General features: G+C 74.0%; 51 protein-coding genes (1 of these 51 only partly in view). 33 read left to right on the forward strand and 18 right to left on the reverse strand.

From position 1 onward, the window contains the following. Positions 1-431 precede the first annotated feature (431 nt). The 3 genes from ABD223_RS20960 to ABD223_RS20970 all read left to right on the forward strand — a co-directional run bounded on the left by ABD223_RS20960 (position 432) and on the right by ABD223_RS20970 (position 5,435). Complete coding sequence (locus ABD223_RS20960; RefSeq protein WP_344038026.1) at positions 432-1,817, forward strand: sigma 54-interacting transcriptional regulator; 1,386 nt, start codon at positions 432-434, stop codon at positions 1,815-1,817. After that, positions 1,814-3,748, forward strand: a complete 1,935-nt coding sequence (locus ABD223_RS20965; protein WP_344038027.1) for a vWA domain-containing protein — start codon at positions 1,814-1,816, stop codon at positions 3,746-3,748. Before ABD223_RS20960 ends, ABD223_RS20965 begins: the two co-directional genes overlap by 4 nt. Before the next feature lie 79 nt (positions 3,749-3,827). Then, positions 3,828-5,435, forward strand: coding sequence for a tetratricopeptide repeat protein (locus ABD223_RS20970; RefSeq protein ID WP_344038028.1), 1,608 nt, complete (start codon positions 3,828-3,830; stop codon positions 5,433-5,435). A 53-nt stretch (positions 5,436-5,488) separates the two neighbouring features. Here the strand turns inward: ABD223_RS20970 and ctaD are convergent, their stop codons facing one another. After that, complete coding sequence (gene ctaD / locus ABD223_RS20975) at positions 5,489-7,261, reverse strand: aa3-type cytochrome oxidase subunit I (RefSeq protein WP_344038029.1); 1,773 nt, start codon at positions 7,259-7,261, stop codon at positions 5,489-5,491. Between the two features lie 158 nt (positions 7,262-7,419). Between ctaD and mshC the strand changes: the two genes are divergently transcribed. Beyond that, positions 7,420-8,658, forward strand: a complete 1,239-nt coding sequence (gene mshC, locus ABD223_RS20980; RefSeq protein ID WP_344038030.1) for a cysteine--1-D-myo-inosityl 2-amino-2-deoxy-alpha-D-glucopyranoside ligase — start codon at positions 7,420-7,422, stop codon at positions 8,656-8,658. Between the two features lie 61 nt (positions 8,659-8,719). Here the strand turns inward: mshC and ABD223_RS20985 are convergent, their stop codons facing one another. Beyond that, positions 8,720-10,525 (reverse strand): S8 family peptidase, encoded by a 1,806-nt coding sequence (locus ABD223_RS20985; protein ID WP_344038031.1) that lies wholly within the window; start codon positions 10,523-10,525, stop codon positions 8,720-8,722. Positions 10,526-10,722: 197 nt separating this feature from the next. Continuing rightward, positions 10,723-11,202, reverse strand: a complete 480-nt coding sequence (locus ABD223_RS20990) for a GbsR/MarR family transcriptional regulator (protein WP_344038032.1) — start codon at positions 11,200-11,202, stop codon at positions 10,723-10,725. Between the two features lie 98 nt (positions 11,203-11,300). Here ABD223_RS20990 and ABD223_RS20995 point away from each other — a divergent pair, with 98 nt between their 5' ends. From ABD223_RS20995 to ABD223_RS21010, 4 genes are read left to right on the forward strand one after another with little or no spacing between them, the layout of a single operon-like run. Then, positions 11,301-12,224, forward strand: coding sequence for an ABC transporter ATP-binding protein (locus ABD223_RS20995; protein ID WP_344038033.1), 924 nt, complete (start codon positions 11,301-11,303; stop codon positions 12,222-12,224). Continuing rightward, entirely contained in the window at positions 12,221-13,813 is a 1,593-nt protein-coding gene (locus tag ABD223_RS21000; RefSeq protein ID WP_344038034.1) for an ABC transporter permease, read from the forward strand. Before ABD223_RS20995 ends, ABD223_RS21000 begins: the two co-directional genes overlap by 4 nt. Before the next feature lie 51 nt (positions 13,814-13,864). Next, positions 13,865-14,422, forward strand: a complete 558-nt coding sequence (locus tag ABD223_RS21005) for a helix-turn-helix domain-containing protein (protein ID WP_344038035.1) — start codon at positions 13,865-13,867, stop codon at positions 14,420-14,422. After that, the gene (locus tag ABD223_RS21010; RefSeq protein WP_344038036.1) at positions 14,419-15,615 is read left to right on the forward strand and encodes an MFS transporter; all 1,197 of its coding nucleotides are present in this window, start codon (positions 14,419-14,421) and stop codon (positions 15,613-15,615) included. Before ABD223_RS21005 ends, ABD223_RS21010 begins: the two co-directional genes overlap by 4 nt. A 70-nt stretch (positions 15,616-15,685) precedes the next feature. On the opposite strand, the gene ABD223_RS21015 is transcribed toward ABD223_RS21010, so the two are convergent. Further along, positions 15,686-16,582 (reverse strand): PAC2 family protein, encoded by an 897-nt coding sequence (locus ABD223_RS21015; RefSeq protein ID WP_344038037.1) that lies wholly within the window; start codon positions 16,580-16,582, stop codon positions 15,686-15,688. 147 nt (positions 16,583-16,729) lie between these two features. On the opposite strand from ABD223_RS21015, the gene ABD223_RS21020 reads away from it, so the two are divergent. Beyond that, entirely contained in the window at positions 16,730-17,395 is a 666-nt protein-coding gene (locus ABD223_RS21020; protein WP_344038038.1) for an HAD family hydrolase, read from the forward strand. 47 nt (positions 17,396-17,442) lie between these two features. Here ABD223_RS21020 and ABD223_RS21025 read toward each other — a convergent pair whose 3' ends face one another. Further along, a complete protein-coding gene (locus tag ABD223_RS21025) occupies positions 17,443-18,099 on the reverse strand; it encodes a (2Fe-2S)-binding protein (RefSeq protein WP_344038039.1) in 657 nt (218 codons plus the stop codon). 19 nt (positions 18,100-18,118) lie between these two features. Between ABD223_RS21025 and ABD223_RS21030 the strand changes: the two genes are divergently transcribed. Then, complete coding sequence (locus tag ABD223_RS21030) at positions 18,119-18,847, forward strand: LysE family translocator (RefSeq protein WP_344038040.1); 729 nt, start codon at positions 18,119-18,121, stop codon at positions 18,845-18,847. A gap of 83 nt (positions 18,848-18,930) precedes the next feature. Beyond that, entirely contained in the window at positions 18,931-20,412 is a 1,482-nt protein-coding gene (locus tag ABD223_RS21035; RefSeq protein ID WP_344038041.1) for a restriction endonuclease, read from the forward strand. Between the two features lie 87 nt (positions 20,413-20,499). Here the strand turns inward: ABD223_RS21035 and ABD223_RS21040 are convergent, their stop codons facing one another. After that, entirely contained in the window at positions 20,500-21,684 is a 1,185-nt protein-coding gene (locus tag ABD223_RS21040) for a GNAT family N-acetyltransferase (RefSeq protein WP_344038042.1), read from the reverse strand. An 82-nt stretch (positions 21,685-21,766) separates the two neighbouring features. Here ABD223_RS21040 and ABD223_RS21045 point away from each other — a divergent pair, with 82 nt between their 5' ends. From ABD223_RS21045 to ABD223_RS21060, 4 genes are all read left to right on the forward strand, one after another. Next, positions 21,767-22,210 (forward strand): N-acetyltransferase, encoded by a 444-nt coding sequence (locus tag ABD223_RS21045; RefSeq protein WP_344038043.1) that lies wholly within the window; start codon positions 21,767-21,769, stop codon positions 22,208-22,210. 73 nt (positions 22,211-22,283) lie between these two features. Then, positions 22,284-22,547, forward strand: a complete 264-nt coding sequence (locus tag ABD223_RS21050) for a phosphoribosyl-ATP diphosphatase (protein ID WP_033434999.1) — start codon at positions 22,284-22,286, stop codon at positions 22,545-22,547. Next, complete coding sequence (locus ABD223_RS21055) at positions 22,544-22,834, forward strand: antibiotic biosynthesis monooxygenase family protein (protein WP_344038044.1); 291 nt, start codon at positions 22,544-22,546, stop codon at positions 22,832-22,834. Before ABD223_RS21050 ends, ABD223_RS21055 begins: the two co-directional genes overlap by 4 nt. After that, positions 22,834-23,751, forward strand: coding sequence for an AEC family transporter (locus ABD223_RS21060; protein WP_344038045.1), 918 nt, complete (start codon positions 22,834-22,836; stop codon positions 23,749-23,751). Before ABD223_RS21055 ends, ABD223_RS21060 begins: the two co-directional genes overlap by 1 nt. Positions 23,752-23,891: 140 nt before the next feature. Here ABD223_RS21060 and ABD223_RS21065 read toward each other — a convergent pair whose 3' ends face one another. Then, the gene (locus tag ABD223_RS21065) at positions 23,892-24,758 is read right to left on the reverse strand and encodes a RecB family exonuclease (protein ID WP_344038047.1); all 867 of its coding nucleotides are present in this window, start codon (positions 24,756-24,758) and stop codon (positions 23,892-23,894) included. A gap of 182 nt (positions 24,759-24,940) precedes the next feature. On the opposite strand from ABD223_RS21065, the gene ABD223_RS21070 reads away from it, so the two are divergent. Further along, on the forward strand, positions 24,941-26,107 hold the full coding sequence (locus ABD223_RS21070; RefSeq protein ID WP_344038048.1) for a site-2 protease family protein: 1,167 nt from the start codon (positions 24,941-24,943) through the stop codon (positions 26,105-26,107). A 96-nt stretch (positions 26,108-26,203) separates the two neighbouring features. On the opposite strand, the gene ABD223_RS21075 is transcribed toward ABD223_RS21070, so the two are convergent. After that, on the reverse strand, positions 26,204-26,863 hold the full coding sequence (locus ABD223_RS21075; protein ID WP_344038050.1) for a response regulator: 660 nt from the start codon (positions 26,861-26,863) through the stop codon (positions 26,204-26,206). Continuing rightward, positions 26,860-27,975 (reverse strand): sensor histidine kinase, encoded by a 1,116-nt coding sequence (locus ABD223_RS21080; protein ID WP_344038051.1) that lies wholly within the window; start codon positions 27,973-27,975, stop codon positions 26,860-26,862. The genes ABD223_RS21075 and ABD223_RS21080 overlap by 4 nt, the downstream gene beginning before the upstream one ends. A 108-nt stretch (positions 27,976-28,083) precedes the next feature. Between ABD223_RS21080 and ABD223_RS21085 the strand changes: the two genes are divergently transcribed. Together ABD223_RS21085 and ABD223_RS21090 are read left to right on the forward strand one after the other, a co-directional pair. Continuing rightward, positions 28,084-28,638: a hypothetical protein gene (locus tag ABD223_RS21085; RefSeq protein ID WP_344038052.1), complete on the forward strand. Its 555-nt coding sequence runs from the start codon at positions 28,084-28,086 to the stop codon at positions 28,636-28,638. A gap of 79 nt (positions 28,639-28,717) precedes the next feature. Then, positions 28,718-29,545, forward strand: a complete 828-nt coding sequence (locus ABD223_RS21090) for a tRNA (adenine-N1)-methyltransferase (RefSeq protein ID WP_344038053.1) — start codon at positions 28,718-28,720, stop codon at positions 29,543-29,545. 56 nt (positions 29,546-29,601) lie between these two features. Here ABD223_RS21090 and ABD223_RS21095 read toward each other — a convergent pair whose 3' ends face one another. Beyond that, positions 29,602-30,090 (reverse strand): Rv0361 family membrane protein, encoded by a 489-nt coding sequence (locus ABD223_RS21095; protein ID WP_465269818.1) that lies wholly within the window; start codon positions 30,088-30,090, stop codon positions 29,602-29,604. A gap of 48 nt (positions 30,091-30,138) precedes the next feature. On the opposite strand from ABD223_RS21095, the gene ABD223_RS21100 reads away from it, so the two are divergent. Beyond that, on the forward strand, positions 30,139-30,453 hold the full coding sequence (locus ABD223_RS21100; RefSeq protein ID WP_344038056.1) for a hypothetical protein: 315 nt from the start codon (positions 30,139-30,141) through the stop codon (positions 30,451-30,453). 227 nt (positions 30,454-30,680) lie between these two features. Further along, positions 30,681-32,477: a proteasome ATPase gene (gene arc, locus ABD223_RS21105; RefSeq protein ID WP_344038058.1), complete on the forward strand. Its 1,797-nt coding sequence runs from the start codon at positions 30,681-30,683 to the stop codon at positions 32,475-32,477. A gap of 194 nt (positions 32,478-32,671) precedes the next feature. Here arc and ABD223_RS21110 read toward each other — a convergent pair whose 3' ends face one another. From ABD223_RS21110 to ABD223_RS21120, 3 genes are read right to left on the reverse strand one after another with little or no spacing between them, the layout of a single operon-like run. Beyond that, positions 32,672-36,706, reverse strand: coding sequence for an nSTAND1 domain-containing NTPase (locus ABD223_RS21110; RefSeq protein ID WP_344038059.1), 4,035 nt, complete (start codon positions 36,704-36,706; stop codon positions 32,672-32,674). A gap of 49 nt (positions 36,707-36,755) precedes the next feature. Beyond that, positions 36,756-37,400, reverse strand: a complete 645-nt coding sequence (locus ABD223_RS21115) for a response regulator (RefSeq protein ID WP_344038060.1) — start codon at positions 37,398-37,400, stop codon at positions 36,756-36,758. Beyond that, positions 37,397-38,503, reverse strand: a complete 1,107-nt coding sequence (locus tag ABD223_RS21120) for a sensor histidine kinase (RefSeq protein ID WP_344038061.1) — start codon at positions 38,501-38,503, stop codon at positions 37,397-37,399. Before ABD223_RS21120 ends, ABD223_RS21115 begins: the two co-directional genes overlap by 4 nt. 112 nt (positions 38,504-38,615) lie before the next feature. On the opposite strand from ABD223_RS21120, the gene ABD223_RS21125 reads away from it, so the two are divergent. Both ABD223_RS21125 and ABD223_RS21130 read left to right on the forward strand, forming a co-directional pair. Continuing rightward, positions 38,616-39,524, forward strand: a complete 909-nt coding sequence (locus tag ABD223_RS21125) for an ABC transporter ATP-binding protein (protein WP_344038062.1) — start codon at positions 38,616-38,618, stop codon at positions 39,522-39,524. After that, positions 39,521-40,285, forward strand: a complete 765-nt coding sequence (locus ABD223_RS21130; protein ID WP_344038063.1) for an ABC transporter permease — start codon at positions 39,521-39,523, stop codon at positions 40,283-40,285. The genes ABD223_RS21125 and ABD223_RS21130 overlap by 4 nt, the downstream gene beginning before the upstream one ends. 91 nt (positions 40,286-40,376) lie before the next feature. Here the strand turns inward: ABD223_RS21130 and ABD223_RS21135 are convergent, their stop codons facing one another. Then, positions 40,377-40,562 carry a hypothetical protein gene (locus tag ABD223_RS21135; RefSeq protein WP_344038064.1) on the reverse strand — a complete coding sequence of 62 codons (186 nt, stop codon included), beginning with the start codon at positions 40,560-40,562 and terminating at the stop codon, positions 40,377-40,379. Between the two features lie 109 nt (positions 40,563-40,671). Between ABD223_RS21135 and ABD223_RS21140 the strand changes: the two genes are divergently transcribed. Together ABD223_RS21140 and ABD223_RS21145 are read left to right on the forward strand one after the other, a co-directional pair. Further along, positions 40,672-44,166, forward strand: coding sequence for an NACHT domain-containing protein (locus ABD223_RS21140; RefSeq protein WP_344038065.1), 3,495 nt, complete (start codon positions 40,672-40,674; stop codon positions 44,164-44,166). 37 nt (positions 44,167-44,203) lie between these two features. Beyond that, entirely contained in the window at positions 44,204-45,124 is a 921-nt protein-coding gene (locus ABD223_RS21145) for an aldo/keto reductase (RefSeq protein ID WP_344038066.1), read from the forward strand. Here the strand turns inward: ABD223_RS21145 and ABD223_RS21150 are convergent. Both ABD223_RS21150 and ABD223_RS21155 read right to left on the reverse strand, forming a co-directional pair. Further along, positions 45,096-45,395, reverse strand: coding sequence for a DUF6191 domain-containing protein (locus ABD223_RS21150; protein ID WP_344038067.1), 300 nt, complete (start codon positions 45,393-45,395; stop codon positions 45,096-45,098). The two genes, ABD223_RS21145 and ABD223_RS21150, sit on opposite strands and share 29 nt — an antisense overlap. Then, positions 45,386-45,931 carry an NUDIX domain-containing protein gene (locus tag ABD223_RS21155; protein ID WP_344038070.1) on the reverse strand — a complete coding sequence of 182 codons (546 nt, stop codon included), beginning with the start codon at positions 45,929-45,931 and terminating at the stop codon, positions 45,386-45,388. The genes ABD223_RS21150 and ABD223_RS21155 overlap by 10 nt, the downstream gene beginning before the upstream one ends. A 104-nt stretch (positions 45,932-46,035) precedes the next feature. On the opposite strand from ABD223_RS21155, the gene ABD223_RS21160 reads away from it, so the two are divergent. From ABD223_RS21160 to prcA, 5 genes are all read left to right on the forward strand, one after another. Then, positions 46,036-48,495: an FtsX-like permease family protein gene (locus ABD223_RS21160; protein ID WP_344038071.1), complete on the forward strand. Its 2,460-nt coding sequence runs from the start codon at positions 46,036-46,038 to the stop codon at positions 48,493-48,495. Between the two features lie 54 nt (positions 48,496-48,549). Further along, positions 48,550-50,046: a depupylase/deamidase Dop gene (dop, locus tag ABD223_RS21165; protein WP_344038072.1), complete on the forward strand. Its 1,497-nt coding sequence runs from the start codon at positions 48,550-48,552 to the stop codon at positions 50,044-50,046. Positions 50,047-50,130: 84 nt separating this feature from the next. Beyond that, positions 50,131-50,325, forward strand: coding sequence for a ubiquitin-like protein Pup (locus tag ABD223_RS21170; protein WP_344038073.1), 195 nt, complete (start codon positions 50,131-50,133; stop codon positions 50,323-50,325). 31 nt (positions 50,326-50,356) lie between these two features. After that, positions 50,357-51,205 carry a proteasome subunit beta gene (prcB, locus tag ABD223_RS21175; RefSeq protein WP_344038074.1) on the forward strand — a complete coding sequence of 283 codons (849 nt, stop codon included), beginning with the start codon at positions 50,357-50,359 and terminating at the stop codon, positions 51,203-51,205. 64 nt (positions 51,206-51,269) lie between these two features. Continuing rightward, positions 51,270-52,073, forward strand: a complete 804-nt coding sequence (gene prcA / locus ABD223_RS21180; RefSeq protein WP_344038075.1) for a proteasome subunit alpha — start codon at positions 51,270-51,272, stop codon at positions 52,071-52,073. Between the two features lie 61 nt (positions 52,074-52,134). Here the strand turns inward: prcA and ABD223_RS21185 are convergent, their stop codons facing one another. Further along, positions 52,135-53,049: a bifunctional helix-turn-helix transcriptional regulator/GNAT family N-acetyltransferase gene (locus ABD223_RS21185; protein ID WP_344038076.1), complete on the reverse strand. Its 915-nt coding sequence runs from the start codon at positions 53,047-53,049 to the stop codon at positions 52,135-52,137. Positions 53,050-53,087: 38 nt separating this feature from the next. Next, entirely contained in the window at positions 53,088-54,485 is a 1,398-nt protein-coding gene (locus tag ABD223_RS21190; protein ID WP_344038077.1) for a bifunctional phosphatase PAP2/diacylglycerol kinase family protein, read from the reverse strand. 115 nt (positions 54,486-54,600) lie between these two features. Between ABD223_RS21190 and pafA the strand changes: the two genes are divergently transcribed. The 4 genes from pafA to ABD223_RS21210 all read left to right on the forward strand — a co-directional run. Continuing rightward, complete coding sequence (pafA, locus tag ABD223_RS21195) at positions 54,601-55,959, forward strand: Pup--protein ligase (protein WP_344038078.1); 1,359 nt, start codon at positions 54,601-54,603, stop codon at positions 55,957-55,959. Between the two features lie 123 nt (positions 55,960-56,082). Beyond that, positions 56,083-56,646: a helix-turn-helix domain-containing protein gene (locus tag ABD223_RS21200; protein ID WP_344038079.1), complete on the forward strand. Its 564-nt coding sequence runs from the start codon at positions 56,083-56,085 to the stop codon at positions 56,644-56,646. Further along, the gene (locus ABD223_RS21205) at positions 56,639-56,971 is read left to right on the forward strand and encodes an SRPBCC domain-containing protein (RefSeq protein ID WP_344038080.1); all 333 of its coding nucleotides are present in this window, start codon (positions 56,639-56,641) and stop codon (positions 56,969-56,971) included. The genes ABD223_RS21200 and ABD223_RS21205 overlap by 8 nt, the downstream gene beginning before the upstream one ends. A 111-nt stretch (positions 56,972-57,082) precedes the next feature. After that, on the forward strand, positions 57,083-57,301 hold the 5' portion of the coding sequence (locus ABD223_RS21210; RefSeq protein WP_344038081.1) for an SRPBCC family protein. It continues 213 nt past the right edge of the window; the window shows 219 of its 432 coding nt (coding positions 1-219); it begins with the start codon at positions 57,083-57,085; its stop codon lies beyond the right edge, outside the window.

Genomic DNA, 57,301 nt, shown 5'->3' on the forward strand with positions numbered 1-57,301 from the left:
CGACACCCGGGGGCTGCTGCTGGGCTGTTGCCGCCGGGGCCTGAGCTGAGGGCTGCCGCTGCCGAGGCTGCCGGAGGTCGTTGCCGGAGGTCGTCGCCGCGCGCCACCGCCACCCGGGGCCGACGCCGAGGCGGACCACCCCTCGGCAGCGGCCACTCGGCCGAGCCGCTCCCCGTCAGCGGGGTCCTCGGGTGGCACCGGCCGCGGCGGCACCGGCTGCGGCGAGGACAGGTCCGGTGACATCGGGCACAGCGAACGGGTCATCCGGCAGGCGGGGCGGGCGCCTCGCGCCACCGGCGCCGTGGAACGCCGGGAAGCGGAGAGCCACAGCTGAGGACGACGACCGGGTCGGGTCCCGCCGGTGCGCGCCACCGCCCGGGGTGGAGTTGCTCCATGTCGACCGATCGCCGGAGCGCACGTAGCTTCGAGGGGTGACCCCTCAGCTTCCCACCACCGCCGGCGCGCTCCGCGCGGCAGGCCACCTGCCGCGCGGGGTGAAGGCCGAGATCCGGGACAACCTGCTGGCCGCCCTGCGCGAGGGCCGCGACCCGTGGCCCGGCATCGTGGGGTTCGACCGCACCGTGCTGCCCCAGCTGGAGCGCGCCCTCCTCGCGGGCCACGACGTGGTGCTGCTCGGTGAGCGCGGCCAGGGCAAGACCCGCCTGCTGCGCACCATCGTCGGCTTGCTCGACGAGTGGACCCCGGTCATCGAGGGCGCCGAGCTGAACGAGCACCCGCTCGCGCCCATCACCCCCGAGTCCCGCCGCCGGGCCGCCGAACTGGGCGACGACCTGCCCGTGACCTGGAAGCACCGCGACGAGCGGTTCGCCGAGAAGCTCGCCACGCCCGACACGAGCGTCGGCGACCTGGTCGGCGACGTCGACCCGGTCAAGGTCGCGCAGGGCCGCAGCCTCGGCGACCCCGAGACCATCCACTACGGCCTGCTGCCCCGCTCCCACCGCGGCGTCATCGCCGTCAACGAGCTGCCCGACCTGGCCGAGCGCATCCAGGTGTCGCTGCTCAACGTGATGGAGGAGCGCGACATCCAGATCCGCGGCTACACGCTGCGGCTCCCGCTGGACGTGCTGCTGGTGGCCACCGCCAACCCCGAGGACTACACCAACCGCGGCCGGATCATCACGCCGCTCAAGGACCGGTTCGGCGCGGAGATCCGCACCCACTACCCGCTGGAGATCTCCGCCGAGGTCGACCTGGTCCGCCAGGAGGCCGACCTGGTCGCCGAGGTCGGCGACCACCTGCTCCAGGTCATCGCCCGGTTCGTGCGGCACCTGCGCGAGTCCTCGTCGATCGACCAGCGCTCGGGCGTCTCGGCCCGGTTCGCGGTGGCGGCGGCGGAGACGGTCGCGGCGAGCGCGTTGCGCCGCGCCGCCCTGATCAACGAGAACCCGCCCATCGCCCGGCCGGTCGACCTGGGGTCGGTGCCGGCCGTGCTGCGCGGCAAGCTGGAGTTCGAGGCGGGTGAGGAGGGCCGCGAGCAGGAGGTCCTGACCCACCTGCTGCGCCGGTCCGTCGCCGACGCGGCGCGCGCGACGTTCGCGGGCCTCGACCTGCGGCCGCTGGCCGAGCTGGTCTCCGACGGGCACCCGGTGGCCACCGGCGAGCGCGTGCACGCGGGCGACCTGCTGGCCGCGCTGCCCGAGCTGCCCGTGCTGCACGAGGTGGCCGCGCGGGTCGGCGCGGGGCCCAAGGACCCGGTCGGCCGCATCGCCTCGGCCGTCGAGCTGGCGCTGGAGTCGCTCTACCTCACGCGACAGCTGTCCAAGGACAGCGACGACGACCGATCGGTGTACGGATGAGCACCTACCGGTACGGCCGCTACGTCGACGGGCCCGACCCGCTGGCGCCGCCGGTCGACCTGCGCGCGGCGATGGACGAGCTGGGCCGCGAGGTCATGGAGGGCTCCTCGCCGGAGTCGGCGCTGCGCGAGCTGCTGCGCCGCGGCCTGCCGGGCACGCGCGGCCTGGACGACCTGACCGCCCGGCTGTGGCGGCAGCGCGCGGCGCTGACCCGGCGCCACCGGCTGGACGGCACGCTCCAGGAGGTCCAGCGCCTGCTGCGGGAGGCGCTGGAGGCCGAGCGGGCGGCGCTGTTCCCCGACCCGGACGACGACGCGCGCTTCCGCGAGGCCCGGTTGGACGCGCTGCCGCAGTCCACCGCGGCGGCCGTGCGGGACCTGGCCGAGTACGACTGGCGCTCGCCGCGGGCCCGCGAGTCCTACGGGCAGATCCGGGACCTGCTCGGCCGGGAGCTGATGGAGCAGCGGTTCCAGGGCATGAAGCAGGCCATGGAGAACGTCCGGGGCGAGGACGTCAAGCGCGTCCAGGACATGCTCGCCGACCTCAACGCCCTGCTCGCCGCGCACGCGCGGGGCGAGGACACCGGCGAGCGGTTCGACCGGTTCATGCGCGAGCACGGCGAGTTCTTCCCGGAGAACCCGCGCACGGTCGACGAGCTGGTCGACGCGCTGGCCGCCCGGTCCGCCGCCGCCCAGCGGGTGATGAACTCCATGACCGAGCAGCAGCGCCAGGAGCTGTCGGCGCTGTCGCGGCAGGCGTTCGGCGACTCCGGCGTCGGCACGCAGCTGTCGCAGCTGGACTCGCTGTTGCGCGGCCTGCGGCCCGGCGAGGACTGGACCGGCTCGGCCCGGTTCCGCGGCAACAGCCCGATGGGCCTGGGCGAGGGCGCGCAGGCCATGGCCGACCTGGCCGAGATGGACGCGCTGGCCGAGCAGCTGGCCCAGTCCTACCCGGGCGCGAGCCTGGAGGACGTCGACGCGGAGGCGCTGGTCCGGCAGCTCGGCGCGGAAGCGGGCGTGGACGCCCGGCGGCTCGCCGAGCTGGAGCGCGAGCTGCGGTCGCAGAACCTGCTCGAACGCGCGCCCGACGGCTCCCTGCGGCTGACCCCGAAGGCGCTGCGCCGGCTGGGGGAGACCGCGCTGCGCGGCGTGGTCGACGGCGTGCGGTCGCGGGGGCAGCGGGACAGCTCGTCGGCGGGCGCGGCCGGTGAGCTGATCGGCTCGACCCGGCCGTGGCGGTTCGGCGACACCGAGCCGTGGCACGTGCCGCGCACGGTCACCAACGCGGTGCTGAGGTCGGCGGGCGGACCGGTGGCCCTGGACGTGGCGGACGTCGAGGTCAGCGAGACCGAGCAGCGGTCGCGGGCGGCGGTGGCGCTGTGCGTGGACACGTCCTGGTCGATGGTGCAGGACGGGCGGTGGGTGCCGATGAAGCGCACCGCACTGGCCCTGCACCACCTGGTGCGGACCCGGTTCCGGACCGACGCCCTGGAGCTGATCACGTTCGGCAGGCACGCCGAGGCCGTGGACATCGGTCAGCTCACCGCCCTGGAGGGGGTGTGGGAGCAGGGCACCAACCTGCACCACGCGCTGCTGCTGGCGGGCAGGCACGTGCGGCGGCACCCCGACGCGCAGCCCGTGGTGCTGGTGGTGACCGACGGCGAGCCGACCGCGCACCTGGAGGCGACCGGGGAGGCGGAGTTCCACTACCCGCCGCTGGACCGGACGATCGGCAAGACCCTGGTCGAGGTGGACGCCCTGGCCCGGCTGGGCGCGTCGATCACGGTGTTCCGGCTCGGCGACGACCCCCGGCTCACCGCGTTCGTGGACACCCTGGCGCGCCGCTCCGGCGGCCGCGTGGTGGCGCCCGACGAGGACGGCCTCGGCGCGGCGGTGGTGAGCGACTACCTGCGGTCGCGCAAGCGGCGCTGAACGGCGGGCGCCCGGGGCCTGCCGCCGCCGGATCCGAGGGACGTCGGGGGGCCGGACCCGGCGGTGGCAGGCTCCGGGCGTGACAGGCCCGGGGCGTGACAGACCGGGTCAAGACCTGGCCGGTACGCCGAGGAGGTGGCTGATCGTCCTGGACGACGTGCGCGACCCGGCCGACCTGAACGGCCTGTGGCCGCCGCGCACCGACACCGGCCGGGTGCTGGTGACGACCCGCCGCCGGGACGCCGCGCTGCGCGGCAACGGGCGGCTGCTGATCGAGGTCGGCCTGTTCACGCCGGAGGAGTCCCGGGTCTACCTGCGGGCCAAGCTCTCCGGGCCCGCGCCCGCGGACGCCGGCGCTCCCGTCCTCGCCCGCGCGCCGGGCCACCTGCCGCTCGCCCTGGCCCAGGCCGCGACCTACCTCATCGACCGGCGCCTGACCTGCGCCGAGTACCTGGAGCGGTTCGAGGACCAGCGCCGCGAGCTGCACGCGCTCCTGCCCGAGCCCCGGGCCCTGCCCGACCAGCACCGCGACACGGTGGCCGCGACGTGGTCGCTGTCGGTCGACATCGCGGACCGGCCCGAACCCGCCGGGCTCGCCGCGCCGCTGCTGGAGGTCATGGCGCTGCTCGACCCCAACGGCATCCCGGTGGCCGCGCTCACCTCGCCCGCGGTGCTCTTCCACCTGGAGGGCGTGTCGGGGTCCGCGGTGGGCGCGGAACAGGCCAGGGACGCCCTGATGTGCCTCGACCGGCTCAGCCTGGTCACGTTCAACCCGGCGGCCGCGCACGCGGAGGTCGGCGTCCACGCCCTGGTGCAGCGCGCCGTCCGGGACCACTGCGCGGAAGAACGCTCGCGGTCCCTGCCGACGGTGGCCGCGGACGCGCTGCTCCAGGTGTGGCCGTCGATCGAGGTCGACGCCGCCCTGGTGCAGTCGCTGCGGGCCAACGCGGCGGCCGTCCACGCCGCGGCGGGCGCGGGGCTGTGGCGCGAGGGCCGGCACTCGCTGCTCCTGCGCGCCGGCGCCGGCCTGGGCGGCAGCGGGCTCGTCGACGAGGCGCGCGACTACTTCGAGCAGCTCCTCGCGACGGCCGAGCGCCACCTGGGGCCCGACCACCCGGACACCGCCGCGACGCTGGGGGACCTGGCCTTCTGGCAGGCCGAGGCCGGTGACCAGGACGCCGCGCTGTCGACGCACGAGCGCTGGTTCACCCGGCTGCTCGGGCTGCGCGGGCCCAACCACCCCGACACGCTCGCGGCGCTCGGGGACTTCGCCCACCACCTGACCGAGGCGGACCGGGCGGCCGAGGCCGCCGACACGTTCCGGCGCTTCCTGGACGAGCACCTGGCCGTGCTGGGCCCGGAGCACCCGTTGAGCGGGGGCGGGGGCGGCAGCCGCGCCAAGCGCAACACCGCGTTGATCGTGTCGACCCACGAGGCGCTGCTGGGGGTGCAGTCGAGGGTGCTCGACCCCGACGACCCGGCCGTCCTGACGACCCGCAGCCGCCTCGCGCGGTGGCTGGACAAGGCCGGGGACCGCCGGGCGGCCAGGGCCGCGTTCGAGGAGCTGCTCGCGGACCGGCTGCGGGTGCTGGGCCCGGACCACGACAGCGTCCAGAACACCCGCAGCAACCTCGCCCACTGGCGCAGCCGGGCCGGTTTGGACCGGCGGACGGGCGCCCGCCGCTGATCCCGGCGGCGGTTACCCGGGAGCACGTCAACCCTCCGCGTCAACCCTCCGCGTCAACCCTCCGCGTCGTGGTCGACCTCCCGGTCGGTCGGCGCCAGCGCCTTGTCCGTCGCCGGGTCCCGGGAGTCGCCGCGGCGGTCCCGCTTGAACAGCGAGAACTGCGCCTCGTCCCGCATCCGCTCGACCATGTGCGGGTGGTGCAGCTCGAACGCGGGCCGCTCGGAGCGGATGCGGGGCAGTTCGGTGAAGTTGTGCCGGGGCGGCGGGCAGGAGGTCGCCCATTCGAGCGAGTTGCCGAAGCCCCAGGGGTCGTCGTGGCCGGCCGGGTCGCCGAACCGGTAGCTGCGGAACACGTTCCACACGAACGGCAGCACGGACGCGCCCAGCAGGAATGCCCCGATCGTGGAGATCGTGTTCATCAGGGTGTAGCCGTCCTGGGGCAGGTAGTCCGCGTAGCGGCGGGGGAACCCGAGGTTGCCGAGCCAGTGCTGGATCAGGAACGTGCCGTGGAAGCCGAGGAACGTGGTCCAGAAGTGCAGCTTGCCCAGCGGTTCGTCGAGCATCCGCCCGGTCATCTTCGGGAACCAGAAGTAGATGCCCGCGTAGGTGGCGAACACGATCGTGCCGAACAGGACGTAGTGGAAGTGGGCCACGACGAAGTAGGTGTCGGTGACGTGGAAGTCCAGCGGCGGCGAGGCCAGGATGATGCCGGTCAGGCCGCCGAGCAGGAACGTCACCAGGAAGCCCACCGCGAACAGCATCGGCGTCTCGAAGGTGAGCTGACCGCGCCACATCGTGCCGATCCAGTTGAAGAACTTGATGCCGGTCGGCACCGCGATGAGGAACGTCATCAGGGAGAAGAACGGCAGCAGCACCGCGCCGGTGGCGAACATGTGGTGCGCCCACACCGCCACCGACAGGGCGGCGATCGCGAACGTCGCGGCGACCAGCCCCTTGTAGCCGAACAGGGGTTTGCGGCTGAACACCGGGAAGATCTCGGTGACGATGCCGAAGAACGGCAGCGCGACGATGTAGACCTCGGGGTGGCCGAAGAACCAGAACAGGTGCTGCCACAGGATCACGCCGCCGTTGGCCGGGTCGAACACGTGCGCGCCCAGGTGCCGGTCGGCGGCCAGGCCCATCAGCGCGGCGGTCAGGATCGGGAACGCCAGCAGGATCAGGATCGAGGTGACGAAGATGTTCCAGGTGAAGATCGGCATCCGGAACAGGGTCATGCCCGGCCCGCGCAGGCACACCACGGTGGTGACCATGTTGACGCCGCCGAGGATCGTGCCCAGGCCGGACACCGCCAACCCCATGATCCACAGGTCCGCGCCGACGCCCGGCGAGTGCGCCGCGCCGCTCAGCGGAGTGTAGGCGGTCCACCCGAAGTCCGCCGCGCCGCCGGGTGTGACGAACGAGGTGAGCACGGTCAGGCCGCCGAACAGGAACAGCCAGTAGGAGAGGGCGTTGAGCCGGGGGAACGCCACGTCCGGCGCGCCGATCTGCAACGGCAGGACGTAGTTGGCGAACCCGAACAGGATGGGCGTGGCGTAGAGCAGCAGCATGATCGTGCCGTGCAGGGTGAACAGCTGGTTGTACTGCTCGTTCGACAGGAACTGGAGCCCCGGCCGCGCCAGCTCGCCCCTGAGCAGCAGCGCCATCAGCCCGCCGACCAGGAAGAACGCGAACGACGTGGTCAGGTACATCAGGCCGATCTGCTTGGGGTCGGTGGTCCGCGCCAGGCCCAGGAGCACCGCGCCCCTGGGCCGGCGCCGGGCGGCGCCCGGGTGGATGACCACGGGTTCCGGCTTGAGCGCGGTCATGACCGCCTCCCTCGTCCCGACGACGTGAGCCGGCTCACATGGTCCTCGGGTCGCCGGTCGCGGGCAACCGGCGCGGCGACGCGCCGTCACCGGTCGGCCGGCGGTCCCAAGGCGCGGACGTGCCGGCGCGCCGGTCGGCGCGAGTTAGGGTCGAGAACATGCAGACCTGGTCCTCCACCCCAGTCCCGCGGGTAGCGGGCGAGCCGCGCCCGCTGCGGCTGTTCGACACCGCCACCGGCGAGGTGCGCCCGACCGCCCCCGGCCCCACCGCCGGGATGTACGTCTGCGGCATCACCCCCTACGACGCCACCCACCTCGGGCACGCGGCGACCTACCTGGCGTTCGACCTGGTCCACCGGGTGTGGTTGGACAACGGGCACGACGTGCACTACGTGCAGAACGTCACCGACGTCGACGACCCGCTGCTGGAGCGGGCGGAGCGCGACCAGGACGACTGGGTGGTCCTGGCGATGCGCGAGACCGCGCTGTTCCGGGAGGACATGGAGGCGCTGCGGGTCCTGCCGCCGCGCGAGTACGTCGGCGCGGTCGAGTCGATCCCGGAGATCGTCGAGGCGATCGGCAAGCTCCTGGCCTCCGGCGCGGCCTACCGGGTGGACGACCCGGAGTTCCCGGACGTGTACTTCGACCACGGCGCGACCGGCCGGTTCGGCTACGAGTCGAACTACGACCTGGACACGATGACCAGGTTCTTCGCCGAGCGCGGCGGCGACCCGGACCGGCCGGGCAAGCGCCACCCGCTGGACGCGCTGCTGTGGCGCGCGGCGCGGGAGGGCGAGCCGTCGTGGCCGTCGGAGCTGGGCGAGGGCCGGCCGGGGTGGCACATCGAGTGCAGCGCCATCGCGCTCAACCGCCTGGGCACGTCGTTCGACGTCCAGGGCGGCGGCTCGGACCTGGTCTTCCCGCACCACGAGTTCTCCGCCGCGCACGCCGAGGCGCTGACCGGCGAGCACCCGTTCGCGCGGCACTACGCGCACGCGGGCATGATCGGCCTGGACGGCGAGAAGATGTCCAAGTCACGGGGCAACCTGGTCTTCGTGTCCAAGCTGCGGGCGCAGAAGGTGGACCCGAACGCCATCCGCCTGGCCCTGCTGTCCGGCCACTACCGCGCCGACCGGCCGTGGACCGACGAGCTGCTGGCGTCGGCCCAGGAGCGCCTGGCCCGCTGGCGGCGGGCGGCGGCGCTGCCGACCGGCCCGGACGCGGCCCCGACCGCGGCGAGGCTGCGCGACCACCTCGGTGACGACCTGGACACGCCGAAGGCGCTGGCCGCGCTGGACGCCTGGGCCTCGGAGGCGCTGTCGGTCGGCGGGTCGGACGCCACCGGGCCGACGCTGTTCCGGGCGGCGGTGGACTCGCTGCTGGGCGTGGAGCTGTAGACCGGTGACCGGGCGCCGCCCCCGGACCGCGCGACGCGGTCCGGGGGCGGTGGTCACCGGATCAGGCGTCCAGCGTCCAGCTGTTGATGGAACCCGTGTCGAAGGACGCCGCGTCGCGCACCCGGAGCTGCCAGGTGCCCGCCGCCGCCTCCGAGGACGCGTTCACGGTGTACGAGCGGTTGATGTTGTCCGCGCTGCCGCCGGAGCGGTTGTGCAGGTTGTAGACCGAGCCGTCGGGGGCCACGAGGTCCACGACGAGGTCACCGATGTAGGTGTGCAGGATGTCCACCTGCACCGTCGTGGTGGCCGACGCGCTGCCCGAGCAGGTCAGGGCGATCGGGCTGGTGACCGTGGCGTTGTCGCGGATGGCCACGTCGGTGCCGTTGGTCGCCGAGGCGCAGCCGCCGCCGACGGCCGTGACCGCCCACGAGAACGACGTGCCGCCGGTCCGGCCCGCCGAGTCCGTCGCGGTCACCGACACCGAGTACGAGCCGGTGGCCGTGGGCGTGCCGCTGATCAGGCCGGACGAGCTGATCGACAGGCCGGGCGGCAGGCCGGTGGCCGAGAAGGAGTACGGCGGGGTCCCGCCGGACGCGGTCAGCTGGAGGCTCACCGGGGTGCCGACCGCGGTCGACTGGTTGCCGGGGTTGGCGACCGCCGGGCCGCCGGGCGTGGCGCTGCCGGTGAACAGCAGCTTGTTCGCCGAGCCCGTGCCGGGGCTGGTGATCTTGTCCGAGGTGGCGGCGTCGACGATGGCCGCGTTCACCGCGGGCGGCGCGGCCGTCGGGTTGGCCGCCAGGTACAGCGCCACCGCGCCCGCCACGTGCGGCGACGCCATGGACGTGCCGCTGATGGTGTTGGTGGCGGTGTCGTTGGTGTGCCAGGCCGAGGTGATGTTCTGGCCGGGCGCGAACAGGTCGGTGCACGTGCCGTAGTTGGAGAACGAGGCGCGGGCGTCGGTGTTGGTCGACGCGTTCACGCTCAGCGCCTCGGCCACGCGGGCGGGCGAGTAGTTGCAGGCGTTGGCGTTGGAGTTGCCGGACGCCACCGCGTAGGTGATGCCCGCCGCGATGGAGTTGCGCACCGCGGTGTCCAGGGCGGTGTCGACGCCGCCGCCGAGCGACATGTTGGCCACGGCGGGCTTGACCGCGTTCTGGGTGACCCAGTTGACGCCGTTGACCACGCCCGCGGTGGTGCCGGAGCCGGCGCAGTTGAGCACCTTCACCGCGACCAGCCGGACCTCCTTGGCCACGCCGTGGGCGGTGCCGCCGACCGTGCCGGCGACGTGGGTGCCGTGGCCGTTGCAGTCGGTGTTGTTGGTGTCGACGGTGTTGGTGCCCCAGGTGGCCCGGCCGCCGAAGTCCTGGTGCGTGGTGCGGATGCCGGTGTCGATGATGTACGCCCGCACGGTGCTCGCGGTCGTCGCGTAGTTGTAGGCGCTGTCCAGCGGCAGGTCGCGCTGGTCGATGCGGTCCAGGCCCCACGACGGCGGGTTCGGCTGGACCGCGTCCAGCTCCACCGGCAGGTCGGCCTGCACGAACGCCACGCGCGGGTCGGCGGCCAGGCGCCGGGCCTGGGTGTCGGACAGGGTCGCGTGGAAGCCGTTCAGGGCGTGCTGCCACGCCGTGCGCACCTGGCCGCCGTACTTGCCGACCAGCGAGGACGCGGTCGAGGCGGACGCGGCGCGCGGTGAGGCCGTGTCGTTGAGCACCACGACGTAGGAGCCGGGGACGGCGTCGGCGCGATCCGCGCCGAGCACGGCGCCCTCGGCCGCGGCCACGCCGGTGTTCGCGAGGGTGAGGGCGGCGGCCGACACGGCGGCCAGGCCGAGCGCGGCCAGTCTTCGGGTCGTGCGGTTGTCTCCCATGACGGGGTCTCCCTAGAGCAGGGCTGCTCGACCGCGCCGGCCTCGGGCCGGTCGGTCGGGCGTGCAGGGATGGGGGACGTTCGCGAACGGCGGTGCGACCTGGTCAAGTGCATCGTGGGGGCGGGTTCGAACCCGGCACTAGGGCCGATAGTCGTGAATGCGAGCCCTCCGCGATCAAGGCTTCGGAGCCCCTGCGGTCAGGCGCCGAACTCCCGGGCCCGGTGCTCCCGCCAGTGCGCCAGCAGGGTGGGCAGCTCGCCCTGGATGAACTCGAAGAAGGCGCGCATCTCCGCGATGCGCCGCCCGGCGGGGCTGTCCGGTCCCAGCACCTCGATGCCCTCCTTGAGCGGGACCTCCCAGCGGCGGAACATCTCGTCGCGGCGGAACAGCGCCTCGTACCAGACGTCGTCGAACACCCGGTACACGTCGCGCCGCGTGCCCGTCTCGCGCTCGCGGCTGACCAGCCGCACCTGGGTCAGGTAGCGGACCGCGCCGGAGATCGCCGCGGGGGAGACGCGCAGCAGGTCGGCCAGCTCGGCGGCGGTGAGGCTGCCGGAGTCGGCGGAGAGCAGCGCGACGAAGACGCGCGCGGGCATCCGGGGGACGCCGGCCTCCACGAACACCGAGGAGAAGCGCTCGATGAAGCGCAGCACCGCCTGGTCGTCACGCTCGTCCACCTCTGACACCGCCGCATCATCTCCCAACGCCCGAGCGGGCGGAAGTTTATACGGTTCCTTAACTTCACGATTTTGTGAAAGTACTGTAACTTCTGATCATGACATCTGCGATATCCGTGTCGGGCCTGGTCAAGGACTTCGGCCCGACGCGCGCGCTGGACGGTCTGGACCTGACCGTCCGCCAGGGGGAGGTGCACGGCTTCCTCGGCCCGAACGGGGCGGGCAAGTCGACCGCGATCCGGGTGCTCCTCGGCCTGCTGCGGGCCGACGCGGGCGCCGTGTCGCTGCTGGGCGGCGACCCGTGGCGCGACACCGCCGCGCTGCACCGCCGGCTCGCCTACGTGCCCGGCGACGTGAGCCTGTGGCCGAACCTGACCGGCGGCGAGGTGATCGACCTGCTGGGCCGGCTGCGCGGCGGCCTGGACGAACGCCGCCGCGCCGAGCTGCTGGACCGCTTCGAGCTGGACCTGCGCAAGAAGGGCCGCGCCTACTCGAAGGGCAACCGGCAGAAGGTGGCCCTGGTCGCGGCGCTGGCGTCGGACGTGGAGCTGCTGATCCTGGACGAGCCGACCTCCGGGCTGGACCCGTTGATGGAGGCGGTGTTCCAGGAGTGCGTCGACGAGCTGCGCGGCGAGCGGACCGTGCTGCTGTCGAGCCACGTGCTGGCCGAGGTCGAGGCGCTGTGCGACCGGGTCAGCATCATCCGCGACGGCCGCACCGTGGAGACCGGCACGCTGGCCGAGCTGCGCCACCTCACCCGCACCAGCGTGTCCGCCGAGCTGGCCGGCCCGCTCGACGGCCTCGCGGACCTGCCCGGCGTGCACGACCTGGTGGTCCGGGGCCCGCGCGTGCGGTTCGAGGTCGACGGCGAGCACCTGGACGGCGCGCTGCGCGCCCTGCTCGGGGCGGGCGTGCGGGCGTTGACCAGCCGGCCGCCCACGCTGGAGCAGCTGTTCCTGCGCCACTACGGCGGCGCGCCGGAGGCCGCCAGCCGCGTCACTCCCGGCCCGGTGCCGTCGTGACCGGCCTCGGCGCGCTGGTGCGCCTGGCGCTGCGGCGCGACCGGCTGCTGCTCACCGCGTGGGTGGTGGGCCTGGTCGGCATCACGCTGGCCACCGCCTCGGGCATGTCCGAGCTGTACGGCACGGTCGAGTCGCGCCGGCAGCTCGCCGCGACGGCGGGCTCGAACCCCGCGTTCCTGGCGATGCTCGGCCCCCTCCACGACGCCGACACCATCGGCGGCGTGCTGACCTGGCGGTGGGGCGTGTTCGCCGGCCTGCTGGTCGGCCTGATGAGCGCGTTCCTGGTCACCCGGCACACGCGCGCGGAGGAGGAGACCGGCCGGCTGGAGCTGATCGGCTCGACCGTCGTCGGCAGGCACGCGCCGCTGACCGCGGCCCTGGTCACCGCGCTGGTGGCGAACCTGCTGGTCGGCGGCCTGATCGCGGTCGGCCTGATCGGGCTCGGCGAGGGCGTGGGCGGTTCCGCGGCCCTGGGCGCGGCGCTGGCCTCGGTCGGCCTGGCGTTCGCCGGGGTCGGGGCGGTCGCCGCGCAGCTGCCGGAGAGCGCCCGCACCGCCAACGCGCTCGCCGGCGCCGTGCTGGGCCTGTCCTACGTGCTGCGGGCGGTCGGCGACGCGGCGGGCGAGCACGGCCCGACCTGGCTGACCTGGTGCTCGCCGCTGGGCTGGGTCGAGCTGACCAGGCCGTTCGCCGAGGAGCGGTGGTGGGTGCCGCTGCTGTCGCTCGGGTCGGCGGTGGCGCTGGCAGGGCTCGCGGCCCTGCTGGTGACCCGGCGCGACAGCGGCGGCGGACTCCTGCCCGCCCGGCTGGGGCCGGCCCGCGCGCCGAGGTCGCTGGGCGGCGCGTTCGGCCTGGCCTGGCGGTTGCAGCGGGGGGTGCTGCTGGGCTGGGCGCTGGGCCTGTTCGCGCTCGGCGCGGTGTACGGGGCGGTCGCGCGGGGCGTGGAGGAGATGTTGGAGGCCAACCCGGCGCTGCGGCAGGTCATCGAGGGCATGGGCGGCTCCGGCGGCCTGGTGGACGTCTACCTGGCCTCGATCCTCGGCATCATCGCGCTGTTCAGCGCCGTCTACGCGGTGCAGGCGACGCTGCGGCCGCGCGCCGAGGAGGTGGGGCTGCGCGCCGAACCGGTGCTGGCCACGCCCGTGAGCAGGGTCGCGTGGGTCGGCGGCCACGCGGGGATCGCGGTCGTCGGCGCGGTGGTGGTGCTGGCCGCGGCCGGCCTGGGCGCGGGCCTGGTGCACGGGCTGCGGGTGGGCGACGTGGGCGGCCAGGTCGTCCGGCTGGTCGGCGCGGCCCTGGCGCACGCGCCGGCGGTGTGGGTGGTCGCGGGCCTGGCGCTGACCGTGTTCGCCCTGGTCCCGAAGCTGACCTCGGCGACCTGGGCGGTGCTGGTGGTGTTCCTGGTGCTCGGCCAGCTCGGACCGCTGCTGCGGCTCGACCAGTGGGCGATGGACCTCTCGCCGTTCACGCACGTGCCGAAGGCGCCGGGCGCGGAGGTCGCCGCGGGCCCGCTGCTGTGGCTGGTCCTGGTCGCGGCGGCGCTGGTGGCGGTCGGGCTGGTCGGCTTCCGCAGGCGCGATGTCGGCTGACATCTGAAAGAGGTCTTTCGAAAGAATGCTTTCAGGTTTATCGTCGGGGCCATGGAACTCCCACGGCCCCGACGGGTCACCGACGTCGAAGCGCTCAAGGCGCTGGCCCACCCGCTGCGCGTGTCGCTGCTCAACCACCTCGTCTCGCTCGGACCGCGCACCGCCAGCGAGTGCGCCGAGGCGGTCGGCTCGACCGCGTCCAACTGCAGCTGGCACCTGCGGCAACTGGCGAAGTTCGGCTTCGTCGAGCGCGCCGACGCCACCGGCGGGCGGGATCGGCCCTGGCGGGCCACGTCCGTCGGCTACGAGGTCGGCGGGTTCGACGAGGACCCGGCGGTGCGCGCGCAGCAGGACGCGCTGCTGGTGCTCCAGCTCAACGAGGAGAACCGGCTGGCGCAGCGCTTCCTGGAGCGGCAGCACGAGCTGCCGGGGGAGTGGTTGGAGGCCTCGTCGCTGCACGGCTACTCGGTCAACGTGACCGCCGAGGAGCTGGGTGGCCTGCTCGGCGCGATCGACGACCTGCTGCGCCCCTACCTGGTGCCCGTGCGCGAGGACGTCCCCGAGGGCGCGCTGCCCGTCCACGTCGGCCTGCGGGCGTTCCCGCGGTGACCGGGCCGCTGGAGGAGCCGGCGTTCCGCCGGCTGTGGCTCGCCGGGTTCGTCTCCGAGGTCGGCGACTGGGTGCTGCTGGTCGCCCTGCCCGTGTACGTCTACCAGCGCACGGGCTCCGCGGCGGCCACCGCGACCACGTTCGTGGTCGCGCTGCTGCCGAGCCTCGCGCTGTCGCCGGTGGCCGGCGTGCTGGCCGACCGCTGGGACCGCCGCCGGCTCGTCGTCGTGGTGAGCCTCGCCCAGGCGGTCGCCCTGCTGCCGCTGCTGACCGGGGACCTGGTGGTGCTCAACGCGGTCGTCGCGGTGCAGTCGGGGCTGGCGGCGCTGTTCCAGCCCGCCGTGAACGCCCTGCTGCCCACCCTCGTGCCGCGCGGGCAGCTGGTCGCCGCCAACGGGCTGGTCAGCCTCAACAGCACCGTCGCCCGGCTGGTCGGCGCGTCCCTCGGCGGGCTGCTGCTCGGGCACGCCGGGCTGTCCGGCGTGGTGCTGGTCGACGCCGCGTCGTTCCTGCTCGCCGCGGGGCTGCTGGCCTCGCTGCGCGCACCGGACCGGGAGGGCGGCGCGGGCGGGGCGGCGACCGTGCCGCCGTGGCGGGCCTGGCTGGACGGCCTGCGCGAGATCCGCGGCCCGCTGCGGCCGATGATCGCCGTGTTCCTGCTGACCGCGACCGGCCAGGGCCTGTTCGTGGTGCTGTTCGTCGTGTTCGTCACCGAGCGCCTCGGCGGCGGCGCGACCGAGGTGGGCCTGCTGCGCGGGGTGCAGGCGGTCGGCGGGCTGGTCGCGGGCCTGCTGGTCGGCGTGCTCTCGCGGCGGTTCGCCGCCGACCGGCTGCTGGGGGTGGCGCTGATCGCCTTCGCGGTCGTCGCGGCGGTCGGCTGGAACGGATCGCACCTCACCACCGCCCTGGGCTTCCACCTCGGCGTGTTCGCCGTGGTGGGCGCGCCGGGGGTGCTCATCGGGGTCGGCTCGACGTCGGTGCTCCAGCTCTCGACCGGCGACGAGGTGCGGGGCCGGGTGATGGCGACCTTCCTCGGCCTCTTCGACGCCTGCCAGGGCGTCGGGATGGTGCTGGCGGGCGCACTGACGCCCGTGCTCGGCCTGTCCGCGCTGCTCAACGCCCAGGCCGGGTTGTACCTGGTCGCGGGGGTGCTGGCGCTGGCGACGCTGCGGAGGGCCTCGGTGAGGGCCTGACGCCGGCCCACGCGCCGGCCGGGTTCACGTGCCGGTCGGGGTCATGTGCCGGTTCACGCGCCGGTCGGGCTCACATGCCGGTCGGCCCGCGCCCCGGCCCCCGGCCGCGCCGCCGCAGGTAGCGCTCGAACTCGGCGGCGATCGCGTCGCCGCTGGCCTCGGTGATCTGGATCTCCGCGTCGCCGCGCTCCTCCAGCGCCCGCACGTAGTTGCGCACGTCCTCGTCCTCGTCGGCCATCTCGCTGACCGTGCGCTCCCACTCCTCGGCCTGCTCGGGCAGCGCGCCGAGCGGCACCTCGACGTCCAGCACCTCCTCCACCCGGTGCAGCAGCGCCAGCGTGGCCTTGGGCGAGGGTGGCTGGGACACGTAGTGCGGCACGGCCGCCCAGAACGAGATCGCGGGCACCCCCGCCTGCACGCACAGGTCCTGGAACACGCCCACGATGCCGGTCGGCCCCTCGTACCGGGACCGCTCCAGCCCGTACTTGGACGCCGCCGCGGCGTCGTAGGCCGTCCCGGTCACCGGGACCGGCCGGGTGTGCGGCGTGTCCATCAGCAGCGCGCCCAGGGTGACCACGGTGGTCACGCCCAGGTCCTCGATGTGGCCCAGCAGCTCGGCGGCGAACTTCCGCCAGCGCATGTTCGGCTCGATGCCGTGCACGAGCACCACGTCGGTCGCCGACCCCGGCGGCCGGCACACCGACAACCGGGTGGTCGGAAATTCCACCCTACGGGTGACCCCATCCACCATGCGGACTGTGGGACGGGTCACCTGGAAGTCGTAGTAGTCGTCCGGATCGATCTCGGCCAGCGGCGTCGCGTCCCACGTGAGTTGCAGGTGCTCGATCGCCGTGCTGGCGGCGTCGCCAGCGTCGTTCCACCCCTCGAAAGCCGCCACCATGATCGGGTTGGTGAGCGGTTTGCTGGGGTCGAAGGGGGTCTGGGCGGCCTGGTCCGGATCGGTCACCGGGCCAGCCTACGACCACCGGCGCGCGCCTGACGCCGTAGGCTGGTCCACGTCGGGTCGTGTCCCGCCGCCGCTTCGGGGCGCGCCCGTTCGTCCTGGCCGGCCACCACCTCGGGTCGGCGTCGCGTGAACCCGGGAAGGTCGTGGATGACGGTCGAGGCTGTGCTGTGGGACATGGACGGCACGCTGCTGGACTCGGAGAAGCTGTGGGACGTCCCGCTGTTCGAGTTCGTGGGGAAGCTGGGCGGCGAGTTGTCGCTGGAAACCCGCCACGCGATGGTCGGCACGAGCGTGCCCAAGACGATGGCGCTGCTGTTCGCCGAGGTCGGCATCCACGCGCCCACCGAGGAAGAGGTCTCCGACGGCGCGGCGTGGATCATCCGCCGGACCGAGGAGGTGTTCCGCGCCGGGCTGCCGTGGCGGCCGGGCGCGCAGGCGGCGCTGCGCGCGGTGCGGGACTCCGGCGTGCCGATGGCGCTGGTCACCTCCACCGAGCGCGGGCTGACCGAGGTCGCCCTGGACACCATCGGCCGCGACCTGTTCGACGTGACGGTGTGCGGTGACGAGGTGGACGGGCAGAACAAGCCGCTGCCCGAGCCCTACCTGAAGGCGGCCCGCCTGCTGGGCGTCGACCCGGCGCGGTGCGTGGCGGTCGAGGACTCGCCGACCGGCGTGGCCGCCGCGGAGGCCGCCGGGTGCACCGTCCTGGTGGTGCCGTGCGACGTGCCGGTGCCCGCGGGCGAGCGCCGCGTGTTCCGCGACTCCCTGGTGGGCGTCGACCTGACGGCGCTCGCCCGGCTGCTGGACCGCTGACCCGCCCGGCCGCGGCCGGTCACGGCGCCGGTCACGGCAGGGCGCGGTCACAGCAGGGCGCAGTCACCGCACTTGCCGCCGCCGTCGAGCCGGTAGTACAGGCAGCAGTTGCGCCGCCGGAACGCCACCTCGCCGGGGAACGGGACGAACTCGCCGGCGCCCCGCAGGGGCGGCTCGGCGAACAGCTCCTCACCCAGCCGCACGCACTCCTCGGCACTCGCCGCCCCGCCGCGCGCGACCACTCGCAACGCCCCCGCCGCCGACGACGCCGCGTTGCCCCACAGCAGCCCGGGCGCGACCGGGACGACCGAGCGGACCGCCGCCACCACGGGCGCCAGCGACTCGGCGACGCCCACGCCCCCGACCGGCTCCTTGAGCCGGACCCGCAGGCCGTCCTCGTCGTAGCGCCACCAGAGGTTCGCGGGCCGCACGTCCGGCGCGGCGCCGCCGACGGCGAGCGCGGCCACCACCGGCGACAGCAGGCGGGCGGTGTAGCTGAGGAAGAACAGCGAGGCGGCGACCCGCGGTTCGGCGGTGCGGTAGCGGGCGGCGATCCGGTCCACGGTGGCGGGCAGGGCGGGCCCGTCCAGCAGCGCGGAACCGTCGTGCCAGCCCTCGTCGGGCCTGCCGACGTCGAGGGCGAAGAAGGGGCTGAGGCCGCGGATCTGCCGCAGGGTGGCCAGGACGAGGGAGAACTCGGACACGTGGCCTAGTCTGCCGCCCGTGGACGCGCTGGGGTTGGGACTGTCCCTGGGACTGGCGGCGAGCATCAGCCCCGGCCCGCTGCTGGTGCTGGTCGTGACGTCGGCCCTGAGGTCCGGCCGGAGGGCGGGCGTGCTGGCCGCGTGCGCGCCGCTGCTGTCGGACGCCGCGGTGGTCGGCGTGACGTTGCTGCTGCTGGACCGGCTGCCGGAGCGGGCGCTGGGCGTGCTCGGGGTGGTGGGCGCGGTGTTCGTGGTGTGGAACGGGGTGGCCACGGTGCGCGACGCGCGCACGGCGTCGCTGGAGCGGACCGCGGATCCCGCTGTGGATTCCCCTGTAGGTTCCACTGCCCCGCCATCCCCCGACCAGGCTTCGCAGGAGTCCCCGCCCAAGGGAACCCCTGCTTTCACGATAGCGCAGGGGTCCGACAACCCGGACTTCCTGGCCCTGCGCCGGGCGGTCCTGGTGAACCTGCTCAGCCCCCACCCGTGGGTGGCGTGGGCGACCGCGCTGGGGCCGCTGACCGTCACCACGTGGCGGGCGTCCACCGGGGCGGGGGTGGCGTTGCTGGCGGGCTTCTACGTGACGCTGGTGGGCGGCAAGGTGGTGATCGCGCTGCTGGTGGCGCGGGGGCGCAGGCACCTGGGCGACGCCGGTTATCGACGGGCGTTGGTGTTCTCGGGGGTGCTGCTGGTGGTGGCGGGCGTCGCGCTGGGCGTCGAGTTCGGGCCCACGCTGTTCGGGTGGTGAGTCGGATTCGGAAGGCCGGGCGCACTGTTCCCGCACTTCCCGAACACCCTGAAGCCGAGTCGACGACAGGTACGATCACCGCCATGTCTTCTTATCCGGGTCTGTCGACGGACTCGCGGGATTCCGGACTGTTCCACTACATCACCGAGCTGGCCGCAACCCTGAATTTCGAGGTAGAAGAACGCGATGAGCGGATGGTGGTTCGCGCGCCGTGCTCCTCGCCCCTGAGCTTTCGGCTCGAACGGCTCGAAAACCAGGTGTTCGCCTATTTCGCGTGCAGGTCGACCTCGTGGTCCTGGGAAGGCGAGCGCACCGATGTGCACGACCTGTTCTCCACTTACCTCGCGGTGCGCCTCTCCGCTGCGGGTTTGGCCTCCTGTTCTTCCTACGACGAACCGCACCCCGCCTCGCACGTGCCCGGCGAGCTTTATGCCCGGTACCTGGTGCTGGAGCAGCCTCGCAAAGGGTGGTACCCCGATGACGACGCGGGACGCGCCGACCTGGCCTCATTGGTCGAGCTGTTCGCCGAGGTGGAGGAGGAGTTGCACCAACTCGGTGGACCGTGCAACAGATCGGAGGAATCGGAGTTCTCCACGAGCGACGAGGGCCTGATGGCGTGGGCGGGCGATGTGTCGGCCACCTTGGGGATCGAGGACGCGGACGAAGAGCCCATCACGACCGCTCGGGCGAATCCCGACTGGCTGTACTACCGAACGGCGGACGGCAACCGCAGCGTGGTGCGAAGTTGGCAATTCGCCCTCCTGCTCACCACCTGTGCCCGAACCGACGTCGACGAGAACGAGGGGACATCGGCCCGACTCGTCCGGCGGGGTGAACTCCGCAACGCCGTCGAGAAATCCGATTTCGCCGAAGCGAAGAGCGTGCTGGAAGAGGTGAACCTGAGGGAAGCCGACGAGGTGTTCGCCGTGCCCCTCGAGGACCGCCTGGTGGCGGTCGAAGGGCCGCACGCCTATTCGCTCCGCGCGGACACCGGCAGGGACGTGTACACCAGGGAGGTCGGGGCGACGCTCCGGCGCAACGACTCGTTCCTCGAGTGGGCGCACCCGGTGACCGGTTTCCGGTGGACCGCGAACGTCGACCCGAAGCGCTTCGAGCAGCTCACTTACGACCTGCTGTTCGAGGAGCCGAACGTGACGCGGGTGCGGTTCGTGGGATCGACCCACGACGCCGACGGGGGCCGCGACCTGCTCGTCGACATGGTCACACCCCTGACGAGGGACGAGATCAAGGAGTACGGCGTCCACCACGGCCTGCTGGTCCCCCGCCGCGTGCTCGTCCAGTGCAAGACGAAGCGCGACCCGGGCAAAGGGGTCGGGAAGTCCGACGTCCTCGACATCCGCGACACCATCGAGCGCCACGGGGCCGATGGCTACTGGTTGGTGACGTCCACCCACATCACCGCGCAACTCGTGGAACACCTGGAGGTGCTGAACCGGAAGCACCCCCACGTCGACTGGTGGACCAGGCGCGAGGTCGAGGACGCCCTCGTCCGCAACCCTCGCGTGGCCGCCAAGTACGAAGACGTCGTGACGGCTGTCCGGTAGGCCAGGCCGTGCGCGCCTGCCGTGCCCACCCGTCGCGGTCGAACCGGTGCCGCCACGTGCGAGCGAACCCGGCCGAGGCCCGCCGCGCTACGGCAGGTAGAACGTCAGCACGTCGGCCCGCACCGGTGGGAACAGCACCCGCATCAGCTCGTCGTTCGGCCCCGGGTACACGTCGGGGTGCCGCGCGGTCAGCCCCTCGATCCCGTGCGGCCCGAACAGCAACGACGCCAGCAGGTCCGGAGCCACGCCCGCACCGCCCGCCGCGCCCGGCGCCTGCATCGTGCCGCCCACCGCGACCGGGCCGACCTCGCCGCGCCCGAACGGCATCCGCACGTGCGAGCGGTAGAACGACAGCACCACCTCGCCCTCCTCGTCGGCGAACCGCTCCGACGCCGCGAGCCGCGCCCCGAACACCGGCCGCAGGTGCTCCAGCAGCGCCACCGGGTCGGGGACGCGCACGTAGTAGGAGTTCGCCTCCGCCTTCGCCGGGGCCAGGAACGGCTCCAGGGCCGCGCCCGCCACCGTGCCCGGCCGCTCGGTCACCTCGGTCGCCCCGGTCAGGGCGAGCAGGGCGTGCGCGGCGGCCTCGTCCACCGCCGCGACCTCCGCCAGCCGCACCCCCTCGTCCGGCGGCGTGGTCCGGCCCGTGGCGACCGGCGCGCCGTCGCGCTCGACCAGCCACCCGGTGCTGCCGTCACGGGCCACCAGCCACCGCCACAGCGGGGCGGAGTGCGGCATCCGCAGGTCGAACCGGGCCTGCTCGGCGTCCTGCAACCGCGCCATGACCGGGATGTCGTCGGCGGTCGCCTCGCGCAGCGCGTGACCCCCGCCGCCCGGGACGCCCGTCACCTCGCGGGTGGCGGCTTGCGGGATGGCGTAGGTGTAGCCGAACTGCCGGTAGAAGTACGGGATGCCGATCATGACGTTCACCAGGTGGCCCCGCGAGGCGGCCCGCTCGTGCGCCCAGCCCATCAGCGCGCGCACCGCACCACGACCCTCGTAGTCGCGGTCGGTCGCCACCAGTTCGACCTGGCCCGCCGGGATCTCCACCCCGCCCAGCACCAGTGCCTCGTCCAGCAGCGTCGCGGTGGACACCACCCGGTCGCCGTCCACGACCACCGCGCACGCCTCCCAGCCCGCGTCCGGGTCCTCCACCACGAGGCGGTGGTCCACGGCGTCCTCGGGCTCGCCCCGGTCGGCCAGCAGCTCGCCGATCCGCTCCAGGTCCTCCGGGCGCGCCGTCCGCAGCACCAGGCCATCGCTCAGGGTCATCGGCGCAGTGTCGCGACGGGCGTCCCGCCGCGCCACGGATTTTCGCCGGCGCGCACGACCCGCGTGGCGCACAATCCCGGCCATGACCTGGCTCCCCGCCGACTTCGCCCACCCGACCCGCGTCGACCTCGACGCCGAGCACCACCTGCGGCCCATCCGGGAATCCGACGTGGACGTCGACCACCCGGCCGTCATGGGCTCGCGCGAGCGGCTCTGGTCGCTCTACGGCGAGGCGTGGGGCTGGCCGCCCGCGACGATGACCCACGAGCAGGACCGCGTGGACCTCGCCCGGCACGAGCGGGAGCAGGACGCGCACGAGTCGTTCAACTACGCCCTGTTCAACGCCGACGAGACCGCGTTGCTGGGGTGCGTCTACATCGACCCGGCCGAGGACGCCGACGCGCTGATCTCCTGGTGGGTGGTCGACGAGCACGTCGGCACGGACCTGGAGCGCGCGCTGGACGCGTTCGTGCCGAAGTGGATCGCCGAGGCGTGGCCCTTCGACAACCCGCGCTACGGCATCTAGCCGCGTCGCGGGGGACGGGCCGATCGGGGGTCTGCCGTCCGCCGCGGTCCGGGGGATGCGAGGATCAGCACCCGTGAAGACCTTCGACGAGCTGTTCGCCGAGCTGAGCGAACGCGCACGCACCCGCCCTGAGGGCTCCGCCACCGCCGCGGCTCTGGAGGCAGGGGTGCACGCGCAGGGCAAGAAGGTGCTGGAGGAGGCCGGCGAGGTCTGGATCGCCGCGGAGCACGAGTCCGACGAGCGCCTGGCCGAAGAGGTCTCGCAGCTGCTCTACCGCGTCCAGGTGCTCATGCTCGGCCGCGGCCTGACCCTCGAAGACGTGTACAAGCACCTGTGATCCTGGAGGTCGCGCAACTGGCGGTGCGACCGGGTCTCGAAGCGGACTTCGAGGAGGCGTTCGCCGAGGCCCGCACGGTGATCGCCCGGTCGCCCGGCTTCGTCTCGCTGGAGCTTCAGCGGTCGGTCGAGCACACCTCCCGCTACCTGCTGCTGGTGCGGTGGGAACGGCTGGAGGACCACACCACCGGGTTCCGCCAAGGGCCGCTGTACCCGCGGTGGCAGGCGCTGCTGCACCACTTCTACGACCCGTTCCCGAGCGTCGAGCACTACCGCGCCGTCCCCTGATGGGCGGCGTGCTCAGCGGATTCGTCCCCATCTGGGTGCTCACCGCGGTCGGGTTCCTCGCCGCGCGCACCGACGTGCTCGGCGACCGCGCGGAGGCCGTGCTCGGCCGGTTCGCGTTCTACCTGGCCATGCCCGCGGTGCTGTTCACCACCCTGCTGGACGGTTCTCCCGCCGACCTGGCCAACCGCGGCGTGCTCGCGTTCGTGATCGGCACGGTCGTGGTCGGGGCGCTGGGGTTCGCGCTGCAACGGCGGGTGTTCCGCCGGTCGCCGCCGGACCGGGTGCTCGGCGCGATGGCCGGCTCCTACGCCAACGCGGGCAACCTCGGCGTCCCGGTCGCGGTCGGCGTGCTGGGCGACTCGTCGTTCGTGGTGGCGGTGCTGCTGTTCCAGCCCGTGGTGGTGATGCCGGTGGTGCTGGCGGCCCTGGAGGTCGGGTCCGGGCGGCGCGGCTCGGTGCTGCGCACCCTCGCCCTGCTGCCGGTGCGCAACCCGCTCATCCTCGGCTCGCTGCTGGGCGTGGCGTGCGGGCTGCTGGACGTGCGGCCGCCGCCACTGGTGCTGGAACCGGTGGAGGCCCTGGGCGCGGCGGGCGTGCCGACCGCGCTGGTGGTGCTGGGCATGTCGCTGGGCGCGGCGCGCCTGCCCCGACCGGGTGGTCGGGCCGAGCTGGCCTCGGTGGTCGCGCTGAAGCTCCTGCTGCACCCGCTGGTGGCGTTCCTGGCGTGCCTGGCGCTCGACGTGACGGGCCCGCTGCGCCTGGCGGCCGTGGTCTGCGCGGCCCTCCCGACCGCGCAGAACGTCTACGTGCTGGCCCACCGGTACAGACCGGACCCGGGCCTCCAGCGCGACGCGGTGCTGGTGTCCACGGCGCTGTCGATGGTCACGCTGTCGGTCGCGGTGGTGCTGCTGCGGTAGGCGGGCGCTCCCGCAGGAACAGCGCCCGCGCCCCACCGGCCCGCGCGCGTCGGTCCACGGGCCCGCGGTGTGCGGGGTCGAGGCGGAGCGGTCGTCGGCGAGCGGCTCGCAGGAGGCGGCCACCGGCGGTGCGCCCCCGGTCAGTCGACCCGGTCCAGCGGCGTCTCCGCGCCCGCGTCCGGCTCGGGCCAGCCCGGGTAGGGCGGCGGGGTGCCGTCGAACGCCGGGCACAGCGCCTTGTGGTCGCAGTAGTCGCACATCCGGCTCGGGTTGGGCCGGAAGTCGCCGGAGCGGCCCGCGCGCAGGATGGCGTCCCAGATCGCCTCCAGCGTGCGCTCGAACCGGGCCAGCTCGGCCTCCTCCGGCTGGTAGGCCAGCGCCTGCCGGTCCGCCAGGTACATCAGCCGCAGCTGGCGGGGCACCACGCCCCGCAACCGCCACAGCACCAGCGCGTAGAACTTCATCTGGAACAGGGCCTTGGCCTCGCCGACCTCGCGCGGCGCGGCGCCCGTCTTGTAGTCGACCACCCGGATCTCACCGGTCGGCGCCACGTCCACCCGGTCGACGTACCCGCGCAGCAGCACCCCGGACGGCAGCTCCCACTCCACCAGCAGCTCGCGGGCGTCCGGGTCGAACCGGCGCGGGTCCTCCAGGCCGAAGTAGCCGTCCAGCAACCCCTCCGCCGAGGCCAGCCACTCCTCCTGCTCCGGGTCGCCCTCGGCGAACAGCTCCGAGAACTCGGGCCGCTCCGCCCGCACCCGGTCCCACGCGGGACCCACCAGCTCGCGCGCCCGGTCCGGCACCCGCTCGGCGGGCGGCAGGCTGAACAGCTCCTCCAGCACCGCGTGCACCACCGTGCCGCGAACCTGGGCCCTGGTCGGCCTCTCCGGCAACCGGTCGACCGCCCGGAACCGGTAGAGCAGCGGGCACTGCTTGAAGTCGCCCGCCCGGGAGGGCGACAACGCGGGCCTGCGGACAGGGCGGTCGGTGATCGTCGGCGCTGCCATGGCGATGACCATAAGCCACCCCACCGACAAGAACGCCCGACCCGACCCGGGGTCGGGTCGGGCGCCGGAACCCGGCCCACCAGGCCCGACCCCGCCTATCAGGCCCGGCCCGGCTCAACCCCGCCAAGCTCGACCAACACCTCCACACAACACCACCACACCTCCGCCCCTACTCTTTGACCGTGGCGACAACCGGCAGTTGGCGACGGCAGGTCGGCAGGGACGGCGGTCTGCCGCTGTTCCGCGCGGCCGGCATCCCGGTGCTGCTCGCGCCTTCCTGGTGGCTCGGCTCGGCGGCCATCGTCGTGCTCTACGCCCCCATGGTCAGCCGCCTGGTCCCCGGCGCGGACGGCACCACCGGCGTGCTGCTGGCCGCCACGTTCGCGGTCTTCCTGGGCCTGTCCGTGCTGGCCCACGAGCTGGGCCACAGCCTGGTCGCGCTCCGCCTCGGCCTGCCGGTCCGCCGCCTGCGCCTGTTCCTGCTCGGCGGGGTGTCGGAAGTCATGCGCACCCCGACCCGCCCCGGCCACGAGGGCGCCATCGCCGTCGCCGGCCCGCTGGTCTCGATCTTCCTGGCCGGGGTGTTCGCCCTGGCCGCCGTCGCGATGCCGGCGCCGGACGCGATCTGGCTGCTGGTCGCCCAGACGGCCTTCGCCAACGCCGCCGTCGCCGTGTTCAACCTGCTCCCGGGCCTGCCGCTGGACGGCGGTCGCATCCTGCGCGCCGGGGTCTGGGCCGTCACGGGCCGCCGAGCCACGGGCACCAAGGCCGCCGTGGCGGGTGGTGGCGTGGTGGCCGCGATGCTGGTCGTGTGGGCGATCTGGGGCGTGCTGGAGGGCAGCGAGGACCGCTGGGTCCGGTTCGGGGTGTGCCTGCTGACCGCCTGGTTCGTGCTGGCGGGCGCCCGCGGCGAGCTGACCGCCGAGCACCGGCGCACCTGGCCGGACGGCCTCACGCTCAGCGAACTGGTCCGCCCGGTCCTCCAGCTGCCCGCCGAGAGCCCGGTGTCCGGCGCGCTCACCGCGTCCGCCGGCCGGGGCGTGGTGCTGGTGCGCGCGGACGGCGTGGCCGCGGGCCTGCTCGACCGGGAGATGGCCCGCCGCCTGGCCTCCACCTCGCCGCACGCGCCCGCCGAGCAGGCCGCCGTGCCGATCCGGCCGGAGACCGTGCTGCTGGAGAACGAGAGCGGTGACGAGGTGGTCGAGCGGGTGCACGGCACCGCCGCCTGGGAGTACCTGGTGGTCGACCTGGAGGGCCGCCCCGCGGGCGTGCTGCGCCGCGAGGACCTCAAGAATGTGCTGGACGGCCGCGCCTCCGGCGCGGCGGCTCGGCCGCCTGGAAGTCGGTAGGTCGCGGCCTCGCGTGGTGGTCCGGTTTCACCCCGTCGGGCAGGTGCCCGCCTGCCGTTGAGCGGTCCCGCGTGGGTGTCCGGTGTCACCCGTCGGTCAGGTGGTCGGTTCGCTGTCGAGCAGTCCCGCGTCCTGCGCCAGGATCGCCGCCTGCACCCGCGACCTCAGGGCCAGCTTCGTCAGCACCCGCGACACGTGCGTCTTCACCGTCGTCTCGCCGATGTGCAGCCTGCGCCCGATCTGGTGGTTCGACAGGCCCTCGCCCAGGCACCGCAGCACCTCGACCTCCCGCTCGGTCAGCGCGTCCAACCCGGGCGGTCGGGCTCGGGGCGCGGTCGAGGCGAACTCCCGCATCACCCGCCTGGTCACGCTCGGCGCGAGCACGCCGTCCCCGGCCGCCACCCGCCGCACCGCCTCGACCAGCGCGGGCGCCTCCACGGACTTCAGCAGGAACCCCGCCGCGCCCGCCCGCAGCGCGCCGTGCACGTACTCGTCCAGGTCGAACGTGGTCAGCACCAGCACCTCGCACACCCCGGCGAGCTGCCGGGTCGCCTCGATGCCGTCGGTGCCGGGCATCCGGATGTCCATCAGCACCACGTCGGGCCCCAGCGCCCGCGCCATCCGCACCGCCGCCGCGCCGTCGCCGGCCTCGCCGACCACCTCGACGCCCTCCGCGCCGCCCAGGATCATCACCAGGCCCGCGCGGATCGCCGCGTGGTCGTCGGCCACCAGCACGCGGATCGCCGCGCCGGTCACAGCGGCAGCTCCGCCCGCACGACCCACTCCTCGCCCTCCCGGCCCGCCGCGCACCGGCCGCCCACCGCGTGCGCGCGCTCCGCCATGCTCGGCAACCCCGTGCCCGTCCCGTCGCCCGACGTGCCGCGCCACCCGTTGCGCACGACCACCACCAACCGCCTGACCTGCCGTTCCAGCGCCACCGACGCCCACGCGCCGGGCGCGTGCTTCACCGCGTTGGTCAGCGCCTCCTGCACGACCCGGTACGCGGCCACGTCCACCGCCGCCGGCAGCCCGGTCACGTCCGTGCCCCGGAACGCCACGTCCAGCCCGCCGGCGCGGGCCGACTCGACCAGCCGCCCGACGTCGACCAGCCGCACCGCCACCGGCTCGTCGACGGGGTCGTCGGCGCGCAGCACGTCGATCATCATCCGCATCTCCTCCAGCGCCCGCACGCTGTTCTCGCGCACCGCCTTCAGCACCGCCCGCGAGGTGCCCGGGTCGCCGTCGCGCAGCGACAGCACCGCCTCGGACTGGATCGCGATAGCCGACAGGTGCCCGGCCACCACGTCGTGCAGGTCGCGGGCCATCCGGGTGCGCTCGGCGCCGACCGCGGCCCGCCGGTCCAGCTCGACGATCCGGGCCATCTGCTCGGCGCCCTCCCGGTGCTGCCGGACGTTGGTCGCCCACCACACGGGCACCACGAGCAGCGAGAACACCTGCAACCCGGCGTAGAAGGACAGCCGCCAGTCCCCGAGCGCCGCCACCACGGCGGTGATGCCGACGGTGAGCACGGCCACCACCCCGACGAGGAACTGGTGCAGCCGGCGGGGACCGTGCAGGGCGGCCGCGAACAGCACGTCGACGCAGACCATGGCGACCGGCATGCTCAGGCCCAGGGCCAGGTCGACCGCCGCGGCCGCGGTCACCACGACCAGCGCCGGCACCGGCGCGCTCCGGCGGAACACCTGGCCCGCGCACGCCACGCCCAGGACGGCCAGGCCGACCCCGGTCGGGTACTGCCTGCCCCGGTCGCCCATGACCAGGTCCAGGTCCAGCAGGTGGACCAGCAGTCCCGAGGTGAAGAAGGCCACCGCCACGAGCAGGTCGCGGTGTTTCCGGGACAGCTCCACACCGCCATCACAGCACAGCGGCGCGCACCGGGCGTCCTCCGAAGTGATGACCCGCGGTGGGTCGGCCCGACGACGCGCCGGACCCCTTCCGGGCAGCACCGTCGAGGTGTGGTCGATCCGTTGGTCTTGGTCATCGTGGCGTGCGAGGTCGGGTTCTGGGTCGTGCTGGCGGCGGGGCTGCTGGCCCGGTACGCGCTGCGCCTGCCCCGGCTGGGCGCGGTCCTGCTGGTGTGCACGCCCCTGGTGGACGTGGTGCTGCTCGTGGCGACCGCCCTCGACCTGAGGTCGGGTGGCGAGGCGGGGGTGGCGCACGGGCTCGCCGCGGTCTACCTGGGGGTGAGCGTGGCGTTCGGGCACAGCGTGCTCAGGTGGGCCGACCAGCGGTTCGCGCACCGCTTCGCGGGCGGCCCGCCGCCGGTGGAGCCGCCGACGAGCGGTCCGGGGAAGGTCCGCCACGAGTGGCGCGAGTGGGGGAGGTTCGCCCTGGCCTGGGCCGTCACCTGCGCGGTGGTGCTGCTGCTGGTGGTCGCCGTCGGCGACCCGGAGCGCACGCGGCCGCTGTGGGGGCAGGTGCGGGGCATGGGGGTGGTGGGGCTGGTCTGGCTGTTCGGGTGGCCCGTCCACCACACGCTCGTCGAGAAGGCGAAGCGCTCCGCGAGGTGAAGTCCCGCCGGTGGGCCGCCGCGGCGGCCGTGCGACCATCGTGCGCTGTTGACGCGCGTTTAGCAGGAGGTTCGCCGCGGTGAGCACCGCCAGTGGTCCGTTCCAACCGGGAGACCGGGTGCAGTTGACCGACCCGAAGGGACGGCACTACACGATCGTGCTCGAACCGGGCAAGGAGTACCACACCCACCGCGGCGCCCTGTCGCACGACAGGCTGATCGGGCAGCCGGAGGGCTCCGTGGTCGCCTCCGTGGGCGGCACGTCGTTCCTGGCGCTGCGGCCCCTGCTGGCCGACTACGTGCTGTCCATGCCGCGCGGCGCCCAGGTGATCTACCCCAAGGACGCCGCCCAGATCGTGATGTACGGCGACGTGTTCCCCGGCGCCCGGGTGCTGGAGGCCGGCGCCGGTTCCGGTGCGCTGACCTGCTCGTTGCTGCGCGCGGTCGGCGAGAAGGGCAGCGTCACCTCCTACGAGGTGCGCCAGGACCACGCCGACCACGCGATCCGCAACGTGGAGCAGTTCTTCGGCGAGCGGCCCGGCAACTGGTCGCTGACCGTGGGCGACGTGGCCGACCACGCGGGCGAGGTCGACCGGGTGGTGCTCGACATGCTCGCGCCGTGGGACGTGCTGCCGACCGTGGCCCGCCACCTGATCCCGGGCGGCGTGCTCGTCGTCTACGTGGCCACCACGACCCAGCTGTCGAAGGTCACCGAGGCGATCCGGGAGCAGCAGCACTGGACCGAGCCGCACGCCTGGGAGACGCTGGTGCGGCCGTGGCACGTGGTGGGCCTGGCCGTGCGGCCCGAGCACCGGATGATCGCGCACACCGCGTTCCTGCTGACCACCCGCAGGCTCGCCGACGGCGTCACCCCGCCCCGGCCCCAGCGCCGCCCGTCAAAGGGCTGACCGGCGAAAACGGCCCCGTGCACCGAGTGGTGCACGGGGCCGCGGCGCGAACCGGGTCACTTGTCGCAGGCGACCCAACCGTCGTCGGTCTTGTCCAGGTAGAGGGTGTCCTCCTGGTCCTTCATGATGGTCTTCATGTCCTCGGGGACGTTCTCGTACTTGACCGTCATGGTGGCCTCGGCCGTCGTGTCGGAGGTCTCCTTGACGTCGGTGGCCGTGGCGGTGAACTTGATGTTCTTCGCCGCCTCGATCGACTTCATGGCCTGCTCCCGCATCTCCGCGGGCAGGCTCTCCAGCTGCTTCTCGATCTCGTCGAGCTGGCCCTCGGCGTCGTAGAGCTTGCGCATGTCGTCGACCCGCGCCTGGTACTCCGGGCAGGTCAGGGAGCGCATCTTCTCGAAGTCCTTGGCGGTCAGCGCCGCCGCGAAGCTCTCCGCCGCGCCCTTGGCGGTGCTGTTGCCGCCGCCACCGCCGCCGAGGGTGAAGAACAGCAGGGCCGCGATGCCGATCACCAGCACGCCGCCGCCCGCCAGGATCCACGGCAGCGGGCTCTTCTTGCGCGGTGCGCCGTAGGGGTCGCCGAAACCACCCGGTTGGCCGTAACCGGCCTGGTTGAACTGGCCGGGCGGGCCGTAGGGCTGCTGGCCGTAACCGGGCTGGCCCTGCTGACCGGGCTGACCGGGGCCGGGCTGACCGGGCTGGCCCGGCTGCCCCCAGGCCCCGGGCGGGGGGCCGTAGCCGGGCTGCGGCCCACCCTGTGGGAACCCCTGGGGCGGCGGCGGGTACCCGCCGGGCTGCTGCCCGTACCCCGGCTGCGGGCCGAATTGGCCTGGTTGTTGGCCAAATTGACCCGGCTGCGGACCGTGGGGATCCGGCTGCTGCGGCGGGACGGACATCACTTCTCCTAGAGCTTTCCGCTGGTGGCAGTGGGCACTGCCCGGACCACGCACGTGGATATTCCGTGTTGGGACGCACGGTAGCGGGTAAGAGGTTCCGGCAGACACCGGTATGGAGCAGTTGGACCGCCGAGCGGGCGGTTGTGTGATCACACAACACCCGGGAACGCGCTGGGTGGCGGCTTTTGTCGGTGATCGCCGGTACCGTTGTCGTACGAACACGGGAGGAGGGTGCCGACATGCAGCACGGTCATCCCGGCAGCCAGCCCGATGAGGGCGGCGAGCTGAACACGGGCAACAACTCTGGTGAGCTGACTGCGCAGATCCGGTTCCTCGAGGACGAGATCGCGTTGCTGCGCCGCAAGTTGACGGAATCCCCACGACACGTCCGCTTGCTGGAGCAGCGGTTGGCGGAGGCGACGGAGCGCGTCAGCCAACTGACCGAGCGCAACACGAAGCTCATCGACACCCTTCGAGAAGCGCGGAGCCAGCTCCTCGCACTGCGCGAGGAAGTGGACCGCCTCGCCCAGCCGCCCAGCGGCTACGGCGTGTTCCTGGCCCGGTTCGACGACGGGACGGTGGACGTGTTCACCTCCGGCCGTCGGATGAGGGTCTCCGTGTCGCCGGCGGTCGACACGCCGTCGCTGGTCCAGGGCCAGTCGGTGCGCCTGAACGAGGCGTTGACCGTGGTCGAGGGCGGCGGCTTCGAGCGGATCGGCGAGGTCTGCACGCTGCGCGAGGTCCTGGAGTCCGAGCCGGCGGGCTCGATCGGCCGCGCCCTGGTCGTCGGCCACGCCGACGAGGAGCGGGTCGTGTGGCTCGCCCAGCCGCTGCTCGACTCGCCGCTCAAGGCGGGCGACTCGCTGCTGGTCGACTCCAAGGCCGGCTTCGCCTACGAGCGGGTGCCCAAGGCCGAGGTCGAGGACCTGGTGCTGGAGGAGGTGCCGGACGTCAAGTACGAGGACATCGGCGGCCTGTTCCGGCAGATCGAGCAGATCCGCGACGCGGTGGAGCTCCCCTTCCTGCACGCCGACCTCTTCCGGGAGTACAAGCTGCGCCCGCCGAAGGGCGTGCTGCTCTACGGCCCTCCCGGCTGCGGCAAGACGCTCATCGCCAAGGCGGTGGCCAACTCCCTGGCCAAGCAGGTCAGCGCCGCGCGCGGCGAGGACCACCGCGAGGCCAAGAGCTACTTCCTCAACATCAAGGGCCCCGAGCTGCTCAACAAGTTCGTCGGCGAGACCGAGCGGCACATCCGCCTGATCTTCCAGCGGGCCCGCGAGAAGGCCTCCGAGGGCACCCCGGTGATCGTGTTCTTCGACGAGATGGACTCGATCTTCCGCACCCGCGGCAGCGGCGTGTCCTCCGACGTGGAGACCACGATCGTGCCCCAGCTCCTCAGCGAGATCGACGGCGTCGAGGGCCTGGAGAACGTGATCGTGATCGGCGCCTCCAACCGCGAGGACATGATCGACCCGGCCATCCTGCGGCCCGGCCGGCTCGACGTGAAGATCAAGATCGAGCGCCCGGACGCCGAGGGCGCGAAGGACATCTTCAACAAGTACCTCACGCCCGACCTGCCGATCCACGCCGACGACCTCGCGGAGTTCGGCGGCGACCCGTCGGCCTGCATCGAGGGCATGGTGCAGCACACGGTCGAGCGGATGTACGAGGAGTCCGAGGAGAACCGGTTCCTGGAGGTCACCTACGCCAACGGTGACAAGGAGGTCCTGTACTTCCGGGACTTCAACTCCGGCGCCATGATCCAGAACATCGTCGACCGCGCCAAGAAGGCGGCCATCAAGAGCCTGCTGGACACCAAGCAGCCGGGCCTGTCGGTGCGCCACCTGCTCGACGCGATCGTCGACGAGTTCGCCGAGAACGAGGACCTGCCCAACACGACCAACCCGGACGACTGGGCGCGGATCTCGGGCAAGAAGGGCGAGCGGATCGTCTACATCCGCACGCTGGTCACCGGCAAGAACCAGGAGTCCGGCCGGGCCATCGACACGGCCACGAACACCGGCCAGTACCTGTAACACCGCCGGTGGCGGGAGCGACTGCCGCCACCGGAAGAGCAACTCGCCAGGAAGCCCGTCCGGCACTTCGCCGGGCGGGCTTCCCCACGTCCGGGCCCACCCCGCCGAGCCAACCCTGCCCCGGCCGGGTGCCCGACCGGCCAACTCGCGGTGTCCGACCGGAGGACACGCGATGTCGGGGTGGAGGCGCGCGGTCAGGAGCAGAGGCCTCCCTCGCGGCCGTTGGTGGGCGCGTCGGCGACCGGCTCGCGGCCGGGCAGGGCGCACAGGTCGCGGTACCAGCCCGCCGGGTCGAGGGTGAGCAGCGAGTCGGCCCACTCGGTGGCCAGCCGGTCGCCGTCCAGGCGCCAGGTGGAGGCCCCCGGCGGGTGCACCACGGCCAGCACGCTGTCCTCGGCGCCGGGGGAGACGTCCCGGACCTGGATCGCGTTCGCGTCGGGCAGGTCGAGCAGGACGAGGAGGGTGTCGTCCGGGCCGAAACCCAGGACGCCCCGGACGGGGGCCCGGGGCGGGAAGCCCAGGACAGTGGCCCCGCCCGCGTCGAGGTCGCGCAGGGTGATCGTCCCGCCCTCGTGGTGCACCGCGACGCGCCCGCCCCCGGCGTCGGGGACCAGGGAGGTCGTGCCGGTGCCGCTGACCGGCAGGCCGAGGTCCACCGACGCCGCTCGCGTCCTGGTCCGGGTGTCCCACACCTCCAGGCGCCGGCGGTCGGGGAGGGCCAGGACCTCGTCGGGGCGCCCCGGCCGGGGGCGCACCCGGACGGTGTTGTCCCGTTCGCCGCGGGCCCGTTCGCCCAGGTCCAGCGGCTCCTCCAGCGGTCCGCCCGAGTCGGTGCGCCACCGGGTGAGCACGCCCTCGCACACCACGGTGACCTCCCGGGCGGCGGTGGAGAAGACGTCGGCCCCCCACCGCGCCTGGTCGCAGGGGCGGTCCGGGTCGGCCGGCGACGGGACGCGGAAGGTCCGCACCACGGCCAGGTCGGGCACCGAGTAGACCGCGACGTGGCCCGAGGCGGTGAAGACCAGCCGGCTCCCGTCCGCGGTGGGCGCCGGGACCGACGAGCCGTTGACCAGCGCCGGGTCGAGGAGGTGCGGCGCGACCTGGCGGGCGACCTCCCTCCCGCCCGCGTCGAGCAGGACGACCTCGTCGCCGGTCACCCGCACCTCGTGCACGCCGTCGCCGACCGGGGTGCCTGCGGCGAACGTGAGGCCGGCGCGGGGCTCGGCGGTGGTGGCCCGGAGCGCGACCACCGCCGTCCCGACGGGCATCGCCACCAGGGCGGAACCATCCGACCTGGGCACGGTGGTCAGCCTCCCGGCGTCCTCGGCGTCCCGGCCGGGCGCGGTGACCGAGTACCGCCCGCCGGTCGCGAGGTCGAGCAGGACGAGGACGTCGTAGCCGTTGGGGTCGCCGGCCCTGTGGCTCTCGACCGCGTACCGGCCGGTGGTGTCGACGGCCAGTCCCGGCAGGTGGCAGTGGCGCCGGTCGATGTCCCGCAGCGTCGTGCCGGTCGCCGCGTCGACCACCCGGAGCGCGTCCCCGGCGCAGGTGAGCACCGACGCGCCGCGCCCGACGACCGCGGCGTCCTCGAAGCGGCGCCGCTCCCGGCCGGTCTCCAGGTCGAAGACGATCACCTCGCCCGTGCCGAAGGGCTGCGCCACCACGAGCGACCGGCCGTCCGCGCCCAACCAGAAGTCGGACCAGCGCGGGGGCAGGCCGGTGGCCCGGGCGGGAACCGGCTCGCCCCGCTCGACGTCCCAGACCCGGATCGCGACCCGGCGGCCCCCGCCGTCCGAGCCGGTCTCGTGCACGTGCAGCAGGCGGCTGCCGTCGGGGGAGAAGCGCAGCACGTCCCGGCTGTCGCTCGCGGGCGGGCCGTCGCCGGGGTCCAGGACCGCCTGCCGGGTGCGGGAGGCGACGTCCCACAGCCGGATCCGCCGGTCGTCGCCGACCGCGGCCAGCCGGCCGCCGTCGGAGTCGAGCGCGGCGGCGGTCACCCCGGGCACGTCGTCGACCTGCCACGACCCCGGTGCGCCGTCGAGCGCGCCCGGCCAGACCCTCAACCCGGGCTCGCCGCCGGTGGTGGTCGCCAGGGCCGCCGTGACCGCGCCGTCGGCGCTGGACAGCCAGTCGGTGGGCGCGCCGTCCCACTGGTCGGGGTGGAGCCGCACGGCCTGGCCGAGCCGCAGCCGCTGCTGGAGCAGGGCCGCGTACGCCTCTGGGACGTCCCGGTCGGTGTGCCAGGAGGTCAGCGCCAGCCGGAGGGCGACCGCCGGGTCGCCGCCCGCCCGGCGCTGGGCCTCCTGGCCCATCACCCGCGCGTCCTGGGTCCGCAGCTGGGCGTCGAGCTGCCGGTTCGCCCGCACGGCGAACGTCGCGGACGCACTGGCGACGATCGTCAGCACGGCCAGCACCACGAGCAGCCGCCGCTGCCACCTGACCCGGGTCGCCGACGCCCGCCGCACCGCCTCGCGGCGCTCGCGGCCCGCCGCCACGTACTCGCGCTCCACCTCCGCCATCCGGTCGCCGTGCGTGGCCAGCCACTCCTCGGCGCGGGCCAGCGGCACGCCCCCGGGCAGGGCGGCGGGGTCGCGTTCGGCGTCGAGCCACTGGTCGACGGCTCCCCGCAGCCGCTCCTGCCAGGCCCGGAAGTCGCGGGCCGCGACCAGCCACGAGCGCAGCGGCGGCCACGCGTGCAGCAGCGCCTCGTGCGCCAGGGCGACCACCTCGGGCTGGCCGGGGTCCTGCCGTATCACCACCAGCCGGTTCGCGCTCAGCCGCGCCGCGACCGCGCGCAGCTCCGGCTCGAACCGGTCCAGGCGGGCGGGCGAGGCGGCGAAACCGCCGCTGTCCACCGGCCGCGCCAGCTGGACCAGGAGCCGTTCCACCAGCGGCAGGTCGTCCGGCCAGGGCGGTCGGGCCAGCAGCTCGTCGGCGTAGCCGGCCAGCGCGCCCGCCGCGCCGCCGACCCGGTCGTACGCCTCGTGCGCCAGCACGCCGCCGCCGGCGGTCTCCCAGAGCCTGGTCAGCGCGAACTGCACCAGCGCCAGCTGCCCGGGCGCGTCGCCGGCGTCCCGCACGATGCGCTCGACCAGCCCGGCCTCGAACGCCGCCGCGCCGGCGACCGGGGCCTCGACGGCGGCGCGCAGCTCGGCCGGGCCCATCCGGGGCACGAACACGCCCGACGTCTCCAGCGCCCGCGCCAGCTCGCCGGCGGGCAGCGCGTCGACGTCCGTGCCGCGCACGGTGCACACCACGCCCAGGGCGGGCGGCCCACCCGGTCGCGCCGGCGCCGCCCGGGTCAGCGCGACCGCGAGGTCGAACAGCTCGGCGGCCTGGTCCGGGGCGGCGGCCACCAGCTCCTCGAACTGGTCGACCACCAGCACCAGCCGGCCCACCCCGGCCGCGAGCGGGTCGGCCCACAGGCGCACGTCGTCGGGGTCGAGGCGGTCGGCGAGGTCCGCGCCGACCGCCGCGCGCACCGCGCCGAGCAGGGCCGCCACCGGCCGCGTGTCGACCACCGGCCGGAACACGCCGACCTCCGCGCCCTCCGCCCGCAGCCGGGGCACGAGCGCGGCGCGCACCAGCGAGGACTTGCCGCTGCCGGACGCGCCCGCCACCACGACCACGGGGTGCGCCGCGACCAGCTCCCGGAGCCGGGCGGCCTCGCGGTCCCGCCCGTGGAACAGGGCCGCGTCCTCCTCCCGGAACGTCTCCAGCCCGCGGTAGGGGCGGAACCCCGGCGGTCGCCGGGCGGGACGGACCTCCGGGGCGAGCGCGGCCAGCTCGTCGACCAGCCGGGCGATGTCGCGGTCGTCGTTGCCGTGCCGCAGGCGCAGCACGTGGCTGCGCGCCAGCGCCTCGGTGCCCGGCGGCAGGTCGGCCTCGGCGGGCGGCTCCGCGCCGTCCAGCAGCACCGGGATGACCCGCACGCCCGAGGCGAGCGCGGTGGCGACCTCGTACCGCACCCAGTCGCCGGGCTCGTCGAGCCGGCGACCGCGCCCGTTGGACGCGGTCAGCCACCGGGGGCCGATCACGACGAGCACCACGTCGCTGCGGTCCAGCCACCGGTCGATCTGCTCGGTGAAGTCGTCGCCCGGCCGGATGGTCCGGCTGGCCAGGAACACGCGGTCCGCGCCGAACCGCGACTCCAGCTCGCGCGCGACCAGCGTGGCGGCCCAGTCGCCGTCGCCCGTGCGGTAGCTGACGAACACCCCGTCCACTGTCATCGACCCCCGGCCCAACCTGGCAGAGCGGGCACGCCCCGGCAAGGTCCGCTCAGGTGCGCGCGGTGACCAGGCCCGACTCGTAGGCGGCGATGACCAGCTGGGCCCGGTCGCGGGCCTGGAGCTTGTGCAGCAGCCTGCCGACGTGGGTCTTGACCGTGCCCGCCGACAGGTGCAGCTCGCGCATGACCTCGGCGTTGGACAGGCCGCGCGCGATCAGGGTCAGCACCTCCCGCTCGCGTTCGGTGACCCCGTCCAGCCTCGGCGCGCGCGGCCTCGGCGCGCGGGCGAACTCGGCCACCAGGCGGCGCGTCACCGAGGGCGCCAGCAGGGCGTCGCCCGCCGCCACGACCCGGATCGCGGCCAGCAGCTCGGCCGGCGGCGTGTCCTTGAGCAGGAACCCGCTCGCACCGGCCCGCAGCGCCGAGTAGACGTACTCGTCCAGGTCGAACGTGGTCAGGATCAGCACGCGGGCCGCGGTGGAGGCGCTGATCTCGCGGGTGGCGGAGATGCCGTCCACGCCGGGCATCCGCACGTCCATCAGCACCACGTCCGGCGACGTCGCGCGCACCCGCTCCACCGCCTCGGCCCCGTCGCCCGCCTCGCCGACCACCCTCAGGTCCGGCGCGGAGTCCACCAGCACCCGGAAGCTGCCCCGCAGCAGGGCCTGGTCGTCCACGACCACCACGTCGATCACGACAGCGGCACCCGCGCCCGCACCGCGAACCCGCGCCCGGCCAGCGGCCCCGCCGAGAACGTCCCCCCGTACACCGCGACCCGCTCCCTCATCCCGATGAGCCCGTGCCCGCCGCCACCGCCGGCGAGCACCCGCTCGCCGGGCCCGTCGTCCACCACCGAGATCGCCACCTCACCCCCCGACACCTCCACCGACACCGCGCAGGACGCGGGCGCCGCGTGCTTGACCACGTTGGTCACCGACTCCTGCACGATCCGGTACACGGTCAGCCCGAGCGCGTCGGGCACCGGGCCGCCGACCGACAGGTCCACCTCGACACCGGCCAGGGACGCCCGCGTCACCAGCTCCGGCAGGTCGGCCAGGCCGGGCATGGGCGCCAGCTCGACCGCCGCGTCCTCGGACCGCAGCACGCCCAGCAGCCGCCGCATCTCCACCAGCGTGTCCCGGGACGCCGTCTCGATCACCCGCAGCGCCTCCTGCGCCTCCTCGGGCCGCGCCGGGCCGACGTGGGCCGCGATGCCCGCCTTGACCGCGATCAGGCTCAGGCTGTGCGCCACCACGTCGTGCAGCTCGCGGGCGATGCGCATCCGCTCCTCGGTGACGGCCCGCTCCGCCAGCTCGGCGGCCCGGCGGGTCTCGTAGGAGCGCCGGACCCGCGTGGTGCGGCCCAGCGCCCAGGCCGCGCACACCAGCACCGACACGAACGCCACCAGCCCCACGTCCTCGGGCCACGGCTCGGTGGCGACCACCACCGCGGTCGCCGACGCCAGCGACACCGCCAGCGCACCGCCGGCGACCCGGGACGAGCACAGCGCGGCCACCGAGTACATGGCGAACGCCGTGGGCGCGTAAGGCTCCAGGGTGATGTGCGCGAGCGTGGCCGCGCCCTGGGCCGCCACCACGACCGCCAGCACCGGCAGGGGCCACCGGCGCCGCACCGCCAGCGGCGCGCCGATCAGCACGGCCAGGGCGCAGGAGAGCCACCGCGGCGCGGTGCTCATCTCGGCGAAGCCCAGGTAGGTCGTGAAGACCGCCACGGCCGCGACGGCGTCCAGCGCGTAGAGGTAGGCCGTCGGCAGCAGGCGCAGCACGCGGGAGGTCACGGCCGGCACGGTATCCGGCCGACGCGCGCCGGTGCATCGGACCACGGTCCGACCCCGCGGTCCGGACCCCGGTCCGATCCGCCGGGCTCGCCGGGCGGGCACGCTCGGCGCCGTGATCGAGACGAGACGGCTGACCAAGCGCTACGGCGACACCCGGGCGGTGGACGGCCTCACCACGAAGGTCGAACCCGGCCACGTCACGGGCTTCCTCGGCCCGAACGGCGCGGGCAAGTCGACCACCATGCGCATGGTCCTCGGCCTGGACCGGCCGACCGACGGCGAGGCCCTGGTCAACGGCCGCCGCTACGCCGACCTGAGCAGGCCGGCCCACGAGGTGGGCGCGCTGCTGGACGCGGGCGCCGCGCACGGCGGCCGCACCGCGCGCAACCACCTGCGGGTGCTGGCCCGCGCCAACGGCATCGGCGACCGGCGCGTCGCGGAGGTGCTGGAGCTGGTCGGCCTGGCGGGTGCGGCGAACCGGCGCGTCGGGGCGCTGTCGCTGGGCATGAGGCAGCGGCTGGGCGTCGCGGCGGCGCTGCTGGGCGACCCCGGCGTGCTGCTGTTCGACGAGCCGGTCAACGGCCTGGACCCCGAGGGCATCCGCTGGATCCGCCACTTCATGCGCGACCTGGCCGCGGAGGGCCGCACGGTCCTGGTCTCCAGCCACCTGATGAGCGAGATGGCGCTGACCGCCGACCGGGTGATCGTGATCGGCCGGGGCCGGCTGGTGCTGGAGGCGTCCGTGAAGGAGCTGCGGGCGCGGTTCCAGGAGGACGTGCTGGTGCGCTCGCCCGAGCGGGGCGAGCTGGGCCGGGTGCTGGAGGAGGCCGGCGCGTCGGTCGCCACCGAGGACGGCGCGCTGCTCGTGCGCGGCCTCGGCGCGGCCGACATCGCGGACCTGGCCGCGAACCGGCGGCTGCCCGTGCACGAGTTGACGCCCCGCAGCGCGTCCCTGGAGGACGCCTACCTCCGGCTCACCGACGACAGCGTCGAGTACCGCGCGAAGGAGACCGCCCGATGACCGACGTGCTGAACTCGGAGCTGCTCAAGCTCCGCTCGGTGCGCTCCACCGCGTACCTGCTGCTGGCGATCGCGGTGATGCTCGCGGTCGGCGTCCTGGTCTCCTACCTGATGACCGCCGACTGGGACGTCGCGCCGCCCGAGCGGCAGCGGCAGTTCGACAGCGCGGACCCGACGGTGCCCCTGCTGCCGTTCGCGCAGTTCTGCCTCGGCGTGCTGGGCGCGCTGGCGATCACGGGCGAGCACGGCAGCGGCATGATCCGCCCGGTGCTGGTGGGCGTGCCGCGGCGGGGGAAGCTGCTGGCCGCCAAGGCGGTCGTGGTGGCCGCCGCGTCGCTGCTCGTCGGGGCCGCGACGAACCTGCTGGCCTACGCGGCGGGCGAGCTGATCACCGGCGACCGGCCGAAGCCGATCTCGGCGTACGACTCGTTCGGCGAGGCCGTGCCGACCCTGCTGGCGAACACCGCGTCGCTGGTGCTGGTCGCGCTGGTGGGCCTGGGCCTCGGCTTCGTGATCCGGTCGACGGCGGGCACGCTGGTGACGCTGTGCGGGCTGCTGTTCGTCCTGCCGGTGGTGTCCATGATGCTGCCGCGGACGTGGGGGGAGCCGCTGTACTCGGTGATGCTGCCGGTGCTGCCGGGGGAGCTGGTGGGCGACGGGGGCCTGCCGCTGTCGCCGACGGGCGCGGGGCTGGTGATGGTCGCCTACGCGGTGGTGGCGCTGGGCGCGGGCGCGGTGGCCTTCACCCGGCGGGACGCCTGAAAAGGCGTCGGTGGGAGCCGCGCCGTTGTCCGCGCGGCTCCCACCGGGTATTCAATTCGGGACACGTCTCCGGGCTTTCCGCGAACGACTTCTACCGCGCCGCGCGCACCACTGCGGCCCTTTCCGCCGATTTCGTGTCCCGGACCGCCACTTCCAGTCGCCGTGTCACCTCCTCCTCCCGCCGCACGGCGGTCCGGTGCGCGATCCACTGCCTGAGCAACCCGCCCACCAGCGCCAACACCAGGTAGAGCGCCGGGTTCCCGACCAACTGGTCCACGACTCCTCCGTCCATTCGTGCGATGACGGGATCGAGAGTGCGGCAGACCGCGAATTTCCCTCTACAGTGTGGAAACTCGTGGGAAACCCGACACGTCGGCGGGAGGGCCATGCCGGGCGGACGTCCATCGCAGGGCAAGCGGCAGCGGTACGAGGAACTGGAGGAACTCGCGGCCTGGTTCCACCGGGCACTGACCGACGCGGGCTTCGGCAGCGTCCACGAGTTCCTGTCCACGGGCCTGTTCGAGAAGAACGCCGTCTACGGCGTCTTCGGCGCCACCCGGCTCCTGACCCTGGAGGCCACCCAGTCGCTGGCGGTGGCGCTCAAGCGCGCCCCGAATCAGGTCGTGGACGTCTGGGTACGGGCCAAGGAGGCCCGTGACCGGGACGTCCTGGCACAGCAGCGGGCCGAGCAACCCCGCTTGGAGACCTGGGCCGCGTGCCCCCTCCCGACGTTGGCCCTGCGCAACCTGCTGGAGCCCCAGAGCACGGCGGTCGAGCGCCTCCCTTACCGCCTGTTAGGCGTGGACGAACCGCCTCTGTCCACGATCTACGTCCGCCAACAGGTCCGCCTCCGCACGTCCGCCGAGCGCGAAGAACCCGGCGCGCAGCGCGAGGTGGTCGAGGAGCAGCGGCCCGCGACCACCGCCTCCCAGTCGGCCGTGCCCGTCTCGGAGGCCCTGGAGCGCCACGACCACCTCCTGGTCACCGGCGAGCCGGGCGCCGGGAAGTCCACCCTGAGCAACCACCTCGCCCGGGTCCTGTCCCGCGTCTGGCTGCGCGAGGACAGCGCCACCACGGCCCCGCTGAGCGAGCCGGTGGTGCCCGTCCGCGTGTCCGCCCGCTCGCTCGACAGCACCGGCTCCTGGAGCAACGTCCTGGCCGCCGCCGTCTGCCGCACCCTCGGGCGGACGCTCGTCCAGGACCCCGACTCCGGCATGTTCACCGGCCGCGTCCAGGGCGCGCGCTGGCTCGTCCTGGTCGACGGCCTGGACGAGGTCCCCGACCCGCGCGTGCGCGGCGAGGTGATCCGGGCGGTGGCCCAGCACGCCCGCCCCGGCTCCGACTACCGCTTCGTCATCACGACGCGGGGCCTGCCCGAGTCCGAGCTGTCACCGCTGCGCGCGGCCAACGTGGGCGACTACGTCATCCAGCCCTTCGACCGCCCCGAGCTGGAGCAGTTCGCCCGCCGCTGGTTCACCGCCCAGAACCCGGCCACCGCCGCCCGGGACGCGGAGCGCTTCCTGCGCGAGACCTCGGACGGCCGGCTCCGCGAGCTGGTCCGCAACCCCCTGCTGGCCACCATCGCCGCCGTGACGGCGGTCCGGGACCCCGGACGCCCCCTGCCCACCAGCCGGATCAGCCTCTACGAGCGCTTCTGCGGCTACCTGGCCGGGGACCAGGGCGTCCGCCGCGACGTCCTGGACCACCTCCGGCGGCGTCACCAGGACGACTCCGACCGCCTGGCCTGCGTCAACTGGCTGCACGCCAACCGCTTCCGGCTGCTGGCCGCCCTGGCCCGCGAACGCCTGGAAACCCAGGACCCCCTCTGGCCGGTCGCCCGGAAGTGGGTGCGCGACCAGGCCGGCGACGCGCTCGTGGAGGGCTGGGAGGAGCACCTCTGGGAGGAACTCATCGGCACCGGCCTCCTGGTCGCCGCGGAACGCGAGGTCCGCTTCCTGCACCAGTCGTTCGCCGAGTTCCTGGCCGCCCAGTCCCACGCCGACTCCATCGGCGACGACTTCGCGGACCTGGACACCTGGATCCGCCGGGGTCTCAAGGACGCCGAGCGCACGTTCGCGCTGTTCACCTTCGCCCTGTGGGCGGCGAAACCGGATCACGACATCGCCACCGTCGTGGACCGCATCCTGACCTCTTACGACCCCCGCCGGGTCGTCCTGGCCGGCCGCCTGGTGGCGGAGGGCGTCACCACCTCCACCGAGACCGTGGAACGAGTCGTCAGCCGACTGCTGGCGCTGGCGCACAACCTCGACGACTTCGACATCGCCGCCGAGGCGATCGAGGTCCTCGGCGGCTTGTTCGACCACCCGTGGGTCGCGAAGCACCTCGAATCGATGGGAGCGCACCCGCACCTGGCGGTAGGACGTCGGATGACCGCCGTGGTCGCACTGGAGCGCTTGACGGGGGGCGCGCGGATCGGATCGCTGTTGGCGTCGCTCCTGCCCTCCTGCTACGGCTCTGTCCTGCGTCGAGCGGCGCCCATGGTCCTCCGGCTGGGAGCCGACGTCGTCGAACAGGTCCGGCGGCGGATCCTGGACATGGTCCTCGAACCGGGCGCCCCCGTCTCAAGATCGGTGGACGCGACCGAGGCCCTGGCCGATCTCGACCTCGTGCCGGACATGAAGGCGATGGCCCAGCGGGTCTTCGGGGACAGGTCGGCGACTCCCGAACTCCTGAAGCGAGTGGCCAATGCGTGGTACGACGCGGTGGGGGACGGGGCGATCGCCGACATCGCGGCCAAGGCGAACGCCCGTGCGCGGGATGACCACGATGGTCGGCTCGAACTCGCCACCTTCCTGGAACGCAGGGGTGACGCGACCACGGCCGCGGCTTTGGCGCAGGAGGCCCTGGACGATCCGCACGCGACGCAGGCGGCCACGCGCAACGCGCTCCTCCTCCTGCTCAAGGTGCGTGGTGACGAGGGGGTGAGAGCGATCGTCGACCAGGCGAAAGAATGGCTGGCGCCCTCGGAACCGTCCCCCTGCTGGGAAGCGGGGTGGTTGTTGAGGAGTGCCGTCAAAACGAACCCGCACGTCGCTTTGAGCGAGTTGGCTCGAACCTGCCTGTTCGAGGCCAGTCCGACCGCGTTCGGATTGGATCAGTTCGCGGGCGCCTGGTTGGCCACCCCGGACGGGACGCCGCAGACGGTGGTGGACCTGTTCGGCGATGGCCGGAAGTTGTTCTGGTACGACCGGATCTACATCGCCGAGTTCATGAACGACGCGGGAGGCGGGCAGGAGGCGTGGGCATGGGCTGAAAGCGTGTTCCACCCGTCAGCGGTCTTGACGCGTGACTTGAGTCGCATGGCGGTGCAGATCCTGTCGAAGATCAATCCTGAAGCAACGGTCGCCATGGTGGCCGGGCTGGCCGCCGGGAAGCCCGCGCCGCACGTGGACGCCCTGGCCGGGATGCTGGACGCCCTCGATCCCGACAGCCCGGCGGCGGCGGTCGACGTCGCCACCGCACTGGCCGCCCACCCGAGGGTGACCGGGGAGCAGTTGAAGCAGGCGCTGCTGGTCCGGCTCACCCATGGCGACAGCGCTTGCGCGACCACGCTCGTCGACCTGGTGCTCAGGCCCGAGTTGTCCTCGGTGGATCGTCGCGTTCTCGTCAGAGCCCTGGCCGCGAGCGGGGAAACGGACCTCGCGATGGAGGCGTGGGGCCGGCTGTTGACGGTCCAGGAGCACGCGTTCTCGAACGAGGTCGGGTTGGTGTCGGACCTCCAGTGCGCGGGTGTGGCGGAGTGGGGCGCCGAGCGGATGAGGACCTTGATCGACGACCCGGCCACCGCCCCGCGACGTCGCCTGAGGCTGCGGCAGATGGTCGCCCTCCTGGAGCTGGACGCGGACCCGGCCACCACGTGATCGGCGGCCGCGGGAACCGCCGGTTACCGTGTCCGGCGTGCCCGACTTCGCCCTCGGACTCGCCGCCCTCGGCCGTCCCGCCTACATCAACCTCGGCCGTGACGGCGCGTTGCCCGGCGGTCGGGACGTCGAGGCCATGCGCGGGCACTGCCACGCCGTGCTGGACGCCGCGTACGCGGCCGGTGTGCGCCGCGTGGACGCCGCCCGCTCGTACGGTCGGGCGGAGGAGTTCCTGGCCGGGTGGCTGGACTCGCGCGGGCACCTCGACGTGCGCGTGTCGAGCAAGTGGGGGTACGCCTACGTCGGCGGGTGGCGCCTGGACGCGACGACCCACGAGGTGAAGGAGCACTCGCGGGAGCGGTTCGCGCGGCAGTGGGGTGAGACGCGGGAGCTGCTCGGGGCGCACGTCGGCCTGTACCTGGTGCACTCGCTGACCGCGGACAGCCCGCTGTTCGGCGACCTGGACCTGCTGCTCGCGCTGGGGGAGCTGCGCGACTCGGGCGTGCGGCTGGGCTTCTCCACCTCCGGCCCGGAGCAGGCCGGGACCGTGCGCCGGGCGCTGGAGCTGGAGGTCGAGGGCCGCCGGTTGTTCGACGCGGTGCAGTCCACCTGGAACGTGCTGGAGACCTCGGTCGGGCCCGAGCTGGCGCGGGCGGGTGAGGCCGGGGTCGAGGTGTTCGTCAAGGAGGGCCTGGCCAACGGCCGGCTCGCCGTGGAGCCGCCCGCGCGGGTGCGCGAGCTGGCCGGGCGGCACGGCGTCGGCCCGGACGCGGTCGCGCTGGCCGCGGCGCTGGCCCAGCCGTGGGCGGACGTGGTGCTGTCGGGCGCGGCGAGCGCCGGGCAGCTGCGCGCCAACCTGGCCGCCCGCGAGGTGGACCTCGACCCGGACGAGCTGGCCGGCCTGGCCGAGCCGCCCGAGCGGTACTGGGCTACTCGGGCCGCGCTGGCCTGGGACTGAGCCGCACCGAACCGGAGTCCAGGTCGACCGGCCCGCGCGGCGGCGCGCCCGACTCCTCGTCCTCGCCGAGCACCAGCGCGGTCTGCCGCTGGTCCAGCTCGACCCGCTTGCTCCCGTGGACGATGGCGGTGAACTCGTCGAACGCGGTCGCGCTGACCACGGGGTGCCGGCCCGCGCGGCGGCGGACCCACCCCAGCAGCCGTTCGCCCGCGGCCAGGGCCACCAAGAGCACGGCCAGGCCGGGGATCGACAGGGCGAACGCTAAACCCAACGGAACCACTCCCTGATCAAGGCCCGGCCGTCCGGGACCACCGGCCGGCCCGGGTCCTCGGCCGGCGCGCGCACCTCGGCCACGTCCACCCACCCGCCCCACGCCACCTCTTCCGGCTGGTGGGTGAAGGGGCCGTCGGTGCGCGCCTCGTAAACGTGCGCGGAGTAGCGGATGGTTCCCTCGACGAACGGCGCGCGGAACCGGAACGCCGGCGTGGCGGTGACGCCCAGCTCCTCGGCCGGCTCGCGCGCGGCGCACCCGTCCGGCGTCTCGCCCGCCGCGACCACGCCCCCGCACGTGGGGTCGTACAGGTCGGGGTAGACGTCCTTGGTGGCGGTGCGCCGGTGCACGTAGAGCCGTTCGCCGTCGAGCGAGCGGACCACGATCGCCGCGCCCGCGTGCCACAGGCCCTCGGCGCGCATCCGGGCCCGCGTCGCCGAGCCGACGGGGTTGCCCCCGGGGTCGACGATCAGGACCTGTTCCCGCGCCGGACCGCCGCGACCGCGTCGCGACCCGTCGATGTGGTTCCCGGTCACCCGGTGATCCTCCTGCGGTCGTACCGGCGCGTGCTACCCCGGGCCGACGCCCGCCGACGACCGCTGTTCCTACCGTCGTGCCGTTCGCGTCACGAGGAGGAGTTGTGCCCAGATCCCTGCGGCTCGCGGTCGCCGAGTTCCGCGACCGACCCGGCCGCGCCGTGCTGCCCGGCGTCGCCTTGGTCGTCGGTGTCGCCTGCCTGCTGGCCGGCCTGATGCTGAGCGACGCGATGGTCCGCGCCGTGGGCGAGGGCGCGCCGACCGTGCCCGCGGGCGTCGACCTGGTCGTCCGCGCGGAGCTCTACTCGGACGTGGCCCTCGACCAGGCGACCGCCGACCGGGTGGCCGCGGTGCCGGGGGTGGCCGGGGTGCGGCAGGTCCGGCAGGTGCGCGCCGACCTGCTGCTGGACGGCCGCGCGTCCGACCGCCGCGCCACCGCGGACGTGGAGGTCGCGGGCGCGGAGCGGGTGCCGGTGCTGGAGGGCCGCTCACCCGGGCGGGACGGCGAGATCGCGGTCGACCGCGTCACCGCGCACCAGCACGGGCTCGCGCCCGGCTCGCTCACCAGGCTCGCCGACGCGGCGGGCGACCCGGTCGACGTGGTGGTCCGGGGCGTCACCAGGCGCGGGGCGATCGCCGAGGAGCCCCTGCTCGTCGTCGGCGAGGGCCTGGCCGCCCGGCTGGGCACGTCGACCGTCCTGTCGCTGCACGTCACCGGCGGCGACCGGGCCGCGGTGGCCGCGGCCGCGGGCGAGGGGTTCCGGGTCGACACCGCCGCCCGGGTCGCCGCCGAGCGCCCGAACCAGGACCTGGCCGTCGTCCTGCTGCCGTTCAGCATCCTGGCGCTGGCCACCTCCGTGTTCGTCGCCTCCGCCACCTACCGCGCGGTCTACCTCCAGCGGCAGCGGCACACCGCGCTGCTGCGCTGCCTGGGCGCCTTCCGGGGGTCACTCGTCCGGGCGAACTTGATCGAGGCGTTGATGACGGGCGCGGTCGCGGGCGCGGTGGGCGCGCTCCTCGGCGGCGCGGTGGCGTGGCTGCTGGCCCGGCTGTTCGACGCCACCGGTCTGTCGGTGGTGCTGGGCGCGGTGGAGCTGAGCCCGGCGCCGCTGCCCACCTGGCCCCAGCTGCTGGTCGGCGTGGGGACCGCGGCCGTGCTCAGCGGGTTCGCCGCGGTCCGGCCCTCGCTGACCGCCTCCCTGGTGCCGCCGCTGGCCGCGCTGCGCACGTCCGAGGGCCAGACGCCCGACCGGGCCGTGGTGCGCCGCCGCCGGGTGTTCGGCCTCGTCCTGGTGGCGCTCGCGGCGGGCATGGCCGGGCTCGGCGTGCTGGCCCAGGGCTCGATGGCGGCGATCTTCCTGGTCCTGTTCTCCGGCATCACCGCGGTGTTCGGCCTGTTCGGCGTGCTGGGCCCGGTCGTGGTGCCCGGCCTGGGCCGGGTCTTCGGCTCGGTCGCGAGCCGCTTCGGCGGGGCGCAGTGGAAGCTCGCCGCGGCCGAGGTGCGGCGGGTGCCGCAGCGGTCGGCGTCGGTGGCGATGCCCCTGCTGCTGGCCGCCGCCATGGTCACGTTCTTCGCCGTCACGGTCGGGTCGGCGCAGCGCCTGGAGCAGGAGCTGGAGGGCCGGCCGCGACCGGACGCCGTGGTGTCCGACGCGGGCGGTCGCCCGCTCGACGGCGCGGTGGGCGCGGCGGTGGACCGGCCGGAGGTGGCGGGCCGCGTCGTGCTGCACGGCGTCACGGCCGAGCGGCACGACGCCGAGGGGCGCCGGCTGCCGACGCGGGTCGCGGGCGCGGACCCCGGCCAGGTGCGCGCCTACCTGGCGGCGCGGGAGGCCCCGGTGGACCTCGGCGCGGGCGAGCTGCTGGTCGCCGACTGGTACGCCGAGCGGTTCGGGGTGCGGGTCGGCGAGCCGTTCACCGTCGACGGGCTGCCGGGTGGCGCGCGCACGGGCCGGGTCGCCGGCGTCGTCGACGGCGGGCTGGTGGACGACTTCGACGTGGTGGTGGCCGACCCGGGCCTCGCACCGGCGACGGAGGTGCTGGTGGCGTTCGCGCCGGGCGCGGACCAGGAGGCCTACGCGGCGGCCGTCGAGGGCGCGCTGACCGGCTCGCCCACCGTCCTGGTGACCACGAGGGCCGCGCAGGGCGCGCAGGACCAGCGCTACCTCGACCTGGGCATCGTGCTGCTGATGGTGCTGCTGGGCCTGTCCGTCGCGGTCGCGGTGACCGGCATCGGGACGGCGCTGACCATCTCGGTCCAGGAGCGCCGCAAGGAGCTGGCGCTGCGCCGCGCCCTGGGCGTCACCAGGGGCGGCATCCAGGGCGGCGTGGTGGCCGAAGCGGTGCTGCTGTCGCTGGTGGGGGTGCTCGGCGGCGGACTGTTCGGCCTGGTCTACGCCGAGCTGACGCTGGCCGCCGTGGGGCTGTTCGTGTGGCCCACCGCGGCCGTGGCGCCCCTGGTGCTCGGCGGCGCGGGCGTGGTGGCCCTGGCGGTGCTCTCGGCCCTGGGCCCGGCCCGCAACGCGTCGCGCATCCGACCCGCGGCGGGGCTCGCCGCCGGCTGAAAAGTGACCTCGGCCGGCAGCGCCGCGCCGGTGGTTGGTCGTAGGCTGCGGGGTATGCGGCGGATCATGGGAACCGAGGTCGAGTACGGCATCGCGGTGCCGGGCGACGCGACGGCCAACCCGGTGCTCACCTCGACACAGGTGGTGCTGGCGTACGCGGCCGCCGCCGACGTGCCGCGGGCCCGCCGGGCGCGCTGGGACTACGAGGTCGAGTCGCCGCTGCGCGACGCGCGCGGCTTCGACCTCGGCGCGCCCGGCGGCCACCCCGGCGGCGACGGCGACGTGGAGGACCTGGGCGCGGCCAACGTCATCCTCACCAACGGCGCGCGCCTCTACGTCGACCACGCGCACCCGGAGTACTCCGCGCCCGAGGTCACCAACGCGCGCGACGCGGTGATCTGGGACAAGGCGGGCGAGCGGGTGATGGAGGAGGCCGCGATGAAGGCGGCCACCGTGCCCGGCCAGCCGCGGCTCCAGCTCTACAAGAACAACGTCGACGGCAAGGGCGCCAGCTACGGCACCCACGAGAACTACCTGATGCGGCGCAGCACGCCGTTCACGGCCGTGATCGCGGGCCTGACGCCGTTCTTCGCCTCCCGCCAGGTCGTGGTCGGCTCCGGCCGGGTCGGCCTGGGCGCGGCGGGCGAGGAGGCCGGCTACCAGCTGTCCCAGCGCTCGGACTACATCGAGGTCGAGGTCGGCCTGGAGACCACGCTCAAGCGCGGCATCATCAACACCCGCGACGAGCCGCACGCCGACGCGGACAAGTACCGCAGGCTGCACGTCATCATCGGCGACGCGAACCTGGCCGAGCACTCGACCTACCTCAAGGTCGGCACCACCTCGCTGGTGCTGGACATGATCGAGGCCGGCCGCCGGTTCGACGACCTGCGGCTCCAGGACCCGGTGCGGGCGGTGCACCAGATCAGCCACGACCCGACGCTGAAGACCCGCGTCGAGCTGTCCGGCGGGCGCAAGTTCACCGGGTTGGACCTCCAGTTCGCCTACTACGAGCGCGCCTCGGAGTTCGTGGAGAAGGAGGGCTACGGCGACCGCGACGTGCTGCGGGTCTGGGGCGAGGTGCTCGACGCGCTGGCCCGCGACCCGCAGGAGTGCGCCGACCGCCTCGACTGGGTGGCCAAGCTGCGGCTGCTGGAGGGCTACCGGTCCCGCGACGGCCTGGCCTGGGGCTCGCCGCGGCTGTCGCTGGTCGACCTCCAGTACTCCGACGTGCGGCTGGACAAGGGCCTCTACAACCGGCTGGTGGCCCGTGGCTCGATGAAGCGCCTGGTCAGCGAGGAGGAGGTGCGGGCGGCCGTGCTCGCGCCGCCGGAGGACACCCGTGCCTACTTCCGCGGCCGCTGCCTGGAGCGGTACCCGAGCGCGGTGGCCGCCGCGTCGTGGGACTCCGTGATCTTCGACCTGGGGCGCGAATCGCTGGTCCGCATCCCCACCCTGGAGCCGCTGCGCGGGACGAAAGCCCACGTCGGAGCCCTGTTGGAGGCGTCGGAGACGGCCGAGCAGCTCGTGGAGGCGCTCACCAGGGGCTGATCACCGGACCCGAGTGGCGGCGCACAACGTCGGGCCCGCTGGGTAATGTTGAACCCCCAGGGCCGAAATGGCGGGAGGAACGACATGTCCCAGGAACAGGTCCAGCGGCAGGGTGGCGGCGACGGCGACGAGAACGGCGACGGCGCGGCCGCCGCGGGTCAGGAGCGCCGCGAGAAGCTCGGTGAGGACGTCGACGCGATCCTGGACGAGATCGACGACGTGCTGGAGGAGAACGCCGAGGACTTCGTCCGCGCGTACGTGCAAAAGGGCGGCGAGTAGGCCGCAGGCGGGACAGGAGAACAACGCACACATGGACAACAGCTCGACCGGGCACTACCCGGCCGCGTCGCTGCCCCCGGCCTACCTCAGGCCGGGGTCTTCGTCGTTCACGGACTTCCTCCGCGCGCAGGCGCCCGAACTGCTGCCCTCCGCCCGGAGGCTGCCCGAGGGCAGCACCGTCGAGGCGCCGCACGGCACCACGATCGTGGCGCTGACCTACAAGGGCGGCGTGGTGATCGCGGGCGACCGGCGCGCCACGATGGGCAACGTCATCTCCCAGCGCAACATGAAGAAGGTGTTCATCACCGACGACTACTCGGCGGTGGGCATCGCGGGCACGGCGGGCATCGCGGTCGAGATCGTCCGGCTCTACGCGGTCGAGCTGCGGCACTACGAGAAGATCGAGGGCGTCTCGCTCTCGCTGGACGGCAAGGCCAACCGGCTCTCGGCCATGATCAAGGGCAACCTGGACGCGGCCATGGCGGGCCTGGCGGTGGTGCCGCTGCTCGCGGGCTACGACACCGAGGCGCCCGACCCGGACCGCGCGGGCCGCATCGTCTCCTACGACGTGACCGGCGGCCGGTTCGAGGACGGCCAGGGCTACCAGGCCGTGGGTTCGGGTTCGCTGTTCGCGAAGTCGGCGCTGAAGAAGCTGTACGACCCGGACGCGGACGCGGAGGCGGCCACGCGGGCCGCCATCGAGGCCCTCTACGACGCGGCGGACGACGACTCGGGCACCGGCGGGCCGGACCTGGTGCGCCGGATCTTCCCCGTCGTCGTGACGATCTCGGCCGAGGGCGCAGCGCACCTGCCCGAGGAGCGGACCGCGGCGCTGGCCGAGTCCGTCGTCGAGGGCCGACGGACCAGCCCGGCAGGCTGACGGCCGTGCGCCCGCCAACCCCGACCAGCCCGAACCCCGCCACCCCACCCCGGGAGCTTGACCAGTGACGATGCCGTTGTACGCCTCGCCCGAGCAGGTCTTGCGCGACCGCTCGGAGTACGCCCGGAAGGGCATCGCCCGCGGCCGGAGCGTCGTCGTGCTCCGGTACGCCGACGGCGTGCTGTTCGTTGCCGAGAACCCGTCCAGCACCCTGCACAAGGTGTCGGAGATCTACGACCGCATCGGCTTCGCCGCGGTCGGCCGGTACAGCGAGTTCGAGAACCTGCGGCAGGCGGGCATCCGGTTCGCCGACATCCGCGGCTACCAGAACGACCCGCGCGACGTGACCGGCAGGTCCCTGGCCAACGTGTACGCCCAGACCCTGGGCTCGATCTTCACCGAGCAGATCAAGCCCCTGGAGGTCGAGATCTGCGTGGCCGAGGTCGGGCACACGCCGGAGCACGACACCCTGTACCGCCTCACCTACGACGGCTCGATCGTCGAGGAGCCGCAGTACTCGGTGATGGGCGGCCAGGCCGAGGCCACGGGCAACGCCCTGAAGGAGGCCTACACCGAGGGCCTGGCCCTGGCCGAGGCGGTGCGGGTGGGCGTGAAGGCCCTGAGCGCCGGCTCGACCAGCACGGGCAACGGCAAGGAGCTGCTGGAGAGCTCCAAGCTGGAGGTGGCGGTCCTGGAGCGCGACCGGCCGCGCCGGGCGTTCCGGCGCATCACGGGCGCCGCCCTGGCGGCCCTGCTGCCGGGCGAGCCGGAGCCGGCCGAGCCCGCTGACGGGGCCGAGGCCGGGGCCGACGCCGAGAAGAAGCCGGTGACCGACGTGAACCTGCCGCCGAACGACGACAAGGCGTAGGGATCGCTCGCGCGAAGGCCCCCGGTCGGGTGACCGGGGGCCTTCGGCGTGTTCGGAGCGCTCACCGCGGCCGTTGTCGCGACAGCTCCAGCGCCCAGGTCTGCGCCTCCACGTCCCGCCCGAACAGCCGCTCCGGCCGGCTCTTCACCACGGTGAACCCGACCTTCTCGTAGAGGTGCCGGGACGCGGCCAGCCCCGCCACCGTCCACAGCTCCACCCGCGCGTACCCGGCCCGGCGGGCGAAGCTCAGGCACTCGTCGACCAGCCGGGCCCCGATGCCCAGCCCCCGGGCCGCCGGCTCGACCAGCAGCATCCGCAGCTTGGCCGTCCGGTCGTCCACCCGCACGCAGAAGATCGACCCCACCGGCTCGCCGTCCACCTCCGCGATCCACGCCGCCTCGCGGCCGGGCACGTGCCGCTCCGCGTACTCGCCCGCCACGCGCGCCACCATGGCCTCGAAGGTCTGGTCGAAGCCGCACTCCTCCGCGTACCGCACCCCGTGCCGGTTCACCACCCAGCCCAGGTCGCCCGCCCGCAGGGGGCGCAGCAGGTAGGCCCGCGGCGCGCCGGTGAGCAGGCGCTCGACCTTGCGCATGGCCGCGACCAGCTCGTGCCGGTCCGCGGGCGCCAGCCCGTCGAGCAGCTTCGCGACCTCGGCGTCGGACCGCCCGTCCACCTCGGCGAACACCTCGCGGCCGGCGCCGGTCAGCTCCACCACGTGCCGCCGGGGGTCGTTCGCCGAGGGCTCGCGGCGGACCAGGCCGTCGCGCTCGAAGCGGCCGAGGATGCGGCTGAGGTAGCCCGCGTCCAGGCCGAGGGACGCGCGCAGGTCCGGCGCCTCGCGCGGGCCGCCCGCCAGCTCGAACATGACCCTGACCTCGGTCAGGGAGTACGGCGAGGACAGGTGGCCGCGGTCGAGCGCGCCGATCACGCGGGTGTGGAAGCGGTTGAACGCGCGGACGTCCGCGACCGTCATGGTTGACCCTTTCAACGTTGCCGTTGACCGGGTCAACCTTAGTCCTGGGGGCGGTAGACGCCCAGCGCGGCGGGCCGGGACCTGAACTCGAACCGCGACCCGGTCGGGCCCACCTCGCCGTCCGTGGCGATCGCGACCTCGCCGTCGAGCACCCGCACGTCCAGCCACCGCGTCTCGACGTGCCGGTAGGTGCGGCTGCGGTGCAGCGAGCCCAGCAGCGCCCCGGCGAAGAACCGGGTCCGCGACAGCCGCCGGTCGGCGCGGATGCAGCGGACGTCGAGCAGGCCCGCGTCCAGGGCCGGGCGCGTGGTCGGCGCGAACCCCTTCGGCAGGTACGGGCCGTTGCCGACGAACAGCACCCAGATCAGCAGCTCCTCGCCGTTCAGCTCCACGCGCAGCGGCCGGGACGTGCGCAGCACCCGGAACAGCGCGATCACCGCCGCGGGCCACTTGCCCCACCGGTCCCGCAGCTGCTCGCGCAGGCGGACCATGTCGGGGTAGCCGCCGAGGCTCGCGGTGTTGACGAACCACCGGGGGCCCGCGCCGTCCACCGAGACCGCCGCCAGGTCGACCAGGGCGCCGTCGCCGTCCGCGACCGCCCGCGCGCTGTCGGCCAGGCCCGTCACGCCCACGTCCCGGGCGAAGTGGTTGAGCGTCCCGGCGGGCACCAGCACCAGGGGCAGCCGGTGGGCCGCCGCCAGCGCCGCGACCGCGGCCACCGAGCCGTCGCCGCCCGCCACGCCCAGCGCGCGCGGCCCGTGCCCGGCGACGACCTCGTCCAGGTCGTCGATGTCGACCACGGTCGCCTTCGGCCACTCGCGCACGATCGCGCCCGTCTGGTCGACCCCGCCCAGCCCGGCCCCGGGGTTGACCACGACCACCAGCCCCTCGCCGTCGACCAGCGGCTCCAGCGCCGCGTGCTCGCGCGCCGTCGCCGCGTCCGCCCGGTGCCGCGGCCACCAGCGCCGCGTGACCAGGCCCGCGGCGACCCCGATCGCGGCGCCCGCGGCCACGTCGGAGGGCCAGTGCACGCCCGTGTGGACCCGCGAGTAGGCCACCGCCGCCGCGACCGGCGCCACCGCCGCGCCCAGGGCCGGCGACTCCATGGCCAGCGCCGTGGTGAACGCCGCCGCCGACGCCGCGTGCCCGGACGGGAACGACGAGGACGTGGGCCGCTTCGTCAGCCGGCGCGACACGTGCAGCAGGTCCGCGGCGGGCCTGCGGCGCGGGAACAGCCGCTTGGCGACCAGGCTCGCGCTGAAGCTCGCGCCGCCGATCGCGGCCACCCCGCGCAGCGCCGCCCGCCTGGTCACGCCCTTGCGCGCGGCCAGCGCACCCGCGATGACGAGCCACAACAAGCTGTGGTTCGCCGCATTCGACAACCGCTTGAACCCGTGGTCCGCCGCTGACCCGCGCAGGGCCGCAGAACGTCTCACCAGGGCCGAGTCCAGGCCACTCACGCGTCGGAGCACAGGAGCACGTTATCGGGGAATTGGCGTGCCGCCCGATTGGATCACTGAGGAAACCGCCGGATGCGCCTACTGTTGAAGGATGCAGCGGCGGATCTTCGGCATTGAGACTGAGTTCGGGGTGACCTGCACCTTCCACGGGCAGCGCAGGCTGTCCCCGGATGAGGTCGCTCGGTATCTGTTCCGCCGGGTGGTCTCGTGGGGGCGTTCGTCGAACGTCTTCCTGCGGAACGGCTCTCGGCTCTACCTGGACGTGGGTTCGCACCCCGAGTACGCGACGGCGGAGTGCGACGACCTCGCCCAGCTCGTGACCCACGACAAGGCGGGCGAGCGGATCCTGGAGGACCTGCTGGTCGACGCCGAGCGCAGGCTCGCCGACGAGGGCATCGGCGGGGACATCTTCCTGTTCAAGAACAACACCGACTCCGCCGGCAACTCCTACGGCTGCCACGAGAACTACCTGGTCGCGAGGGCGGGTGAGTTCTCCCGCATCGCCGACGTCCTGCTGCCGTTCCTGGTGACCAGGCAGCTGATCTGCGGCGCGGGCAAGGTGCTCCAGACGCCGCGCGGCGCGGTCTACTGCCTGTCGCAGCGGGCCGAGCACATCTGGGAGGGCGTGTCCAGCGCCACCACCCGGTCGAGGCCCATCATCAACACCCGCGACGAGCCGCACGCCGACGCCGAGCGCTACCGCAGGCTCCACGTCATCGTCGGCGACTCGAACATGTCCGAGGTGACCACGCTGCTCAAGGTGGGCAGCACGAACCTGGTCCTGGAGATGATCGAGCAGGGCGTCCAGTTCCGCGACTTCAGCCTGGACAACTCGATCCGGGCGATCCGCGAGATCAGCCACGACCTCACCGGCCGCCGCACCGTGCGCCTGGCGGGCGGCAAGGAGGCCTCGGCGTTGGACATCCAGCGCGAGTACTACGAGCGGGCCGTGGACCACGTGGCCAAGCGGGCGCCGGACCCGATGGCCGAGCGGGTGCTGGAGCTGTGGGGCCGCACGCTGGACGCGGTCGAGGCGCAGGACCTGTCCAAGATCGACCGCGAGATCGACTGGGCCATCAAGCACCGGCTGATGGAGCGGTACCAGGCCAAGCACGACATGGACCTGTCGAACGCGCGCATCGCCCAGCTCGACCTCGCCTACCACGACATCCGCCGCGGCCGCGGCGTCTTCGACCTGCTCCAGCGCAAGGGGCAGGTGGAGCGGGTGACCGACGACGGCGAGATCGAGGCCGCCAAGGACACCCCGCCGCAGACCACGCGGGCCAAGCTGCGCGGTGACTTCATCGCCGCCGCGCAGGCCGCGGGGCGCGACTTCACCGTCGACTGGGTGCACCTGAAGCTGAACGACCAGGCGCAGCGCACCGTGCTGTGCAAGGACCCGTTCCGCGCCGTGGACGAGCGCGTGGAGCGGTTGATCTCGTCCCTCTAGCGGGTCCGCGTCGGGGTGCCGACCGGGCGTTGGAGCGAACGAGGAGGCCCCGGGCCGAGTGGTCCGGGGCCTCTTCCGGCCCTATTGACAAAATAGATTTTTACGTACAACGTGATTTTTGCGATGAGAGACGTCCTGTACCTGGAGCAGATCGAGCAGGCCGAGGCCCTGCTCAAGCCGCAGCGCGTCGACGTGCTGCGGCAGCTGGCCGAGCCGCGCTCGTGCACCGAGGTGGCCGCCGTGCTCGACCAGACGCCGCAGCGGGTCTACTACCACGTGAAACGCCTGGTGGAGGCCGGTCTGGCGGCCCAGGTCGACCAGCGGCGGGTGCGCGGCATCACCGAGGGCGTGTACCAGGCGGCGGCCCGCTCGTACTGGCTGTCGCCCGAGCTGGTCGGGCGCCTCGGGCCGCGCCGGGTGCGGGACGAGCTGAGCCTCGGCCACCTGCTCGACCTGGCCGAGCGGGTCCAGGCCGACGTCGCGGCCCTGGACCGCGCCCGGCCCGAGCTGCCGTCGCTGGGCGTGTCCGGCGAGATCCGGGTCCGGCCCGAGCAGCGGCAGCAGTTCTTCGACGAGCTGAAGGACGCCTTGCAGGACCTGTTCAGCCGCTACGGCGGCGCGGAGGGCGACGCCTTCCGCCTGGCCGTGGCGTGCTACCCGAACCACGAGGGGAAGACCGATGGGTGACACCGCGACGCCGCACGTCCGGACCTCCGCGTCGCCGGAGCGCGTGCGCCGGGCGCTGACGGACCAGGCCGAGCCGGCCACCTGGCCGGCCGAGCACGCGGAGGTGGAGCTGCCCGACCGGTGGCGGTTCCGGGGCAGGCACACCCCCGAGGGCGACGAGCCGCGCCAGGTCCTGGAGCACCTGGACGACGGGTCGCTGCGCTTCACCTGGCCCGTCGGCGGCGAGCGGACCACCGTCGGGATCACCTGGGAGGCCCGGGACGACCACACGGTCGTGTCGGTCTCGCAGAGCCACTTCCCGGGCTGGGCGGACACCGTCGCCTAGACCGGCGCGCTGGCCTGGCTCCACACCTACTGGTGCGTCTCGCTGGCCAACCTCGTCGACCACGTCGAGGGCCGCCCGCTCACCCCGAAGATCGACTTCACCGGGGCGGGCATGAGCGCCGAGGTGCTCGTCGACGCCCCCGCCGAGGCCATCGGGCGCTCGCTGGTCGACGCGGAGCAGTACTCGCGCTGGTTCGGCGCGAAGGTCGACATCGAGCCGTGGGACGGCGGCCGGTTCGCCATGGGCGGGTTCGACGCGGACGAGCGGCCCGGCCGGGTGACCGGCTACGAGCCGGGCCGGCGGATGGGCATCGAGTGGGACGGGCTGGTC

The organism is Saccharothrix xinjiangensis, assembly GCF_039527585.1.
GTDB classification, from domain to species: Bacteria; Actinomycetota; Actinomycetes; order Mycobacteriales; family Pseudonocardiaceae; genus Actinosynnema; species Actinosynnema xinjiangensis.

Bases quoted from the DNA above. Each gene is read 5' to 3' on its own strand.
- ABD223_RS21065 (WP_344038047.1), bottom strand. From the start codon at position 24,758: ATGGCAGCGCCGACGATCACCGACCGCCCTGTCCGCAGGCCCGCGTTG.
- pafA (WP_344038078.1), top strand. From the start codon at position 54,601: ATGCAGCGGCGGATCTTCGGCATTGAGACTGAGTTCGGGGTGACCTGC.
- arc (WP_344038058.1), top strand. From the start codon at position 30,681: ATGCAGCACGGTCATCCCGGCAGCCAGCCCGATGAGGGCGGCGAGCTG.
- ABD223_RS21045 (WP_344038043.1), top strand. From the start codon at position 21,767: ATGACCTGGCTCCCCGCCGACTTCGCCCACCCGACCCGCGTCGACCTC.
- ABD223_RS21185 (WP_344038076.1), bottom strand. From the start codon at position 53,049: ATGACGGTCGCGGACGTCCGCGCGTTCAACCGCTTCCACACCCGCGTG.
- ABD223_RS21110 (WP_344038059.1), bottom strand. From the start codon at position 36,706: ATGACAGTGGACGGGGTGTTCGTCAGCTACCGCACGGGCGACGGCGAC.
- mshC (WP_344038030.1), top strand. From the start codon at position 7,420: ATGCAGACCTGGTCCTCCACCCCAGTCCCGCGGGTAGCGGGCGAGCCG.
- prcB (WP_344038074.1), top strand. From the start codon at position 50,357: ATGGACAACAGCTCGACCGGGCACTACCCGGCCGCGTCGCTGCCCCCG.
- dop (WP_344038072.1), top strand. From the start codon at position 48,550: ATGCGGCGGATCATGGGAACCGAGGTCGAGTACGGCATCGCGGTGCCG.
- ABD223_RS20995 (WP_344038033.1), top strand. From the start codon at position 11,301: ATGACATCTGCGATATCCGTGTCGGGCCTGGTCAAGGACTTCGGCCCG.
- ABD223_RS21040 (WP_344038042.1), bottom strand. From the start codon at position 21,684: ATGACCCTGAGCGATGGCCTGGTGCTGCGGACGGCGCGCCCGGAGGAC.
- ABD223_RS21035 (WP_344038041.1), top strand. From the start codon at position 18,931: ATGTCTTCTTATCCGGGTCTGTCGACGGACTCGCGGGATTCCGGACTG.
- ABD223_RS21205 (WP_344038080.1), top strand. From the start codon at position 56,639: ATGGGTGACACCGCGACGCCGCACGTCCGGACCTCCGCGTCGCCGGAG.
- ABD223_RS21005 (WP_344038035.1), top strand. From the start codon at position 13,865: ATGGAACTCCCACGGCCCCGACGGGTCACCGACGTCGAAGCGCTCAAG.
- ctaD (WP_344038029.1), bottom strand. From the start codon at position 7,261: ATGACCGCGCTCAAGCCGGAACCCGTGGTCATCCACCCGGGCGCCGCC.
- ABD223_RS20965 (WP_344038027.1), top strand. From the start codon at position 1,814: ATGAGCACCTACCGGTACGGCCGCTACGTCGACGGGCCCGACCCGCTG.
- ABD223_RS21140 (WP_344038065.1), top strand. From the start codon at position 40,672: ATGCCGGGCGGACGTCCATCGCAGGGCAAGCGGCAGCGGTACGAGGAA.
- ABD223_RS21130 (WP_344038063.1), top strand. From the start codon at position 39,521: ATGACCGACGTGCTGAACTCGGAGCTGCTCAAGCTCCGCTCGGTGCGC.
- ABD223_RS21170 (WP_344038073.1), top strand. From the start codon at position 50,131: ATGTCCCAGGAACAGGTCCAGCGGCAGGGTGGCGGCGACGGCGACGAG.
- ABD223_RS21060 (WP_344038045.1), top strand. From the start codon at position 22,834: ATGGGCGGCGTGCTCAGCGGATTCGTCCCCATCTGGGTGCTCACCGCG.
- ABD223_RS21020 (WP_344038038.1), top strand. From the start codon at position 16,730: ATGACGGTCGAGGCTGTGCTGTGGGACATGGACGGCACGCTGCTGGAC.
- ABD223_RS21200 (WP_344038079.1), top strand. From the start codon at position 56,083: ATGAGAGACGTCCTGTACCTGGAGCAGATCGAGCAGGCCGAGGCCCTG.
- ABD223_RS20985 (WP_344038031.1), bottom strand. From the start codon at position 10,525: ATGGGAGACAACCGCACGACCCGAAGACTGGCCGCGCTCGGCCTGGCC.